This is a genomic window from Vibrio sp. 10N.222.55.A1, from assembly GCF_041473835.1.
In the GTDB taxonomy this organism is placed as follows: Bacteria; Pseudomonadota; Gammaproteobacteria; order Enterobacterales; family Vibrionaceae; genus Vibrio; species Vibrio crassostreae_C.
This window is the reverse complement of record NZ_JBFRSX010000037.1, coordinates 959-58,629: the sequence shown is the minus strand read 5'-3', so window position 1 is coordinate 58,629 and position 57,671 is coordinate 959. Positions and strand designations below refer to the sequence as shown.

The 57,671-nt window shown below is 44.6% G+C and carries 51 protein-coding genes and 1 tRNA gene (1 of these 52 cut by a window edge); 22 read left to right on the top strand and 30 right to left on the bottom strand.

Features of this window, described 5'->3' with window-relative positions; translation table 11 throughout:
* Nucleotides 1–3,001: the 3' portion of an exodeoxyribonuclease V subunit beta gene (gene recB, locus AB4493_RS12835; protein WP_372155101.1), read on the top strand. Its footprint begins 674 nt before the window's first position; the window shows 3,001 of its 3,675 coding nt (coding positions 675–3,675); its start codon lies off the left edge, out of view; it ends in the stop codon at nt 2,999–3,001.
* On the top strand, nt 3,001–5,211 hold the full coding sequence (recD, locus tag AB4493_RS12830) for an exodeoxyribonuclease V subunit alpha (RefSeq protein ID WP_372155100.1): 2,211 nt from the start codon (nt 3,001–3,003) through the stop codon (nt 5,209–5,211). Before recB ends, recD begins: the two co-directional genes overlap by 1 nt.
* Before the next feature lie 81 nt (nt 5,212–5,292).
* Here the strand turns inward: recD and AB4493_RS12825 are convergent, their stop codons facing one another.
* Both AB4493_RS12825 and argA read right to left on the bottom strand, forming a co-directional pair.
* On the bottom strand, nt 5,293–5,484 hold the full coding sequence (locus AB4493_RS12825) for a hypothetical protein (RefSeq protein ID WP_046224581.1): 192 nt from the start codon (nt 5,482–5,484) through the stop codon (nt 5,293–5,295).
* Between the two features lie 283 nt (nt 5,485–5,767).
* On the bottom strand, nt 5,768–7,105 hold the full coding sequence (gene argA / locus AB4493_RS12820) for an amino-acid N-acetyltransferase (protein ID WP_017065782.1): 1,338 nt from the start codon (nt 7,103–7,105) through the stop codon (nt 5,768–5,770).
* Between the two features lie 161 nt (nt 7,106–7,266).
* On the opposite strand from argA, the gene AB4493_RS12815 reads away from it, so the two are divergent.
* From AB4493_RS12815 to csdE, 4 genes are all read left to right on the top strand, one after another.
* Nucleotides 7,267–7,740: a DUF2850 domain-containing protein gene (locus AB4493_RS12815; protein WP_017064193.1), complete on the top strand. Its 474-nt coding sequence runs from the start codon at nt 7,267–7,269 to the stop codon at nt 7,738–7,740.
* An 81-nt stretch (nt 7,741–7,821) separates the two neighbouring features.
* On the top strand, nt 7,822–8,934 hold the full coding sequence (mltA, locus tag AB4493_RS12810; protein ID WP_017059898.1) for a murein transglycosylase A: 1,113 nt from the start codon (nt 7,822–7,824) through the stop codon (nt 8,932–8,934).
* 113 nt (nt 8,935–9,047) lie between these two features.
* Entirely contained in the window at nt 9,048–9,857 is an 810-nt protein-coding gene (gene tcdA / locus AB4493_RS12805; protein ID WP_017059899.1) for a tRNA cyclic N6-threonylcarbamoyladenosine(37) synthase TcdA, read from the top strand.
* A 37-nt stretch (nt 9,858–9,894) separates the two neighbouring features.
* Nucleotides 9,895–10,323: a cysteine desulfurase sulfur acceptor subunit CsdE gene (gene csdE / locus AB4493_RS12800; protein ID WP_017059900.1), complete on the top strand. Its 429-nt coding sequence runs from the start codon at nt 9,895–9,897 to the stop codon at nt 10,321–10,323.
* Between the two features lie 69 nt (nt 10,324–10,392).
* Here csdE and csdA read toward each other — a convergent pair whose 3' ends face one another.
* From csdA to AB4493_RS12785, 3 genes are all read right to left on the bottom strand, one after another.
* The gene (gene csdA / locus AB4493_RS12795; protein ID WP_372155098.1) at nt 10,393–11,604 is read right to left on the bottom strand and encodes a cysteine desulfurase CsdA; all 1,212 of its coding nucleotides are present in this window, start codon (nt 11,602–11,604) and stop codon (nt 10,393–10,395) included.
* Between the two features lie 87 nt (nt 11,605–11,691).
* Nucleotides 11,692–12,585 (bottom strand): 2-dehydropantoate 2-reductase, encoded by an 894-nt coding sequence (gene panE, locus AB4493_RS12790; RefSeq protein ID WP_372155096.1) that lies wholly within the window; start codon nt 12,583–12,585, stop codon nt 11,692–11,694.
* 111 nt (nt 12,586–12,696) lie between these two features.
* A complete protein-coding gene (locus AB4493_RS12785) occupies nt 12,697–13,512 on the bottom strand; it encodes an outer membrane protein OmpK (protein WP_102320250.1) in 816 nt (271 codons plus the stop codon).
* Nucleotides 13,513–14,097: 585 nt separating this feature from the next.
* Between AB4493_RS12785 and AB4493_RS12780 the strand changes: the two genes are divergently transcribed.
* Nucleotides 14,098–15,444, top strand: a complete 1,347-nt coding sequence (locus tag AB4493_RS12780; RefSeq protein WP_372155094.1) for a DUF4397 domain-containing protein — start codon at nt 14,098–14,100, stop codon at nt 15,442–15,444.
* Nucleotides 15,445–15,510: 66 nt separating this feature from the next.
* Here the strand turns inward: AB4493_RS12780 and AB4493_RS12775 are convergent, their stop codons facing one another.
* The 4 genes from AB4493_RS12775 to AB4493_RS12760 form a co-directional block, all read right to left on the bottom strand.
* The gene (locus AB4493_RS12775; protein WP_146491381.1) at nt 15,511–16,869 is read right to left on the bottom strand and encodes an AmpG family muropeptide MFS transporter; all 1,359 of its coding nucleotides are present in this window, start codon (nt 16,867–16,869) and stop codon (nt 15,511–15,513) included.
* Nucleotides 16,870–16,922: 53 nt separating this feature from the next.
* A complete protein-coding gene (locus AB4493_RS12770) occupies nt 16,923–17,471 on the bottom strand; it encodes a peptidylprolyl isomerase (RefSeq protein ID WP_017059906.1) in 549 nt (182 codons plus the stop codon).
* The gene (locus AB4493_RS12765; RefSeq protein WP_017059907.1) at nt 17,471–18,040 is read right to left on the bottom strand and encodes a YajG family lipoprotein; all 570 of its coding nucleotides are present in this window, start codon (nt 18,038–18,040) and stop codon (nt 17,471–17,473) included. Before AB4493_RS12765 ends, AB4493_RS12770 begins: the two co-directional genes overlap by 1 nt.
* 66 nt (nt 18,041–18,106) lie before the next feature.
* Nucleotides 18,107–19,258, bottom strand: a complete 1,152-nt coding sequence (locus AB4493_RS12760; protein ID WP_017068516.1) for a methyltransferase — start codon at nt 19,256–19,258, stop codon at nt 18,107–18,109.
* 174 nt (nt 19,259–19,432) lie between these two features.
* On the opposite strand from AB4493_RS12760, the gene bolA reads away from it, so the two are divergent.
* The 9 genes from bolA to nqrM all read left to right on the top strand — a co-directional run bounded on the left by bolA (nt 19,433) and on the right by nqrM (nt 27,552).
* Complete coding sequence (gene bolA, locus AB4493_RS12755; protein ID WP_017064186.1) at nt 19,433–19,741, top strand: transcriptional regulator BolA; 309 nt, start codon at nt 19,433–19,435, stop codon at nt 19,739–19,741.
* 521 nt (nt 19,742–20,262) lie between these two features.
* Nucleotides 20,263–21,603: a Na(+)-translocating NADH-quinone reductase subunit A gene (locus tag AB4493_RS12750; protein WP_017080319.1), complete on the top strand. Its 1,341-nt coding sequence runs from the start codon at nt 20,263–20,265 to the stop codon at nt 21,601–21,603.
* 5 nt (nt 21,604–21,608) lie between these two features.
* Nucleotides 21,609–22,853 carry an NADH:ubiquinone reductase (Na(+)-transporting) subunit B gene (locus tag AB4493_RS12745; RefSeq protein WP_010439046.1) on the top strand — a complete coding sequence of 415 codons (1,245 nt, stop codon included), beginning with the start codon at nt 21,609–21,611 and terminating at the stop codon, nt 22,851–22,853.
* Entirely contained in the window at nt 22,843–23,610 is a 768-nt protein-coding gene (locus AB4493_RS12740; RefSeq protein WP_017059911.1) for a Na(+)-translocating NADH-quinone reductase subunit C, read from the top strand. Before AB4493_RS12745 ends, AB4493_RS12740 begins: the two co-directional genes overlap by 11 nt.
* Nucleotides 23,610–24,242 (top strand): NADH:ubiquinone reductase (Na(+)-transporting) subunit D, encoded by a 633-nt coding sequence (locus tag AB4493_RS12735; protein WP_008223083.1) that lies wholly within the window; start codon nt 23,610–23,612, stop codon nt 24,240–24,242. Before AB4493_RS12740 ends, AB4493_RS12735 begins: the two co-directional genes overlap by 1 nt.
* 7 nt (nt 24,243–24,249) lie before the next feature.
* Nucleotides 24,250–24,846 (top strand): NADH:ubiquinone reductase (Na(+)-transporting) subunit E, encoded by a 597-nt coding sequence (gene nqrE, locus AB4493_RS12730; protein ID WP_009848375.1) that lies wholly within the window; start codon nt 24,250–24,252, stop codon nt 24,844–24,846.
* Nucleotides 24,847–24,875: 29 nt separating this feature from the next.
* Nucleotides 24,876–26,102 (top strand): NADH:ubiquinone reductase (Na(+)-transporting) subunit F, encoded by a 1,227-nt coding sequence (gene nqrF, locus AB4493_RS12725; protein ID WP_017059912.1) that lies wholly within the window; start codon nt 24,876–24,878, stop codon nt 26,100–26,102.
* A gap of 174 nt (nt 26,103–26,276) precedes the next feature.
* Nucleotides 26,277–27,281: an FAD:protein FMN transferase gene (locus AB4493_RS12720; protein ID WP_017059913.1), complete on the top strand. Its 1,005-nt coding sequence runs from the start codon at nt 26,277–26,279 to the stop codon at nt 27,279–27,281.
* Nucleotides 27,282–27,297: 16 nt separating this feature from the next.
* A complete protein-coding gene (gene nqrM / locus AB4493_RS12715) occupies nt 27,298–27,552 on the top strand; it encodes a (Na+)-NQR maturation NqrM (protein ID WP_009848378.1) in 255 nt (84 codons plus the stop codon).
* Between the two features lie 135 nt (nt 27,553–27,687).
* Here nqrM and AB4493_RS12710 read toward each other — a convergent pair whose 3' ends face one another.
* Nucleotides 27,688–28,926, bottom strand: coding sequence for a response regulator (locus AB4493_RS12710; protein WP_372155092.1), 1,239 nt, complete (start codon nt 28,924–28,926; stop codon nt 27,688–27,690).
* Nucleotides 28,927–29,090: 164 nt separating this feature from the next.
* On the opposite strand from AB4493_RS12710, the gene dinB reads away from it, so the two are divergent.
* Nucleotides 29,091–30,167 carry a DNA polymerase IV gene (gene dinB, locus AB4493_RS12705; protein WP_017071277.1) on the top strand — a complete coding sequence of 359 codons (1,077 nt, stop codon included), beginning with the start codon at nt 29,091–29,093 and terminating at the stop codon, nt 30,165–30,167.
* A 64-nt stretch (nt 30,168–30,231) separates the two neighbouring features.
* On the opposite strand, the gene AB4493_RS12700 is transcribed toward dinB, so the two are convergent.
* Nucleotides 30,232–32,166: an ATP-dependent DNA helicase RecQ gene (locus tag AB4493_RS12700; RefSeq protein WP_017059916.1), complete on the bottom strand. Its 1,935-nt coding sequence runs from the start codon at nt 32,164–32,166 to the stop codon at nt 30,232–30,234.
* Nucleotides 32,167–32,311: 145 nt separating this feature from the next.
* Here AB4493_RS12700 and AB4493_RS12695 point away from each other — a divergent pair, with 145 nt between their 5' ends.
* The 3 genes from AB4493_RS12695 to AB4493_RS12685 all read left to right on the top strand — a co-directional run bounded on the left by AB4493_RS12695 (nt 32,312) and on the right by AB4493_RS12685 (nt 35,301).
* Nucleotides 32,312–32,785 (top strand): GreA/GreB family elongation factor, encoded by a 474-nt coding sequence (locus AB4493_RS12695; protein ID WP_372155090.1) that lies wholly within the window; start codon nt 32,312–32,314, stop codon nt 32,783–32,785.
* Nucleotides 32,786–32,873: 88 nt separating this feature from the next.
* A complete protein-coding gene (locus AB4493_RS12690; protein ID WP_017064179.1) occupies nt 32,874–33,650 on the top strand; it encodes a YggN family protein in 777 nt (258 codons plus the stop codon).
* 289 nt (nt 33,651–33,939) lie between these two features.
* Complete coding sequence (locus tag AB4493_RS12685; protein WP_372155089.1) at nt 33,940–35,301, top strand: sodium-dependent transporter; 1,362 nt, start codon at nt 33,940–33,942, stop codon at nt 35,299–35,301.
* Nucleotides 35,302–35,505: 204 nt separating this feature from the next.
* Here the strand turns inward: AB4493_RS12685 and lipA are convergent, their stop codons facing one another.
* The 12 genes from lipA to leuS form a co-directional block, all read right to left on the bottom strand.
* Nucleotides 35,506–36,471, bottom strand: a complete 966-nt coding sequence (lipA, locus tag AB4493_RS12680; RefSeq protein ID WP_017064177.1) for a lipoyl synthase — start codon at nt 36,469–36,471, stop codon at nt 35,506–35,508.
* Nucleotides 36,472–36,475: 4 nt separating this feature from the next.
* Entirely contained in the window at nt 36,476–37,135 is a 660-nt protein-coding gene (gene lipB / locus AB4493_RS12675) for a lipoyl(octanoyl) transferase LipB (RefSeq protein ID WP_004737632.1), read from the bottom strand.
* 195 nt (nt 37,136–37,330) lie between these two features.
* On the bottom strand, nt 37,331–37,609 hold the full coding sequence (gene ybeD, locus AB4493_RS12670; protein WP_026084358.1) for a DUF493 family protein YbeD: 279 nt from the start codon (nt 37,607–37,609) through the stop codon (nt 37,331–37,333).
* 232 nt (nt 37,610–37,841) lie between these two features.
* Nucleotides 37,842–39,023 (bottom strand): serine hydrolase, encoded by a 1,182-nt coding sequence (locus AB4493_RS12665; protein WP_017068508.1) that lies wholly within the window; start codon nt 39,021–39,023, stop codon nt 37,842–37,844.
* Between the two features lie 93 nt (nt 39,024–39,116).
* Nucleotides 39,117–39,956 carry a septal ring lytic transglycosylase RlpA family protein gene (locus AB4493_RS12660; RefSeq protein WP_017071279.1) on the bottom strand — a complete coding sequence of 280 codons (840 nt, stop codon included), beginning with the start codon at nt 39,954–39,956 and terminating at the stop codon, nt 39,117–39,119.
* A gap of 3 nt (nt 39,957–39,959) precedes the next feature.
* Nucleotides 39,960–41,081 (bottom strand): rod shape-determining protein RodA, encoded by a 1,122-nt coding sequence (gene rodA, locus AB4493_RS12655; protein WP_017062334.1) that lies wholly within the window; start codon nt 41,079–41,081, stop codon nt 39,960–39,962.
* Entirely contained in the window at nt 41,081–42,973 is a 1,893-nt protein-coding gene (gene mrdA, locus AB4493_RS12650) for a penicillin-binding protein 2 (RefSeq protein ID WP_372138951.1), read from the bottom strand. The genes rodA and mrdA overlap by 1 nt, the downstream gene beginning before the upstream one ends.
* 6 nt (nt 42,974–42,979) lie before the next feature.
* Entirely contained in the window at nt 42,980–43,450 is a 471-nt protein-coding gene (gene rlmH, locus AB4493_RS12645) for a 23S rRNA (pseudouridine(1915)-N(3))-methyltransferase RlmH (RefSeq protein WP_017068506.1), read from the bottom strand.
* A 3-nt stretch (nt 43,451–43,453) separates the two neighbouring features.
* Nucleotides 43,454–43,771: a ribosome silencing factor gene (rsfS, locus tag AB4493_RS12640; RefSeq protein ID WP_004735247.1), complete on the bottom strand. Its 318-nt coding sequence runs from the start codon at nt 43,769–43,771 to the stop codon at nt 43,454–43,456.
* Between the two features lie 66 nt (nt 43,772–43,837).
* Nucleotides 43,838–44,863, bottom strand: a complete 1,026-nt coding sequence (gene holA, locus AB4493_RS12635; RefSeq protein WP_017068505.1) for a DNA polymerase III subunit delta — start codon at nt 44,861–44,863, stop codon at nt 43,838–43,840.
* 12 nt (nt 44,864–44,875) lie between these two features.
* On the bottom strand, nt 44,876–45,514 hold the full coding sequence (lptE, locus tag AB4493_RS12630; protein ID WP_017068504.1) for an LPS assembly lipoprotein LptE: 639 nt from the start codon (nt 45,512–45,514) through the stop codon (nt 44,876–44,878).
* Between the two features lie 179 nt (nt 45,515–45,693).
* Nucleotides 45,694–48,270, bottom strand: coding sequence for a leucine--tRNA ligase (gene leuS / locus AB4493_RS12625; RefSeq protein ID WP_372155088.1), 2,577 nt, complete (start codon nt 48,268–48,270; stop codon nt 45,694–45,696).
* A gap of 263 nt (nt 48,271–48,533) precedes the next feature.
* Between leuS and AB4493_RS12620 the strand changes: the two genes are divergently transcribed.
* Nucleotides 48,534–49,004: a zinc ribbon-containing protein gene (locus AB4493_RS12620; protein WP_017062329.1), complete on the top strand. Its 471-nt coding sequence runs from the start codon at nt 48,534–48,536 to the stop codon at nt 49,002–49,004.
* 90 nt (nt 49,005–49,094) lie between these two features.
* On the opposite strand, the gene lnt is transcribed toward AB4493_RS12620, so the two are convergent.
* The 5 genes from lnt to miaB form a co-directional block, all read right to left on the bottom strand.
* Entirely contained in the window at nt 49,095–50,612 is a 1,518-nt protein-coding gene (lnt, locus tag AB4493_RS12615; protein WP_102394094.1) for an apolipoprotein N-acyltransferase, read from the bottom strand.
* A 32-nt stretch (nt 50,613–50,644) separates the two neighbouring features.
* Complete coding sequence (gene corC / locus AB4493_RS12610) at nt 50,645–51,535, bottom strand: CNNM family magnesium/cobalt transport protein CorC (RefSeq protein ID WP_012603382.1); 891 nt, start codon at nt 51,533–51,535, stop codon at nt 50,645–50,647.
* Between the two features lie 120 nt (nt 51,536–51,655).
* The gene (gene ybeY, locus AB4493_RS12605) at nt 51,656–52,117 is read right to left on the bottom strand and encodes an rRNA maturation RNase YbeY (RefSeq protein ID WP_372155086.1); all 462 of its coding nucleotides are present in this window, start codon (nt 52,115–52,117) and stop codon (nt 51,656–51,658) included.
* Nucleotides 52,118–53,239: a PhoH family protein gene (locus AB4493_RS12600; RefSeq protein WP_048663673.1), complete on the bottom strand. Its 1,122-nt coding sequence runs from the start codon at nt 53,237–53,239 to the stop codon at nt 52,118–52,120.
* 163 nt (nt 53,240–53,402) lie between these two features.
* A complete protein-coding gene (gene miaB, locus AB4493_RS12595) occupies nt 53,403–54,827 on the bottom strand; it encodes a tRNA (N6-isopentenyl adenosine(37)-C2)-methylthiotransferase MiaB (RefSeq protein ID WP_012603385.1) in 1,425 nt (474 codons plus the stop codon).
* A 308-nt stretch (nt 54,828–55,135) separates the two neighbouring features.
* Between miaB and AB4493_RS12590 the strand changes: the two genes are divergently transcribed.
* Nucleotides 55,136–56,311 carry a 2-octaprenyl-3-methyl-6-methoxy-1,4-benzoquinol hydroxylase gene (locus AB4493_RS12590; RefSeq protein WP_372155083.1) on the top strand — a complete coding sequence of 392 codons (1,176 nt, stop codon included), beginning with the start codon at nt 55,136–55,138 and terminating at the stop codon, nt 56,309–56,311.
* A gap of 69 nt (nt 56,312–56,380) precedes the next feature.
* Here AB4493_RS12590 and AB4493_RS12585 read toward each other — a convergent pair whose 3' ends face one another.
* Both AB4493_RS12585 and AB4493_RS12580 read right to left on the bottom strand, forming a co-directional pair.
* On the bottom strand, nt 56,381–57,427 hold the full coding sequence (locus AB4493_RS12585) for a lactonase family protein (protein ID WP_372155081.1): 1,047 nt from the start codon (nt 57,425–57,427) through the stop codon (nt 56,381–56,383).
* A gap of 159 nt (nt 57,428–57,586) precedes the next feature.
* Nucleotides 57,587–57,671: transfer RNA gene (locus AB4493_RS12580), tRNA-Leu, on the bottom strand.

The window sequence follows — 57,671 nt, the reverse complement described above, 5'->3', positions numbered from 1 at the left end:
GGTAGATGCGATGTCGGGCGACTTGCAAACTCTGCACAACCAAAACCTAGATAAAGTGAAGCAACTTAAAGCGCTGTGGTGTGAATCCGAAGCGGACTTTTTGGCTTTGATCTCTGCTTCGGATGTGAACAAGCGTAGCTACACTAAGAAATCTCTGCCGACATGGTTAGAAGCTGTGACAGCATGGGCGCAGAGCGACACTCATGATTACCAGTTTCCAGATAAACTAGAGAAGTTCTCACAAGCAACGCTAATTGAAAAAACACCAAAAGGCACCGCGCCTCAGCACGCGGTGTTTGAGGCTATTGAGAATTTCTTAAATTCTCCTGTAGATCTAAAAGCTCCATTGCTGGCGCATGCGATTACTCATTGTCGAATCATGTTAGCTAAGGCTAAACAGCAGAAGCAGTGGTTATCGTTTGATGACCTACTGACCCAGTTATCTGCGTCGATCGATGTCGATGAGCAGTCATTGCTGGTGGAGAGAATCCGTACCTTATACCCGGTGGCGATGATCGATGAATTCCAAGATACCGATCCGCTGCAATACAGTATTTTTAGCCGAATCTACCTCGATAATCCGCAGTGCGGCTTGTTTATGATCGGTGACCCGAAGCAGGCTATCTATGGTTTCCGCGGTGCAGATATCTTTACCTACATTAAGGCAAGAAACCAAGTTAGTGCTCACTATACGTTAGGCACTAACTGGCGTTCGAGTGCTGATATGGTCAGCGCGGTAAACCAAGTGTTTATGAATTCGGATAGCCCGTTTATCTACGACCAAGACATTCCATTTCTGCCCGTCGCTGCCAGTCCATCGGCTGACAACCGCCAATGGGTGATGAACGGAGAAACTCAACACGCACTGACCTTTTGGTTACAAGAAGCAGAAGATAAGCCACTACCTAAAGGCGAATATCACAAAGCCATGGCCGAGGCGACGGCGAGTCAAATTCAAACCATTCTGACCGCTTCTCAAAATCAACAAGCCTATTTTGATAACGGCAAAAAACAACATGCCGTGAATGCGGGTGATATTGCTGTTTTGGTTCGAACCGGTAGTGAAGGTCGTCTGATTAAGAACGCGTTGTCGGAACAAGGCATTGCGAGCGTGTATTTATCCAACCGAGACAGTGTGTTCACCAGCTTGGTCGCACAAGATATTCAACGTTTGTTGCAGGCGGTGCTGACACCTGAAAATGACCGAGCATTACGCGCCAGTTTAGCGTCGGAGTTGTTTGCTCTGGATGCCGCATCATTGGATGAACTCAACAACGATGAAGTGGTGTGGGAAAACGTCGTTAACGAGTTTAGAGAATATCGTAAGTTGTGGCTTCAGCGCGGCGTGTTGCCAATGCTTCGCAGCGTGATCAGTAAACGACATCTCGCGGAACGCTTACTGGAAGAAGAAAATGGTGAGCGCTCACTCACTGATTTAATGCACATTGGCGAATTGTTGCAACAAGCAAGACAAGAACTCGATAGTGATTACGGTTTGTTGCGTTGGTTAGCAGAAGCGATTTCCGATGCTCAAAATGGTTTAGGCGGCAGTGAGGATGACATTCAGCGTCTTGAATCAGAGAGAAACTTGGTTCAAATCGTTACCATTCATAAGTCGAAAGGTTTGGAATATGACTTAGTATTCCTGCCATTTGTTACGAGTTACCGAGAAGCGAGCGAAGGCAAATTCTACGATCATGATTCAGATACCACAGTACTGGATATTACAGGTAGTGATAGTGCCTTAGCCCAAGCCGATAAAGAGCGACTCGCGGAAGACTTGCGTTTGATTTATGTAGCGCTGACTCGTGCGGTTTATGGCTGTTTCATTGGTATAGCGCCACTGCGTAAAGGGCGTTCAACCAAAGAGCCTACCGGCGTGCATTTGAGTGCGATGGGCTATTTGGTTCAAAACGGTCAAGAGCAGGGTATTGCCGAATTGCATCAGGCTCTTGCAGCCATTGAGGGCAAGAATTCCAGTGTGCTGCTAGCCGAAATTCCAACCGCTCACGAGCAAGTGTTTGTACAAACCGAGCAAGTGAGCGAAGACTTACATGCGAGCGAACTCAAGGCTTCAATCGACCGGGCTTGGCGTATCACCAGTTACTCGGGGCTTGTAAAGCAAGGCAGTCACGGTGCGAGTCATGACGCGACCATTGAGGTGTCTGGCTTTGATATTGATTCGGCTGATGAGCAGGATGAGTCTGAGTTGATTGAGCCTGAACGCTCTATCTTTACGTTCCCTCGTGGTGCTCGCCCAGGTACTTTCTTACACACCTTGTTTGAGGAGGTTGAATTTACCGAGCCAGCAACCAGTGAACATAACACGCAAGTAATCACTCACTTATTAGAATCAGAGCAATACGAACTCGAGTGGCTACCTGTGCTTCAGCAACTGGTCGATACGGTACTGAACACCGCGTTGGATGGTAAGAGCTTAAAACTAAGTGAGAAAGGCTCAACACAACGATTAGTTGAGATGGAGTTCTTACTACCAATCGAAGTGTTGGCTGCATCTGAATTGAATCAAACCATTCAATATCATGATCCGTTATCGGCAAAAGCGGGCGACCTAGGTTTCCAAACCGTGCAAGGTATGTTGAAAGGCTTCATCGATTTGGTGTTTGAGCACCAAGGTAAATACTATGTACTCGACTGGAAATCGAATCACTTAGGAGATGATGTTGCTGTCTACCATGGCGAGGCATTGAAATCGGCGATGGCCGACCATCGCTATGATTTGCAATATCAAATCTATGCATTGGCGTTGCACCGTTTCTTACGCAGCCGCGTTGCCAATTACAGCTACGAACAACATTTTGGTGGCGTGTACTACTTGTTCTTACGAGGAATGGACGGCCAATCTCAGCAAGGTATTTTCTCGGCGAAACCAACACTGGTTTTACTTGATGAAATGGATCAATTGATTGACGGTAAAGTGATAGACAGACGTTCGGCACAATTGAATGACGATGAAACTGGACAGATGGGGCTTTTATAATGACAACAACGACCACTAATACCGGCATAGATACTGCGAACACAGCAAAGCCAGTTTCACTTATTCCTGAGCAACTGATGGATGTACTCCAGTTTCTTGCGGATAAGGGTTCTATTCGTCAGTTGGATTATCAATTTGCCCGTTTTCTTGCTCAGCAAGCCACGAGCTACCCTCAAGAGATCGGCTTTCTCGCGGGGGTAGTGAGCCATGAATTAGGCAAAGGACACATTTGTACTCAGCTTATACAGCAGCATACGACAGGCCCTGAACTAGCGGCAGATCTTGCTCAGTTACTTGGGTTATACGGTGAAACTGCACTGCAATTGAACCAAAAACTGTTGGGTATTGATTGGGTGGCTGTGCTTCAATCATCAAACTTAGTGGGAACGACCAACGATTGTGTTAAGCCTCTAATGTTCGATGGGCAGCGTGTCTATTTACAGCGTTATTGGAACTACGAAGTTGTGTTGGCTGAGACCTTAAACCGTTTAAGTAAGCCGGTAGAGTTCAATACTGAGCAGAAAAAAGCGCTGACTGAAACGCTCAATCTGCTTTTTGCACGTAGCTATCATTTTCTGTTTAACGCCTTAGCCAGGGCTGAAGCAAATCAGCAGACGTCTCAGGTATTACGCCAACAATTGGTGTGTGACCATCTTGATATTGTGAATGAGCAGGCTTTAGATTGGGGATCAATCGACCAAGCGATTGTACAAGCTAAGCAGGTGACGGACTTAGATGTGTTGGACGACTTGGTGCCGTTATCGGCATGTTTGAACTGGCAAAAAGTCGCGGCAGCGGTGGCGCTGAGTCGTCGTTTTGCGGTGATTTCTGGTGGGCCGGGTACTGGTAAAACAACCACGGTAACCAAATTACTGTCGGCGATGGTCGAGCAATCTCTCAGCCAAGGTAAAACACCAACGATTAAGCTAGTGGCACCAACGGGTAAAGCGGCGGCGCGTTTAACCGAGTCGATCGGTAAAGCAATTGAACAGCTGCCATTAGCGCCTGAAGTGAAAGCCAACATACCGACCGAATCGAGCACCTTACACAGATTACTCGGCGCGATTCCTAACCGTGCTGAGTTTAGGCATAACCGACGCAATCCACTCCACCTTGATATCTTGGTAGTGGATGAAGCTTCAATGGTTGATCTGTCGATGATGTATAAGCTGGTGGATGCACTTCCTGAGCACGCAAGGCTCATCTTATTGGGTGATAAAGACCAACTCGCTTCAGTAGAGGCAGGTGCTGTGCTCGGTGATATCTGTTCATTCAACTCTGCAGGGTACAGCACAGCGCAAGGCAATTTGATTGCAGAGATGACAGGTTTTGATGCGATAGCTAAACCAAGACAAGACAAAGCTGGAGCGGTGAATCCGCCTGCGATTGCGGATAGCTTGTGTATGCTGCAGAAGAGTTATCGTTTCGATGCGCGCTCCGGTATCGGTCAGCTGGCAAAAGCAATCAATAATGGTTCTGCGAATCAAGTAGACCAAGTGTTTGCCAAAGGTTTTGGCGATATCGAAAGCCACCCTCTGTCGAGTGACAGCTATAACCTGATGCTGCGTACTTTGGTTAACGAGTATGGTGCGTACCTCAATAGAATGAATGTGCCGTTGGAAGAGTTAGAAACTCAAGAAGCGAGAGCGAAATCGGTACTCGATTTGTTCAGCCAATGCCGACTGTTGTGTTCCATTCGTGAAGGGGATTTTGGTGTTAAAGGCCTCAACCACAGAATTGAAAGAGCACTGGCCGCAAGGCGTTTGGTGAGCCCTCATAATGATGAGCTGTGGTATCACGGACGTCCTGTTATGGTGACGCGAAATGATCATGGCTTGGGTTTGTACAATGGTGATATTGGTATCTGTATGCTTGAGGCGGGTTCTAGTCAACCTGACTTAACCCCTCGTTTGAAGGTCTATTTTGAGTTGCCCGATGGCAGCGTAAAAGCTGTGCTACCAAGCCGAGTGCCCGATCATGAAACGGCTTATGCAATGACAATACACAAATCTCAGGGTAGTGAATTTGATCTGACCTTAATGATCTTGCCGCCAGATTTCAGCCCTATTTTAACGCGGGAGCTTATCTATACAGGTATTACACGTGCGAAGAAACGACTGATGATGTTCAGCGATACAAATGTGTTGAAGCGTGGGATTAAGGTGAAAACAGAGCGAGTGAGTGGTTTAGGCAGTCGCTTAACGAATTAGTCGTTATGGACGGCTAGAGAAGGTTTTGAACTTAGGGCTAGATAAACACAAAGCAACCATCCTTGGTTGCTTTGAGCGTTATTAGGAATCAGAGCCTAAAAACGCTCGAGTAAACGATATGTGGTTTATCTTGTACTTTGCTTGGCAATTCAAAATAAACTCTTTTAGATTCTCGCTAACAGGGAACACGCAGTGTACGTCTAGCCCTTCTAAGAATTGGTTATCAGCCATATCCCAAAAACTTTGCAGCGAGTTACAAACAATGGTTCTCATATCAATATTGCTCTTTTTGCTGTTTATATTAACGAGCAGAGCTAATGTTAGCGTGCTGGTCGTCAACGGGTATAGCAATCCGTGCAGTGACCACCTCAATGAGTTCGACATGACTATCGAGATGGCAATTCCAATAAAAACATTTGTTAAGATTATTAAAGCGTCTAAATTCTATACAATTATACGTGTGAGTGAAAGTGCATAGTTAATAAATCTCATATAGAAAACGATTACATTTGCAATTATTTTTCTGTCGAAGTGAGATTGTGCTCCAAAACTTTATTTATACGTTGAGCGCCAAGATCTTTGAGTTTCTCTGATAGTTGTATAACCCTTGTTTTTCCATCGGTAATTCATCAACCGCTATCTCGTAAAAACCCTGTTCACGGAACCAGTGAAGGCTGTGCGTAGTAAGGACAAAAATCTGGTCGATATCACGAGATTTTGATTGGTGACGCATGTAATCCAGCAACAATTGCCCACGGTTTCCATCGCGATAGTCAGGGTGAATCGCCACACACGCCATCTCTGCCATGTGATCTTCCGGATACGCATATAGTGCAGCGCAACCAATAATCAGTCCGTCTTTTTCGATAATCGTAAAGCGGTGAATCTCTTGTTCCAATTGTTCTCTTGAGCGACGAACGAGAATGCCTTGTTCTTCCAAAGGACGAATAAGGTCAAATATGCCACCAATATCGTCAATCTGAGCTTGTCTTACTTGCTCGGCACTAGCCATGACCACTTGGGTTCCAATACCGTCAAAAGAGAACAACTCTTGGATTAATGCGCCATCTACCTTGTAGCTGATTAGATGACAACGAGGCACACCAGCTCGACAAGCGGAGATCGCTCCTTTCAAGAAGCGCAGTGTTCCTGTGCTCATGTCTTCGGCAGGATTTTGAGATTCCGTTAATCGTTCTAGAATTTGCTTGGCATCTTTAGGGAAGAGTTCGGCGAGCACGTTACCGCGTTCATCTGTTACCCCTTGTTCGGAGCAGAAGCCAATCAGCTTGTCGGCCTTTAGACGAATAGCAACTTGGGTAGCGACCTCTTCAGAAAGTAGGTTAAAGCTTTCGCCTGTCACGGAGCTGGCAATAGGGCCAAGCAGTACAATTGAACCTTGGTCAAGCGTGCGATTGATCCCTTCGATATCGATTCGACGAATACGCCCGCTATGGCAATAATCCGTACCGTCATCCACGCCAAGCGGTTGAGCCGTAATGAAGTTACCACTCATAACATTGAGTTGAGTGCCTGCCATCGGCGTGTTGTTTAAGCTCATTGAGAGGCGTGCGGTGATGGCAAGTTGAAGCTGTCCAGCAGCCTGCATAGCGACGCCCAAAGAATATTCATCAGTGACCCTAATATTCTTGTGATAAGGCGTATGGCAATCTTGCTTGGCGAGCAATTGGTTGATCTGCGGTCTTGCCCCGTGAACGAGAACAATCTTTACTCCAAGGCTGTGGAGCAAGGCTATATCACTAATAATGTTACCAAAGTTCCTGTCGGCAACGGCTTCGCCTCCCAGCATAATGACCATGGTTTTGCCACGGTGAGCATTTACGTAAGGGGTTGATTGTCTGAAACCTTTTACTAGCGCTGTACTTCTTAATTTCACAGAACAAGTCCATTTTGTTTATTTATTCGATAATTTAGCATTTAAATTCAAACGTAAACAACACCTTTTTGGAATAAAGCGCAAACTATTCTTATCTAGGCTTCAATATATAAACTGTCTCAGTGTAGAATGCGCATAGCATCCTTATGAGTAGTCACCGAATGCAACAAGCTCCAGCAACAAAGAACAAAATCGATGAGATAACCAAAGGTCTCTACAGCGAAGCTGATCAGCGCAATCAATCTAAGTTGAAGCGTAAGATCATTGAACGTTGTTTAATGGTTCTAGCCTTAGTGGGTTCGTTTGCGGTGGTTTCTTTGTTCGGCGATGTGCTTTCCCGAGTGCAAAATGCGGCGACGCCCGACAATCTGATATACGGCACTTGGATAGAGCAAGATGTTGCACATTATGCGACCGATGAGTTTGTTCTGAATGCTAATGGTGTGTCAGTTCGTGGGTCTGTTGTTTCGACGAGCTTTGACTTTGATGGAAACTACTTTGAATACAAGGCGGGTGATAAAACCTATCGCTTCCGCATGACCAATTCTGACAATACAGAAATGGTGCTCGATTCTGACAGTCACTACAATCCCATCTTCCGCCTTAAGGGCCATATCGATAACTCCGTCCGATAGGTTATCTTCTTGTAAACTCTTACAATCTAAGATTGTGTTATCTGACTGTTTTTGTCATCCTCGATGCATAGAATTTTTAGGATGACTCTTGTGATTAAAAAATGGCTTCCCCTTGTCGCTGCCTCTTTGTTATTTGGCTGTGCTCAACCCACTGATCTTGCTCAGCAACACCTTGATGACGAATTTCCTCGCACCTTGAATAAGGTCGATCAGGTTGAATCCAATAAACCAAGAGACTACACCGCATTTGCAGAACAAGCTGAGATGGTGGTTTCTAAATCCCCTTCGATGGCTAAAATCTATGAGCCGCTTTATCAACAACTCAATGAGTGGGCGATGCTGAGTGGAGATCCAAGCGAGCTAGCGAATTTTGGCGTTCAAACCGCTCAACTAGGTGGTGGTGATAAACAAGGCAATGTTTTGTTCACGGGCTACTTTTCTCCTGTGATGGAGCTGCGCCACGAAGCGAATGAAGAATACCGTTACCCTGTTTACGGGCTTCCTGAGTGTGGCAAAGAGTGTCCAACACGCGAAGAGATTTACAACGGCGCATTAGAAGGTCAAGGCCTTGAGTTAGGTTATTCAGCAAACCGCATCGACCCATTTATGATGGAAGTGCAGGGCAGTGGATTTGTGCACTTCGGTGATGATGACACGCTGCAGTATTTCGCCTACGCGGGTAAGAATAATAAAGCTTATGTGAGCATTGGCCGTGTTCTGATTGAACGAGGCTTAGTTCCACGCGAAAAAATGTCGCTAAAAGCAATCAAAGAGTGGGTATTGGCAAACGATCCTGAAGTAGTGAAAGAGCTGCTTGAGCAAAACCCTTCTTTCGTTTTCTTTGAAGCGAGAGACGACCTATCGGTAATGGGCAGCGCGGGCATTCCTCTATTACCGATGGCGGCGGTAGCGGGCGATCGCTCTATCTTACCTATGGGAACACCGATTCTTGCTGAGGTTCCACTACTGAATGCTGATGGTACTTGGAGCGGCGCTCATCAACTAAGACTGCTATTGGTTTTGGATACGGGCGGCGCGGTTAAGCAAAACCATTTGGACCTTTACCACGGCATGGGCCCTCGAGCGGGTACAGAAGCGGGCCATTACAAGCATTTTGGTCGTGTGTGGAAGCTCGGTTTAGATGGCAGCGCAACTGAAGCGCCTTGGGCTTTGCCTCCTGAAAAGGTTGAGTAAGCTACAATAAAATAGGGCATTGAAAGCGAATCGCTAATCCCCTAGACTTTTTATTCAAGAGTGCGTATAAAACGCACTCTTTTCTTTTTCTCAGAAATAAATTGGCGGCAACAATGCGTGAATTGACCACTCCAGCTTCAGAAAACTATGACCAACGATTTGGTGGCACACGTCGCCTATATGGCAATAGTGAAGTCGACATACTTAGAGCAGCACACGTGTGTGTGATCGGTATTGGTGGTGTCGGTTCATGGGCGGTTGAAGCGCTTGCTCGTACTGGTTTAGGTGAGCTGACTTTGATCGATATGGATGATGTGTGTGTGACCAACATCAACCGTCAGATCCACGCAATGTCGGGTACCGTTGGTAAAAGCAAAATTGAAGTGATGGCAGAGCGCGTTAAGCTGATTAACCCTGAGTGTAAAGTTAACCTGATTGACGACTTCATCGGCCCAGACAATCAGGCTGAATACCTGTCGAAAGAGTTCGACTTTGTATTAGATGCGATTGACAGCATGAAAGCTAAGGCTTCACTGTTGGCATATTGTCGTAGCAACAAAATTAAGGTGATCACCACTGGTGGTGCGGGTGGTCAAATCGATCCGACTCAAATCAAAGTGGCTGATCTGACGAAGACGATTCAAGATCCGCTCGCGAAGAAGCTAAAAGATACCCTTCGTCGTCATCATAATTTCCCTAAGAATCCAGCACGTAAGTTTGGTATCGATTGTGTGTTCTCAACTGAACAGCTGAAATACCCTCAAGCTGACGGCAGTGTATGTGCTGCGAAAGCGACAGCAGAAGGTCCAAAACGTATGGATTGTGCGACGGGTTTTGGTGCAGCAACGGTTGTAACCGCGACGTTTGGCTTTGTGGCTGTTTCACGTATCGTTGAAAAGCTGATTCAAAAGCACGCTAAGTAACGTCTTCTACTCAATTAACAATCGACTGGATATTAAAATGACCACATTCCCAAGCTCTCCATTCGGCACTGAAATTACCAGTGATGATATTGTCGCGAAGATGCAGACATTCAGCGGCTGGGAAGACCGTTATCGCCAAGTGATTCAATGGGGTAAGAAACTGCCAACGATGCCAGATGAACTGAAAAGTGAGCAGGTGATTGTCTCTGGCTGTGAAAGCCAAGTGTGGTTGGTTTCTCAAAATATCGACGGTGTTTGGCACTTTTGTGCTGATTCTGATGCGCGTATCGTTCGCGGTCTGATTGCTTTGGTGATGGCTGCGTATGATGGAAAAACATCAGAGCAGGTTCAAGCGTTCGATATTGATGGTTACTTTGAACAAATCGGTCTAATTACCCACCTTAGCCCATCTCGCGGTAATGGATTAAAAGCGATTGTTGCTCAAATCCAAGAGCTAAGTGCTTAATATCTCCTTGATACACAGAAGCAAAAAGGGTTGACGTTAAACGCCAACCCTAAGTAATTTCGCTACTCCCTAAAGCATATCAACGGCTTTTTCTATCGCCGCTACGAGCTTTTCAACATCATCCATGTTGTTGTAAATACCAAATGAAATTCGAACCGTTCCTTTCACATTAAGTGCATCCATTAATGGGTGAGCACAATGATGTCCTGCACGTACTGCGATACCTTGCTGATCCAGTAGAGTCGCTATATCTTGATGGTGAACACCATCCATCACAAAAGTAATCACACTTGCGTTAGGTTGATACCCTAAAATCTGAATGTCATCCAGTTTACTGAGAGCAAGATAAGTCTCGTGTTGTAGTTGGTGGATATGATTTTCGACATCTTGTTGTACAAAACCACTTAACCATTCTATTGCGGTGCTTAGTGCTATGGCTCCTGCCACATTTGGCGTGCCCGCTTCGAATTTGCCAGGCAGTTCTGAAAAAGTAGTGCCAGAGAAAGAGACGCGCTCGACCATTTTGCCACCACCATGCCAAGGTGGCATCGCTTCTAACAATTCAAGCTTGCCGTAAAGCACACCGATGCCCGCAGGGGCATAGAGCTTGTGTCCAGAGAATACGTAGAAATCCGCACCTAAAGATGAAACATCTACGGGCTCATGAACAATACCTTGCGCGCCATCGACCACAACAATGGCATCCATCTTATGGGCTTTCTCGATGACGGCTTCAATCGGCTGACGAGAACCCGTTACGTTGGTTATCTGAGCTAATGCAACAATCTTGGTTCGTTCATTTAAAAGCGTATCAAACGCGACTAGGTCAAATTCGCAATCCGATGTCATCGGTACTTTAACGACTTTAGCCCCGGTTTGTTCTGCCACAATTTGCCAAGGAACTATGTTAGCGTGATGCTCCATTTCACTCACTAAGATCTCATCGCCAGGCTGAAGAATACTTCTTGCGTAAGTTTGAGCAATTAAATTGAGCGCTTCGGTTGCACCGCGAGTCCAGATGATCTCTTTTGAAGAGCTTGCACCGATAAACTGAGCGACCTTATCTCTGGCAGCTTCAAACTGACTGGTCGCGTTCGCTGTTAAGCTATGGCTACCACGGTGAACATTGGCATTTTGTTTGGAGTAATATTGGCTAATGGCATCAATAACTACCTGAGGTTTTTGTGTCGTTGCCGCGCTGTCTAAGTAAATCAATGGTTGTTGATTGATGGTTTGTGATAGCGCAGGAAACTGCTCTCGGATGTGATTGATATCAAGCATCTATTCTTACCTAAAATCTTGGAAATTGGTGCCAGCGTTATGCTTAGCGGTATTGTTATTTTATCGCGACTTGTTGACCGTTGCTGACTAATCTTGATGATTCCAGCTATTTTCTTGCTCTTTGACCTGATTGAACAGCTTTTGGTTAACAGGAACTTCTATCTGATGTTTAAGCGCTGTTTTTATTAGGTGTCCAGTGATGAAGTCGATCTCTGTCTTGCGTTGGTAAAACATATCCTGCTTCATGGATGAGTTGTTCTGCGCCGTGGCTTGGATGACCTGCTTGACACTTGCTTCTAATCCGTCGAATGAACAAGCGATCTCTTCGGCCTGCATAACTTGTGTGAGCTCTTCAACGATAGAACTTAAAATACCCTCAAACCTTTGGTCTGCAAGTTCACCATTCTTGATTTGTTCCAACCCAGTAAGTGGATTGATAGCACAATTGATGGCGAGTTTAGCCCAAAGCGCGGTTTCTATTTGTGGGTTCCAACTCACAGTGGGGAGAGCATCATCCAATACATCAACCAAAAACGTGCACTGTTGACCCGTTTGGTTAAAAGCACCCAACTGGGTTTGTCCTATTCCTGTATGAGATACACTATTACGATCAGGTTTGAATGCTGCTTGGGTCGTGGTTGCCAATACTATCGGGTGAGCATTAATTTGAGTGGCAATGTTGTCGACCGCGCCCATTCCGTTATGCATGAACATGAGAATGGTGTCAGAGTCGAGATATTGAAGTAACGGAGTGGTGGCTTCTTCTAGTTGCCAAGCCTTGACTGTGAAGATAACCAAATCACTCGTTGATAGCTTGTCGATATTGTTATTGCTGAAGGAAAGTGAAGTTTGCTCATCAAGTGTTAGGTCAATTGAGGTTTCAGGGGAGCGACTCAACAAAGAGACATTATGACCAGCTTGAAGTAGTTTTATCGCCCATAAAGAGCCGATAGCTCCAGGTCCAACAATAGTGATGTTCACAGCAATACCGAGATAAGAAAGTGATGCTGCAAGGATAGCTAGGCATTAAATGAAAGCAATAAAAAATGGCACCCTAGGGTGCCATTTTGGAAACTTTTCTTAGAAGTTCGATTAGAACTTGTAAGTTACTGCAACGTAGTGACCTACGCCAGAAGAATCAGCTTGTGAAGAAGCGTCCCATGGTAGGTCTGCACCATCTTTAAAGCCGTATACATCGCTGTATAGTTTCAGGCCGTAACCAACTGCAAAACGATCTGAGTGCCAGTAGATACCGTTGAACATTGCGCCGCCGTTGCTTACTTGAGCGTACTCATCTTTCATACCGAATTGGTAATCAATGTAACCTTGGTAAGAGATGAATGAACCGTTCTCGAAGAAGTAGAATGGCTTGAACCAGTTAGTCGAGATTTGGAAACCGTTCCAATCTTTTTGGTTTGAGTCGTATGTACCGTAAAGGTTTAGACCCATTTTACCGAACCATGGAACCATTACGTCAGAACCTAGACCAACTTTCTGAGTGTTAACACCACCGTTGTTACCATCCCACTCGAAAAGAGTTGAAAGGTATAGTTCTTCAACTGGACCGAAAGAAAGGTCTTTACCAGTTAGGCCGTCAAGAGACATACGAGGAGCAAACTTCATGAAGATTTTGCCATCTTTGTCTGCTTTGTCGCTGCTTGAGTCTGATGTTAGGTTAAATACATCAACATAGCCGTAAAGGTCGAAGATTCCAGAGCGACCACCAAATTCCATCTCTAGGTAATCATGAGTAGATTCGTAAGGACCTTTCTCGTTGATTGCACCCATGATGTTGAACTGCATCCACTTGTAATCGTTTTTGTGGATGTCGCCGTCAGAATAATCTGCTGCCATTACTGGAGCAGAAGTCGCTGCAAGTAGGCCAAGAGTTAAAAGTGATTTACGCATAATGGAACTCTCTATGTTTAAAATAAGTAACCCGCTAATCCGTGCGTGTTTGTGTGTCCGAATGCCGAGCATCATAGCGATTTTGTTCTCAAATAAAAGTGAGACAGAGTGAAAATTGCAATTATTAAAGTGAGATCGATCACACTAATGATCTAAATAATGGAACTTTACGGTGGCAATGCATCCTGATGCACCTCTAATTCTATTGATTTTGTGAAATTCGATTATTTTGTGGATAAATAGGTGAAATACTGCGCTAAGCAAACGATTCTACTAATTAGAGTGATATGCATATCAAAATCAACAGTATTCTTTTCTAAGCGTTTTCTCTTAAAAAATGACTCATTCAAACCACCTCTTAATCTCGTCTTTGATCTATTTTTGACCAACAGCGTAGTGGAGTTGGAATCAATTGATGGACAACTCATGTGATGACTGCCTAGGGATTTGAACCTAGCTACTTTTTGAATCACGGAGAATTAAAGACAGTTCACTGCACTAGATTTTGAAATACTTTTTAAAGATTAGTTATTGGACTAATCATTTGTGTGACGAACTGGTCTAACTTTTTTGGAGAGAAGACCGATGAAATATTCACCTATACTCGCTGTAGCGATATCAGCCCTTTTCATTGTTGGGTGTGATGATGACGATGAACCAACAACTCAACTACAAGCTGTACATGCATCGCCAGATGCGCCTTTAGCTAACGTTTTAGTCAATAGCCAGGCTCGTTGGAGCGGTGTCGATTATGCTCAGGCATCCGGGTACGCTTCAGTAAATCAAGGCCAGACAACTCTTCAAGTCGATGTCCAACTCCCAGGTGACGCAGTTGCCACTGTAATTTCGCCAAGCCAATTCGATTTGAGCGGTGAATTAGATTACACCGTGATGGTGGTCGGTGACGCTGACGGTTCTAATAACCCGGTTGAGGCTTTAGTTGTGACGCGACCTTCTGAGGGAACGGCAACGAGTTCAAGTTTAGATGTGCAAGTTGTTCACGCGGCAACAGGGGTTGGAGATGTGAACTTATACGTAACGGCGCCGAATGATCCATTGGGTGCTCCGCTTGGCACTCTCGGTTATAAAGATTTTACTGACGTGCTGAATATTCCAGCTGGTCAGTACCGAGTAAGATTAGAAACAGTGAGCGGAAGTGCTATTGCTTTTGATTCTGGAGAGATAACTCTGGCTGGCGGTAGCGAGCTAACTATTGCAGCGGTATCAAGAGCTGACTCAAACAGTGTATCTCCGGTGAAGTTGATGGTGATGGACGGTAGTGGATCATCGTTAATATACGACATGGCAGAAACTGCCGAAGTAAGAGTCGGGCATTTGGTCGATGGCGCACCAGCTGTAGATGTATTTGTTAATTCTGCTAAGTTTGCTCCTCTTGATGGTTTAATGTTTAAAGAAATTCGCGGTTTCTTAGATTTAGCAGCAGACAGTTATGATATTGATATATACGAAACGGGAACGACGTCTCCGTCATTTATTGATGTTGATGGATTAGCTGTATTTGCTGGCATGGATTACAGCATCTATGCGGTAGGGACAGTAAGTCCACTGAATTTGGAACCTTTGGTTGTTCCTGAAAACCGTCGTCCGGTTGCGACCAGTGCGGTGTTAAACATTACCCACGCCGCTGCTAACCCAATTGCGGCATCGGTGGATATCTACTTAACAGAAAACGCGGGGATCTCTGGTAGCACTCCGGCGCTAAGTGATGTGAAATTCAGAGATTATGCGAATGGCATTTATGTTGCGGCGGGGTCTTACTTTGTGACGATTACTGTAGCGGGTCAGCCGTCAGTTGTGGCTATCGACTCTGCGCCCGCAACCTTAGCTGATGGTGTGGTGTATCAAGTCGTGGCGATTGATGATTCGATGGGTACGGGTTTTAACCTAATTGTCAGTGAAACAACAGACTAGATCTGAAGACAGAATGTAGAAGAGGGTAGATCAATGCTACCCTCTTCTTATTTGTTTTCTTTGACTCTATTCTTGGTTAGTTTTGGCTTTCTCTAATAAATCCGTGAAAAAGTGGCGTAACGAGTAGAGCATGATCAAACTTGGAATCACCATAAGTGCGGTCAGTATAAAGAAGGTTGACCAATCATTGAGGTAATCGACCAATTCACCACTAAATGAAGCCAGTGTTGTTCGACCGAAGTTACCCAAGGATGCGAGTAATGCATATTGGGTTGCAGAGAAGGCCTGCCCGGTTAATAGTGTTAAGAAAGAGACAAACGCTACGGTTGAAAACGCAGTTGTAAAGTTATCGACAATGATGGTTGCCAAGAACAAGGTTTCACTCGGGCCAGTGTGAGCGATCCACGCAAACATTAGATTACTGGCCGCCATTGCCACACCGCCGATCATCAGTCCGCGTACAATACCGAATTTCACATTGAAGACACTGCCTACCAAAGTGAAGAATATCGTCGCGCCCCAGCCAATTAACTTGGAGTAATGACCGATCTGTTCATTACTGAAACCTATCTCTTTATAGAAGGTGATCGACATGCGACCTAGGAAGGCTTCACCTATCTTAAATAGGAACACAAACAGCAATAGAGTAATGGCAACTTGAACTCCGTTTCTTTTGAAGAAATCATAAAATGGTTCAATTACCGTCACACTGAACCAAGCGACAAGCTTTGAGCCGACCACTTTATTGTGTCGCTGTTGTGCTTGTTCTTGTAGGGCTTCACGTTGTGTATTTGGCTCTCCGACAAAAAGAGTAAACAGCATTAATACAACAACGACACCTGCCATTCCGTAATACACGCCATTCCAACCGATTGAGTCTGCATTAATAAAGGCAAGGTAGCCTGGTAGTGAATACCCCGTCCACCACCCAATTACGGCCATTGCGGAAGCTTGCGGCAGTTTTGATGCTTCGGATTTTGGGAAGGTATCAATACGAAATGCATCAATCGCGATGTCTTGCGTGGCTGAGGCAATGGCAATAGCGAGCGCCAACATTGAGGTAAACGCCAAATTCTCTGCGGGATTGACGCCTGCGATGAATAAGGTGCCGATTAAAACAATGGTTTGGCAGAAAAAGATCCAACTGCGGCGCTGGCCGAGTATTGCGTGAAGCACCGGCAGTTTTACTCGGTCTACCAATGGTGCCCATAAAAAGTTAATCGCATACACGGCAAACACACTACCAAAGTAGCCAATGGCAGCACGCGTTAAACCTGCATCTTTTAGCCAGCCAGACATGTTGGATCCAATAAGAACCCATGGGAAGCCACTCGAACAGCCGAGCATAAACACCCAAAGTAGGCGTTTATCTAGGTAGCTGCGGAAAGTCTGCATCCAAGAAAGAGAGGGAGTGCCTGATGACATAGGGCGTCCTTGTGTAGAAAAACGCCCTTAAGAAATAAGGGCGTTAGATTGGATTACTTAAGAAGGGTCACTTTAGTGATGACGATTGGGTCAACTGGTATGTCTGACATGCGGCCCATTCGCTTGGTTGGAATCGTTGCCATCTTTTGAACAACATCAAAACCTTCAGTTACTTTGCCGAATACAGCGTAGCCTGGGTTGCTACCTTTTGCGTTCAAGAAGTCATTATCAGAGAAGTTAATGAAGAACTGACGAGTTGCAGAATCTGGCGCATTAGTACGAGCCATCGCGATTGTTGCTGTATCGTTCTTCAAGCCATTGCTGCCTTCATTCTTGATAGGAGCGTAAGTTGCTTGTTGATTCATCTCTTGATCGAAGCCGCCACCTTGAGCCATAAAGCCAGGAATAACACGGTGGAAGATAGTGCCTTCGTAGCTGCCGTCAGCAACGTATTTTAGGAAGTTCTCCGCACTAACCGGTGCTTGTTCTTGGTTAAGCTCAATAGTGAAGTCGCCTAATGTTGTTTCCACGTTTACTTTAGGACCAGCCCAAACGCTCACGCTCACTAGCATTAATGCGATAGAAGATAAAATACGACCCATTAGAAACGTTCCTTCATGTAAGTTTGTAGCTCTTGGTCGTTAGCGATCTCAGTAAGAACCAAGTTGATCACGTCATTAAGAACCATAGAGATGTCGTCGTTAGATGCACTCAATGCACCAGTGCGTGTTGCAGTGCCGTTGAATGTTTTAACTAGTTTGCCTTCAGGCGTTTCAGCGGTAACTTCAAGCGTTACTTTACCGTCCATTTTGTTTTCCATAATGGTGTGCTCTACGGTAACGAGTGCTTCTTGAATCTCTAAAACAATCGAGTTTTCACTGTTTACGCTCGCACGAAAACCTTGAGACTCTAACTGCTGTGCAACAGCATTTTCTAGAGAAATACGCATGTTTTGCTTAGCGTGAATTGGCTGAATGTTTGAACGGCCACTATCAACCAATGCAACATATTGAGCGGCACGAACATCTTTACTGGTTAGTGTGTATGTTTTGCCTTGTACAAGGTTGCTTGAGCTTAGTGAAGCTTCTGGCATTACATTGATCTGTTCTTGCTGAGGGGCTGAACATGCTGTCAAAGCCATAATAGAAGCAGCCAAAATCAGTTTTTTCATTCCTTTATCCTTTCTAAATTCACACCAGAAGCTCGGTATCTTAAATTCTTGTGAAGTCGTTTCTGCTTATTTATTAAAATTCGCAGGTTCTCTTGTTGCTTGTAATATCTCAAATTTTTGGTTTAGTTCAAGCGTTTCAACGTTAGCTTCACCAAATAGTCTTGCTAGTTTGACATCGTATCCGAGGTGTCGGTTGCCAATAACAATTAATTTGCCTCCATTGCTTAGAACATGCTTTGCATCACAGAACATTTGCCACGCAATGTGATCCGTAATCGCTTGTTGCTGATGGAATGGAGGATTACACATCACTAAGTAGGTGCTGTTTTTCTTGAAGCCATCTAAACAGTTGTTGGCGATGAACTGGAAGTTGCCTTCTTCACCAAGGTTATCTTTGACGTTTTGGCGCGCCGATTCCACCGCCATAAAGCTTTCATCCACACAGGTGATACGGGCTTGTGGGTTCAATTGCCCTGCTTTTACACTCAATACACCGTTGCCACAACCAAGATCGATGATATGACGTAGCTCAGGATCTTGAGGGATGTGCTCTAGCATATAGCGAGCGCCTTGATCGAGTGCTTCCCCTGAGTAAACATTTGGTAAATTTTTCAGGCGGATATCTTCACCGTCTACATCCCATTCAACAAAAGGCTCTACCGTTTGAATTGGCTGGCAGTTTGGAGATGAGAAGACTAAGCGGTGTTTTTTCTTCGCTAGTGATGTTTTGGTTTCGCCTAGGTATTTTTCGAACAGGTTAAGCGTAGAGGTGTGAATCTCTTTTACCTTGTTGACGCCGATCACTTGGCAGCCTTCAGGCAATGCTTGGCGTAGCTGACTCAATTGCCAGATTAGGTGACGATTTGTTTTTGGCAGCTGCATGATCACAAGATCGATACCGTGTGGGATATCATCCATCGTGTTCAAGAAGTTCACTCGGTTACTTTGATTGCGCTGCAAGTTTTTCAGGGCACCACGGTGAGAGATAAATGAGTCGCTCATCATAGTGACATCATGATCTTTCGAGAACCAAGCGGATAGGGCACCGAAGCTGTCGTTCATGATCAGGATGTGTTTGCCAGGTTCGAGGTTCATCTCTTCAACATGACTGATCAGGTATTCGTCGCCCGCATCCCAAGCTTGAAGGGTTTCATTTGAACGTTTCGGGAAACGATGTAAGGTTAAAGTTCTATCGTGAAGGGTAAGTTCGGTTTTCATTGCTTGAGATACTTATGTAAGAAATAACAAAGATATTGTCTCAAATGTAGGCTGAACAAGATAGAAAAAACTCAACCAAACCTACGCCATTCGCTATCAAATACTCAGACAGTCGACCGCTTAGGGTTTATACTCATCCCACGGATAATGCCAATACGTTATTAAGGAATCACAATGATCCAAGAAGTTATCGAAACAAAATTGCACAATGAGTTTTCACCAAGTCATTTAAACGTGGTTAATGAGAGCTATATGCACAATGTTCCGGCCGGTTCTGAGAGTCATTTTAAAGTGATTGTTGTCAGTGATGTGTTTGAAGGATTGCGTCTTATTGCTCGTCATCGAGCGGTAAATAAAGCTCTTTCAGAAGAGCTAGCGAATAATATTCACGCACTGTCCATTCACACTTATACAAAAGATGAATGGATGAAGCAGCTCGATAACGTGCCAGACAGCCCTATGTGTATGGGTGGTGGCAAGTAACACAGCGAGCATATTGACAAAAGGTGGTGATGCCGCCTTTTTTGTCGCCAAACCTATGTGTTTTTCGTTGTTATATCACTCAAACTGATGGCAATTTGAACGACTAAAAATACCTACAATGAGTAATGTTTTTATTAACAGTGTTTCAACATAACTCGTAAAATATTAGTTTGTGACAGAGTATTAATCTCTTGTTTAAAACACGATTCAAAAGCCAATCTATCTGTGCGGCTCGTCAAATTTATACATATTTGAGAGTCCATATGCTTCAAATCTCACCAAATAAAGGCCGTATTCAAGTTATTGGTCATGGCATCAAGTTGTCAAAAAATGCTAGAATACGGCACCTGATAAATCTCACATAATATTTGTGATGAGTTTATTAATGTAATGTTGCGATTTTGGTATCTCAAATTTACCAAAACCGGACACTGTAATGTCGTGTCTAAGGGCGATTTTAAAACGTCCCGAATTTACGCAATTAAAAGAATCTTTTTCCCGATAAAGTAGTGCAAGTGCGTATGATTACAATAAAGAAGGGTTTGGATCTTCCTATCGCAGGAACTCCATCCCAGGTGATTAATGATGGTAAGTCCATCACTAAAGTCGCCTTGCTTGGCGAAGAGTACGTTGGTATGCGTCCTACGATGCATGCTCGCGTTGGTGATGAAGTGAAGAAAGGCCAAGTTCTTTTTGCAGATAAAAAGAACCCAGGTGTTGTATTTACTTCTCCAGCAAGCGGTAAAGTTATTGAAGTGAACCGTGGTGCTAAGCGTGTTCTTCAATCAGTAGTGATTGAAGTAGCAGGCAATGAGCAAATCACGTTCAATAGCTATGAAGCTAACCAACTAGTAGGCCTTGACCGTGAAACGGTTAAAGCTCAGTTAGTTGAGTCTGGCGCATGGACCGCTTTGCGAACTCGTCCGTTCAGCAAGGTTCCAGCAGTTGATTCTGAAACTCAGGCTATTTTCGTTACTGCTATGGATACTAATCCGCTAGCAGCTGAGCCAGAATTAATCATTAACGAGCAGTCTGATGCTTTCGTTGCTGGTTTAGATCTTCTTTCAACTCTGACTAACGGTAAAGTGTACGTTTGTAAAAAAGGTACTAGCTTACCTCGTTCAGCTCAGTCTAACGTTGAAGAACATGTTTTTGATGGCCCACACCCTGCAGGTCTTGCAGGCACGCATATGCATTACCTATATCCGGTAAATGCACAAAATGTAGCGTGGAGCATTAACTACCAAGATGTTATCGCATTCGGTAAGCTTTTCCTTACTGGTGAGATTTACTCTGAGCGTGTTGTTTCTCTGGCTGGTCCAGTGGTGAACAACCCACGTCTAGTTCGTACTCAAATTGGTGCTAGCCTTGAAGAGTTGACAGACAGCGAGTTAATGCCAGGCGAAGTTCGCCTGATCTCAGGTTCAGTATTATCTGGTGTTCACGCTTCAGGTCCACATGCTTACCTTGGCCGTTACCATCAACAGGTTTCGGTTCTTCGTGAAGGTCGTGATAAAGAGCTATTTGGCTGGGCTATGCCTGGTAAGAACAAGTTCTCTGTTACTCGTTCATTCCTTGGTCACGTGTTTAAAGGTCAGTTGTTCAACATGACAACGACAACAAACGGTAGTGATCGCTCTATGGTTCCAATTGGTAACTACGAGAAAGTAATGCCATTAGATATGGAGCCTACTTTGCTGCTTCGCGATCTATGTGCTGGCGACGTTGATAGTGCACAAGCACTTGGTGCGCTAGAGCTAGATGAAGAAGATTTAGCACTGTGTACCTTTGTATGTCCTGGTAAGTACGAGTACGGTCAGTTACTTCGTGAATGCCTAGATACAATTGTGAAGGAAGGGTAATTTTCATGGGCCTTAAAAAGTTTATTGAAGACATCGAGCATCATTTTGAACCAGGTGGTAAACACGAAACGTGGTTTGCGCTTTACGAAGCTGCAGCAACACTTTTCTACACACCAGGTACAGTTACAAAGAAAAGCTCGCATGTCCGTGATAGCGTTGACTTAAAACGTATCATGATCATGGTTTGGCTTGCGGTATTCCCAGCAATGTTCTGGGGTATGTACAACGCAGGTGGTCAAGCTATTGCAGCACTAAACCACATGTATTCAGGTGCAGAACTAGTTTCTATCATTGATGGTAACTGGCACTACTGGCTAACCGAAATGCTTGGAGCCTCCTTAGGAGCCGATGCAGGTTGGGGCAGTAAGATGCTCTTGGGTGCGACTTACTTCTTACCTATCTACGCGACGGTCTTTATCGTTGGTGGTTTCTGGGAAGTACTGTTCTGTATGGTGCGTAAGCACGAAGTTAACGAAGGTTTCTTTGTTACTTCTATCTTGTTCGCGCTTATTGTTCCGCCAACACTTCCTCTATGGCAAGCTGCACTAGGTATTACCTTCGGTGTTGTTGTTGCTAAAGAGATTTTTGGTGGTACGGGTCGTAACTTCCTAAACCCTGCACTTGCTGGCCGTGCGTTCCTATTCTTTGCATACCCTGCTCAGATTTCTGGTGACGTAGTTTGGACTGCAGCTGATGGTTTCTCTGGTGCAACAGCGCTTAGCCAATGGGCTCAAGGCGGTGGTAGCGCGCTAATGAACACGGTATCTGGTGAGACGATCACTTGGATGGACGCATTCATTGGTAACATTCCAGGTTCTATCGGTGAAGTATCAACGCTTGCACTTATGATCGGTGCTGCAATGATCGTATACATGGGCATTGCTTCATGGCGCATCATTGCTGGTGTTATGATCGGTATGATTGCTGTATCAACATTGTTTAATGTGATCGGTTCTGACACTAACGCAATGTTCAGCATGCCTTGGCACTGGCACCTAGTTCTAGGTGGCTTCGCATTTGGTATGTTCTTCATGGCAACAGACCCTGTATCAGCGTCATTTACCAATGGTGGTAAGTGGTGGTACGGCATCCTAATCGGCGCAATGTGTGTAATGATTCGTGTAGTTAACCCTGCATACCCAGAAGGCATGATGCTTGCGATCCTATTCGCAAACCTATTTGCTCCTCTGTTTGACCACGTTGTAATCGAGAAGAACATTAAGCGGAGACTAGCGCGCTATGGCAAGTAATAACGATAGCATTAAAAAGACGCTGTTTGTTGTTATCGCATTGAGCTTAGTGTGCTCAATCATCGTTTCAACAGCTGCAGTTGTTCTTAAACCTAAGCAACAAGCTAACGCAGTTCTGGATCAGCAAACTAAGATCCTTGAAGTTGCGGGCATTGAACTTGCGGGTAATATCCCTGAACTGTACGCAGAGAACATTGAACCTCGTCTAGTTGATTTCGCTACTGGCGATTTCGTTGACGGCGATGCTGCTGCATACGACCAACGTAAAGCGGCAAAAGATCCAGCTCAGTCAATCAAGCTTTCAGCTGAAGATGACATCGCTAAGATCCTTCGTCGTGCTAACACGGGTACTGTATACCTTGTGAAAGATGGCGCTGAAACTTCTAAAGTTATCATCCCTGTTCACGGTAACGGTCTATGGTCAATGATGTACGCATTCGTTGCGGTAGAAACTGATGGCAACACAGTTTCTGGTATCACTTACTACGAGCAAGGTGAAACTCCTGGACTTGGTGGTGAAGTTGAGAACCCATCTTGGCGCGCTCAATTCGTTGGTAAGAAATTATTCGACGAAAACCACAAACCTGCTATTCAGGTTGTTAAAGGTGGCGCTCCTCAAGGTTCTGAGCACGGTGTAGATGGCCTTTCTGGTGCAACACTGACTAGCGTTGGTGTTCAACATACATTTGACTTCTGGTTAGGTGATATGGGCTTTGGTCCGTTCCTAGCAAAAGTTCGTGACGGAGGTCTGAACTAATGTCTAGTGCAAAAGAAATTAAAAAGAGCATCTTAGCGCCGGTGTTGGACAACAACCCAATCGCGCTACAGGTTCTTGGTGTGTGTTCTGCTCTTGCGGTAACCACTAAGCTAGAAACAGCATTTGTTATGACTATCGCGGTAATGTTCGTTACTGCTCTGTCTAACTTCTTCGTTTCTTTGATCCGTAACCACATTCCTAACAGTGTGCGTATCATCGTTCAGATGGCAATTATCGCATCACTAGTAATCGTGGTAGACCAAGTGCTTAAAGCATACCTATACGATATCTCTAAGCAGCTATCTGTATTCGTAGGCCTAATCATTACTAACTGTATTGTAATGGGTCGTGCTGAAGCATTCGCAATGAAGTCTGCGCCAATCCCATCTCTAATCGATGGTCTTGGTAACGGTCTTGGTTACGGTTTCGTTCTTATCACTGTTGGTTTCTTCCGTGAGCTTCTAGGCTCTGGCAAACTATTTGGTATGGAAGTACTACCTCTAGTGAGCAACGGTGGTTGGTATCAGCCAAACGGCTTGATGCTTCTAGCACCTTCTGCATTCTTCCTAATTGGTTTCTTGATTTGGGCAATTCGTGTGTTCAAACCAGAACAAGTAGAAGCGAAGGGGTAAGGTAGTCATGGAACATTATATTAGTCTGCTAGTTAAATCGATTTTCATCGAAAACATGGCGCTTTCTTTCTTCCTAGGTATGTGTACATTCCTAGCGGTATCTAAGAAAGTTAAAACTTCTTTTGGTCTTGGTGTTGCGGTAGTTGTAGTACTTACAATCGCTGTTCCTGTAAACAACCTTGTTTACACACACATCCTGAAAGAAAACGCGCTTGTTGAAGGTGTCGATTTAAGTTTCCTTAACTTCATCGCATTCATCGGTGTTATCGCGGCACTTGTACAAATCCTAGAGATGGTTCTAGACCGTTTCTTCCCACCTTTGTACAACGCACTAGGTATCTTCCTTCCACTGATCACAGTTAACTGTGCAATCTTTGGTGGTGTATCTTTCATGGTAACTCGTGACTACAACTTTGCTGAATCTGTTGTTTACGGCTTCGGTTCTGGTGTGGGTTGGATGTTAGCTATCGTTGCTCTTGCGGGTATCCGTGAGAAGATGAAGTACTCTGACGTACCTCCAGGTCTTCGTGGCCTTGGTATCACGTTCATTACTGTTGGTCTGATGGCGTTAGGCTTTATGTCTTTCTCTGGTGTTCAACTGTAGGGTAAGCACCCAGTAATAAGGAATAACAAATGTTTAGTATTATTCTTGGCGTAGCGATGTTTACCATTATTGTACTGGCTCTAGTACTAGTGATTCTTTTCGCTAAGTCTAAGTTAGTACCATCAGGTGACATCACTATTTCAGTAAACGGCGACCCTGAAAAGGCGATCGTTACTCAACCTGGTAGCAAGCTACTTGGTGCCCTGGCTGGCGCTGGTATCTTCGTATCTTCTGCTTGTGGTGGCGGTGGCTCTTGTGGTCAGTGTCGTGTAAAAGTTAAGTCTGGTGGTGGCGACATCCTTCCAACTGAACTTGATCACATCACAAAAGGTGAAGCTCGCGAAGGCGAACGTCTTGCATGTCAAGTTGCTATGAAAACTGACATGGAGATTGAACTAGACGAAGATATCTTTGGTGTTAAAAAGTGGGAATGTACTGTTATCTCGAATAACAACGAAGCTACTTTCATCAAAGAACTTGCTCTAGCGATCCCTGAAGGTGAAGAAGTTCCGTTCCGCGCGGGTGGTTACATTCAGATTGAAGCTGAACCACATCACGTGAAATACGCAGATTACGATATTCCTGAGGAATACCGTGGTGACTGGGATAAGTTCAACTTGTTCCGTTATGAGTCTATCGTTAAAGAGCATTCGATCCGTGCTTACTCTATGGCTTCATACCCAGAAGAGAAAGGCATCATCAAGCTTAACGTGCGTATCGCAACTCCGCCGCCAAACAACCCTGACGTAGCTCCTGGTGTTATGTCTTCATACATCTGGTCTCTTAAAGAAGGCGACAAATGTACTATTTCTGGTCCATTTGGTGAGTTCTTTGCTAAAGACACAGACAATGAAATGGTATTCATCGGTGGTGGTGCAGGTATGGCGCCTATGCGTTCTCATATCTTCGACCAACTTAAGCGTCTTAAGTCTACTCGTAAGATGTCTTACTGGTATGGCGCGCGTTCTAAGCGTGAGATGTTCTACATTGAAGATTTCGATGGCCTAGCGGCTGCAAACGAAAACTTCGTGTGGCACTGTGCACTGTCTGATCCTCAACCAGAGGACAACTGGGACGGTTACACTGGTTTCATCCACAACGTACTGTACGAAAACTACCTGAAGGATCACGAAGCTCCTGAAGATTGTGAGTACTACATGTGTGGTCCACCGATGATGAACGCTGCTGTTATCGGCATGCTGAAAGATCTTGGTGTAGAAGATGAAAACATCCTACTAGATGACTTCGGTGGTTAATCCACTTAAGTGATTGATATTATGGCTGACTCCTACGAGTCAGCCATTTGTTTTTCTAAGACAGCTTTTGACAACATACTGGCTTATATAAGAAAGAGTAAGGCATTCAAAATACCTATTTTTTACTCTTATTTTTCCTTATATAAATCCTCAACATTAGACAGGAGTAAGCAAGTGAGAATTTGGCTTGTTGCATTAACTTCTTTGATTTTTCTTGCGGGCTGTGAGCAGTCAAGAGAGCAAGTGCATTTGAGTGGCCCAACGATGGGCACGAGTTACAATATTAAATACATCAATGGTGATGAATTTCCTGAGTCTAATGAAGTTCATACAGAGATCGATCGTCTACTTGAAGAAGTAAACGACCAGATGTCGACTTACCGTGAAGATTCCGAATTAAGCCGTTTCAACCAGCATAAAGGTGCGGATGCGTTCGAAGTATCTGAGCAAACAGCGACGGTTGTGAAAGAAGCGATTCGTTTGAACGGTCTTACTGAAGGAGCTCTGGATGTAACGGTTGGTCCGTTAGTTAACTTATGGGGTTTTGGTCCTGAAGCTCGTCCTGAAGTTGTGCCATCAGATGAAGAGCTGGCGGCTCGCAAGGCTAAGATTGGTATCCATCATCTTAGTGTTGAAGGCAACATGTTGAAGAAAGACCTACCTAACCTGTATGTCGATCTATCCACGATTGCAAAAGGTTGGGGTGTTGACGTCGTCGCTGACTACCTTGATTCTATCGGTATTCACAACTACATGGTTGAAGTCGGTGGCGAAATTCGTCTGAAAGGTTTAAACCGTGAGAACGTGGGCTGGCGTATCGCGATTGAGAAACCAAGCGTTGATGAGCGTAATATCCAAGAGATCATCGAGCCGGGTGATATGGCTATCGCAACCTCTGGTGATTACCGTAACTATTTTGAACGTGATGGTGTTCGTTACTCACACATCATCAACCCTGAAACAGGAAAGCCTCTTCACCATAAAGTGGTTTCTGTGACTGTTTTAAACCCGTCTTCAATGACTGCAGACGGCTTATCTACGGGCCTTATGGTCTTAGGTGAGGAAAAAGGAATGGAAGTCGCAAACCAACATAACATCCCAGTGTTCATGGTGGTAAAAACAGCAGATGGCTTTAAAGAAATTGCTTCTGAAGCATTTAAGCCATACTTAGGTAAATAAGGTAAGCGAGATAATTATGAATACATTTCTGATTACATTTGGTGTTTTTCTTGCAGTAATCGCAGCGATGTCAATTGGCTACATTATCCAAAAGAAAGTTGTGAAAGGTAGCTGTGGCGGTTTGGGTGCTGTTGGTATTGATAAAGTATGTAACTGCCCTGAACCTTGTGACGCGCGTAAGAAGCGTGAAGCACGTGAAGCTTACCGTGAAGAGAAGCTGGCTGAGCGTCAACAAAAAGAAGCGGCTTGGAGTAAAGACCGTATCGCTTAATTGGTGACAGTCATAGGGGATAGAGTTATCTATGCCCTCAAATTGAAAAGCTCAAGATTATCGTCTTGAGCTTTTTTAGTTTTGAGGTCTAGCAATTAATCTTGGTATACCAAAAATGGAAACAGAGGCGAATGACTATTGTTCGATTTGCATGCTGTTACGCGCAAACACTAGTTGGTTTCTACCTTGCTCTTTTGCCGTATAAAGAAGCTCATCAGCGGCTTTGATCTGCTCATCTAGCTTCGCGTCTAAATCGGTTACGCCGATACTGATACTGACCTTGATTCTTTGAGAGTCATGCTCAACAACATGGCTTTCAATGGCTTCTCTCATGGACTCTAAGTTGTCAACAAAGCTCTCAAACGAACCACACGACTGAATACAAAATTCTTCGCCACCGAAGCGTACAGCAACATCATCTTTAAAATGGTCTTTGATGATCTTGTCGACTTCCACGAGGACTGCATCACCACCATCGTGACCGTAGGTGTCGTTCACTTTCTTGAAGAAGTCGATATCCATCATGGCTATACTGCGCTGCTCACAACCTTTACATGTTTGATTGAACAGGTAACGACGGTTCCATAAGCCAGTAAGAGCATCCTCGTTGGCATGTCGAAATAGCTCGTTGGCCGCTTCTTTCATATCAAGCAGTTGATGGATACGGCAAAAAAATTCTTCTTGGTTAAAAGGCTTGTAAAGGAAGTCGTTAGCCCCCGCTTTAAGGAATCGAGCTGTCATGGTGCGATCATCGCTGCCTGATAACCCTAGAATAGCCAACTGGTTTCTGTCGTGATCGCGTCGTATCTCACGGATCATCGCTATACCGTCTTTCTTCGGCATATCATGGTCTGTAACAACGAACGTAATATCGGGATCGTTATGAAGGAGCTTTAATGCTTGTTCGCCATCTTCGGCTTGGATAGTTTGGATATATTGGTGTTCTAGAAGTTGAGCTATGTAACGGCGAACGACCGCTGAATCATCGACAACCAATGCTTTGTGATGGCGATTATTCGAAATTCTTTGAACCAGGGGAAGTAGGTAGCTTACTGATGACATACTGTCTTTAAGTATGTAATCGATAACGCCTTTGGCTAGGACTTGCTCTCGCAGTTGATTGTCGAACATCCCGGTCAGGACAATGATTTTCTGTTGATAGCCTAAGACGAGATCAATGATCTCACCGTCTTGGCCGTCAGGTAAGCAGTAATCTAATACGGCACACAAGAAATCCGTCTCTTGTTCCAAGATGTTTTTTGCTTCTGCAATCGATTCAGCAACTGCTACCTCATAACCGCTATTTTTCAGCTGTTGGTACAGGTAGTTGCGAAATGCTCGGCTATCTTCCACTACTAGTATTTTTTCACTCACAAGCGATCCCTACTTATAGACTAAATACTCGTTAACAATAGTATCAGAAGAGCTCATGGCTATTGAAGAGAAACCTCTTTAGCTGGACTCGAGATCGTTTTAAATCTGATAATAATTGGATTATACTGTTTATAGATACAGTTGTAAGGTCGAGTGATTCCTAGATGTGTAGCGCGGGTGAAGAGAAAGTAAGAAAAATAATTCATGTTGATATGGATTGTTTTTACGCTGCTGTAGAAATGCGTGATAACCCTGCTTACCGAAATCGCCCGTTAGCTGTTGGTGGGCATGAAAAGCAACGCGGTGTTTTGAGTACCTGTAATTACGAAGCCCGCAAGTTTGGTGTTCGCTCTGCAATGCCGACCGGAAAAGCCCTGCAGCTTTGTCCTAATCTATTGGTTGTGCCGGGAAGAATGTCGGTCTATGTCGAGATATCTAAAAAGATCCGCGAAATCTTCTCTCGATACACATCAATCATTGAACCTCTTTCTTTGGATGAAGCTTTCCTTGATGTCACCGATTCTAAGCGGTGTCATGGTTCAGCAACACTTATTGCCGAGTCTATTCGCCGTGATATCTGGAACGAACTGAACCTGACAGCTTCTGCAGGAATTGCACCGATTAAATTCTTGGCGAAAGTGGCCTCGGATCTGAATAAGCCCAATGGTCAGTTTGTTATCCCTCCACAAGACGTGCAATCAGTGATCGATGAGCTACCACTTGAAAAGATTCCCGGTGTTGGCAAGGTGAGCATTGAAAAGCTGCATCAAGCAGGTTTCTTTACTTGTAAGGATATTAAAGAGTCTGACTATCGAGACCTCCTACTCAAGTTTGGCCGTCAAGGTGCATCACTCTGGAAGCGCAGTCATGGCATTGATGATCGAGAAGTTATCATCGAGCGCGAGCGAAAATCGGTAGGCGTAGAGCGCACCTTCACTCAAAATATTTCAACTTACGCTGAATGTTGGCAGGTAATCGAAGACAAGCTATTTCCTGAACTCGAGACTCGCTTAGAAAAGGCTAGTCCAAGCAAAGCGATCATCAAGCAGGGCATTAAGCTCAAGTTCGCCGATTTTCAACAAACCACGATTGAGCACATCCACGCCTCTCTCGATCGTGAACACTTCAAAGAGCTGCTTAGTGAAATACTGAAAAGACAACAAGGGCGAGAGATACGCCTACTTGGTTTAAGTGTAATGCTGCAACCCAAAGACCAAATGCGTCAGTTGAGCTTCTTTTAAAGATAATGAGTGAGATGAATACCGACTACGCTTCATAGCCTAGTCGGTTTTTTATAAGTAAGAATTACCTAGGAAGTTGTTTTACTCGCGCTAAGGTATCACTGAACGGTTGCTGCTCTAGCTTGCCGTAACCGACCATTTTACTGGCTTTGAGTTTGGTTGAAAGCGGGGTGGCGATTCCACATAAGAAGCGAGTAATTGCCTCGTCGGTAATCAGTTGTTGGCTAGCCGAAATAAACTCATGTATCCATGTCATCACCGTCTCATCATCGATAGGTTCAACATCAACGGTTGGTAAGATTGCCACTTCTCCTCGACATACAGAGCAGTGACCGCAGTTTGTTGGTGCTTTATCATCGGCAAAATAACTCGCAAGGCGTGAGCTTAGGCAAGTATCCGCCTCAAAGAAATTCAGCATTTGGTTAAGGCGGTTTATCTCGCTGTTTTCTTTTGCTTTAAACAACTCAGTTAGACGCTCTGACAGTTGCATCATATCTTCAGAAGTATTGTGGATCGCGTAGACATCGGTGATCTGCTTGCTTTCTAGTTCAATCCAACCTTGTTCATTGAAGTAGTCGATAGCCGCAATCACACGCTGACGATCGGCTTGGAAGTGTGTCCAAAGCGCATCGAAGTCGACTTGGCACCACACTCTTGCTTGAGGAGAGCATTGGAAAATCGCTTCGACAAATTGACGACGTTCACTTTGAAATTGCTCTGTGATCTGCTGTTTCGGACGAATGAACTTAAATTTGTAGTCTGCGAAGTAGCTGTACTTGGGCTCAATCACACCTTCAATTTCGAGATACACCAGTAATGTTTTTAGCGGTAACTGACGAATGTTGGATTCACGTGATAGTTGATTAAGCATGATCTCCCATTGATTCGAGCCAGAAGCGCCAATGTTTTGATTTTCGTAGATCTCTTTTAATACCGCTTGGATCGATATGTTGTCTGGCGTATCACCAAAAACGAAGTTCTCGAGTGTGCTTAAACCGTGTTTGTTAGCCAGTAAAATACATTCAGACGCTTGCCCATCTCGACCAGCTCTGCCGATCTCTTGTGAGTAGTTTTCGATCGATTTTGGTAAGTCAAAGTGAATCACTCGGCGAATGTTGGACTTATCCACGCCCATACCAAACGCGATAGTTGCGACGATACAGCTCACGTCATCATTCATGAATTGGTGTTGAATAGCATCTCTATTTTCAGGCTTAAGACCCGCATGGTAAGCCACTGCATTAACGCCAGCATTGCGAAGCTGCTGAGCCACCATCTCTGCCGTTTGTTGAAGGGTGACATAAACAATAGTCGGAGCGAGAGAAGCTTGGTTAACCACATTGCACAAGGTTTCTAGCTTACTGGTTTGTTCACAAGGTTGAATCGACAGATCGAGATTTTGACGATAGAAACCCGTAACCACAACGCGCTCCTCATCAATTTCAAACTTTGACTTCATATCTTGGATAACCGCTGTAGTCGCAGTGGCTGTCAGTAGTAGAACCTGAGGAATATTGAGCTGTTTTTGGTATTGAGGAAGCTTCAGGTAGTCGGGTCTGAAGTTGTGTCCCCATTCTGAAATACAGTGCGCTTCATCGACCACAAGCAGTGAGATCGACACTTGGGAGATAAACTGACGAAAGCGTTCGTTCTTCAAGCGCTCGACGGAGATCATGAGGATCTTGGTGTCACCGTTACGCACTGACTGCATAACCTGTTGTGTGGTTTGTCGGTCTTGGCTTGATTCGATTGCCGCTGCGCTAATGCCTTTACTGTGCAGGAAAGCGAGTTGGTCTTTCATCAAGGCTAACAGTGGCGATATCACCAAGGTTAAGTGCGGTAACTCTAATGCTGGTAATTGATAGCACAGCGATTTACCTGAGCCTGTCGGGAATATCGCGGCAGTCGAGTGACCAGATAGAACGTTATCAATGACTTGCTTTTGCCCATTGCGCAGTGAGTCGAATCCGAATACTTGTTTTAGCTTCTGCTCAATCATTTATGTTCTACCTGAGTTATTAAGTGTCGTATTGATGCTAAAGCGGGCGCCTATTCATGATAGCGTCGCTTGATGAATCAAATGTCTTGCACCTGATTGTACCTAATTCTATTCTGTAGCTCCTATAGAAAAGCACCCCAATAGTATGAATAAGTCTGAGCTTCGCCAAATAATCATAGAGCAACTTGAATCCCGATTACGTATCGCACAATCTGCTACTCAACGCGCTATTGATGCTGCGACAGATGAAGAGACAGTGCCTGAACATAAGTACGATACATTGGCATTAGAAGCTTCGTATCTCGCCCATGGCCAAGCGGTGAGGGTGCAAGAGTGTGAAAACGACATTCAGTGTTATCGCAACTTAGTGCTGCGTGATAGTGAGAAGATTGCAGTGAGCAGCTACGTTGTGGTCATTGACGAGCATGATAAATATAAACACTTTTTTTTGGGGCCGAGAGTCGGCGGACTTTCTGTCACGTGGAATGAGAATGAGATAGCCATCGTGACGGCAAATGCACCTTTTGGTCAGGCTCTAATGGGTAAAGAAGTTGGTGATGAGATTGAGTTTAAGGTCGCAGATAAACAGTTTTGCTACGAAGTTATCTCTATCGACTAACTAACTGACTAATATATATAAAACGTTTCTCTGACAAAGGAGCATATACCAAGGGTATAGTAATCTGTCAGATTGATGAGAGGATGTTATGAAAAGCTATGTATTTATGAAAAACAGTGTATTAATTGCATCGTTAACTGCGGCGATGGCAGTTGTGAGCCTGCCTACGTTTGCTGCTCAGTGTCGAGTTGATTTGAAGAATGAACTACGAATTGATGACCAAAAAGTCGAAATCCATCAAGTGAATGGTGATACGGCCGTTTTTGATGATAACAACGACCTCTATATTCATGGTGAGAAGGTTGAGCTTGATGCCGACCAACAAGCGGCGATTGAGAAATATCGCGAAAACATGAGTGAGTACTTACCTCGAGCGAAACAAATGGCCAACGATAGCTTAGCGTTAGCCAATGACGTGATTGATGATATCGCGGCTAGCCTGGATTCACCTGAGTCATTTGATAATGTAAAAGAATCAATGAAAACCTACTTTGCAGAACTGGAAGCGCGTTATTACAAAGATGGCGAATTAGTGTTGCCTGCAGAAAGCTTTGATTCGATGGCCAATGGCTGGTCTGAAGATTTCGAGAAGGCGAAAGAAATCTTTAACCAAGAATTTATCTCTAGCGCTTTTAATGCGATGTCAGAAAAAATGAAACAAGACGGTGGCCTAAACCTGACTGAACTGGCTGACAGTATGGCTGAATTAAAGCTGAAAGTTGAAGAGCGAATGAAAGAACACTCTCAACAAGTACAGGAGGAAGCGAATGAGTTCTGTGATTCACTTGATGAGATGGCAGAACAAGAGCAAGAACTGCATGAAATCATTCCGAACTTAAAAGATTACCAAGTCTTCACAATTTAATTCGAGTCTAGTGATGAATAGTAAGAGCACCGGTCGGTGCTCTTTTTGTTTGTATAAATGGAACCACACGGTGAGTATTTATCTCAATTCAATCCATTTCCTTCTTAAGCCTACTGCTTCGCTTTGTTGCTTATAATTGAACGATAAGACTGGTTTTTTGTTAATTTTGTTGTTCTAAATAGCGCATTGATTGTAAAAATCAGAGAATTGTTCATTTATTGGTTGTGCCTATCATTGCTTTTTATTACTGTACTTCTCAACTAGTTCACTGATTTTTAATGCGGGCGATATGGACCAACAATCTTCCTCTTCAAGAGAGCACTTTAGCTCTCGTTTAGGTTTTATTTTAGCAGCGGCTGGTGCAGCGGTTGGCTTGGGTAATATTTGGGGTTTCCCGACTCAAGTTGCTAGCAACGGTGGTGGCGCTTTCCTTTTAGTCTATTTGATCATGATCTTCGTGGTTGCTTTCCCTATGTTGGTGGTTGAGATGGCTATAGGCCGTCACGGCCAAGCAAACCCAGTTGATAGCATGCGATCTTTGACGACAAACCCTTTGGGTAAGAAAGTCGGTGAGTTTGTCGGTTGGGTTGGACTGAGTGTACCAAGCGCAGTGTTGGCGTTTTACAGTATTGTTGGTGGCTGGTTGATCTGTTTCCTAATTGGTGCGGTCGCGGATCTTATCGGCCTAGAAGCGATTGCTGATTGGTTTAAGGGCTTCAGTGTTGAGCGCAACGTATTTGGTACCGTCGCGTTCTATGTACTGACTATCTTGATTGTGCAGGGCGGTGTTAGGCAAGGCATCGAGAAATGGTCGACTCGTTTGATGCCTGCGCTGTTTGTTTTATTTGGCTTATTGTTTGTTTACATCATGACGCAATCTGGCGCGATGGAAGGCCTAAAACATTACCTTATTCCAGACTTTGAGAAAGTGTGGGATAGAAAACTGATTCTGGCGGCAATGGGACAGGGGTTCTTCTCACTCACCATTGGTGGTTGTTCAATGTTGGTTTATGGCTCTTACTTAAGCAAGAAAGAGAACCTACCAAAAATGGCGATGAACGTAACTCTGGTGGATACTGCTGTCGCTTTTATTGCTGGATTAGTGGTGATGCCAGCAATGTTTGTTGCGATGCAAAAAGGCGTTCAAATCTACGCTGAAGACGGCTCACTATTAAGCTCTGACACTCTAGTATTCACGGTTTTGCCGTTGATGTTTGATAGTTTAGGTGTGCTTGGACAGATCTTTGCGATTGTGTTCTTTTTACTACTAACGATTGCTGCACTGACTTCTTCGATTTCGATGCTTGAAGGCCCGGTTGCGCTAGTGAGTGAGCGTTTCAATACTAGACGAACGCCAACAAGCTGGGTGATTGGTGGTGCTATCGCGCTGTTTAGTGTGGTGATTGTTTACAACTTTGCTGCGATGTTTGGCATGGTAGCGATGATTGCAACTCAGTATCTTCAACCAGTCGCTGCACTGATGTTCTGTGTGTTTGGTGGTTGGGTATGGAGCCGAGCTTCAAAAGTGAAAGAGCTTGAACAAGGCAGTCCTGATTTTCAACTTGGTTGGTTTGGTAAGGTTTGGCCAATGTATGTGAAGTTTGTGTGCCCAATTTTGGTAGCAACGGTTATCTGGGCATCTTTCGGTTAATGCAGAACCCTATCTGGGCTTTTTGAAATTACCTCCTCTGAACTTGAAATATTAAGCACAAAGCCACTCATAAAGAGTGGCTTTGTTGTTTTTATATAAAGCTTAGTGGCACGAAATATAAAGCTATAGCGGCACGAACAAGATAGAAAAAAGGCGCTGAACATAATATTCAGCGCCTTTGCATTGTTCGTTAAGCAATCGTGATTACTTAATTTCCATACCTTGAGCTTGCAAGTCCGCATGGTAAGAAGAACGTACAAACGGGCCACACGCTGCGTGAGTAAAGCCTAGCTCTAGAGCAATCTCTTTCAGCTCATCGAACTCAGAAGGCGGCACGTAGCGTTCTACTGGTAAGTGGTGACGGCTTGGTGCTAGGTATTGACCTAGTGTCAGCATAGTCACACCATGTTCGCGAAGGTCTTTCAGTACTTGAACGATCTCTTCTTTTGTCTCGCCAAGACCCATCATCACACCTGATTTTGTTGGGATATCAGGGTGCTGCTCTTTGAATTTCTTCAGTAGATCAAGAGACCACTTGTAGTTCGCACCTGGACGCGCTTTACGGTATAGACGTGGCGCTGTCTCTAGGTTGTGGTTGAAAACATCTGGCGGGTTGTCTTTCATTAGGTCAAGCGCAACGTCCATACGACCGCGGAAGTCTGGAACCAGTGTTTCGATACGAATATTTGGGTTGAGTTCGCGAATCTCACGGTTACAGTCAGCAAAGTGCTGAGCACCGCCGTCACGCAAGTCATCACGGTCAACTGAAGTGATTACAACGTACTTCAGTTTCATGTCTTGAATTGTTTTAGCCAGTTTCTTCGGCTCTTCAGCTTCAGGAGCAACAGGACGACCATGGGCAACATCACAGAACGGGCAGCGACGAGTACAGATAGCGCCAAGAATCATAAACGTTGCCGTACCGTGGTTGAAACACTCGGCTAGGTTAGGGCAAGACGCTTCTTCACAAACTGAGTGCAGGTTGTTTTTACGCATTGCTGATTTGATTTCTTGAATACGATGGCTGTCTGAAGGAAGTTTAATCTTCATCCATTCAGGCTTACGTAGAACTTCTTTCTGTTCAGCAGGCATATTCTTTACGGGAATTAATGCCATTTTGTCAGCGTCACGATATTTAACGCCTTTTTCCATTTGGATTGGTTTGCTCATGATTTTATGCTTCTGCTGTAATGTTACTGGTGGCTTGAATGTCTACTTGGTCATAGCCGAGTAGCTCTACGAGCTCTTGTATTAACTGTTGCTCAACGTTTTCTAGTTCACTTGGTCCGCCGAGTTGGCTTACCTGCGCCATTTCCATACCTTGGTAACCACATGGGTTAATACGTAGGAATGGAGACAGGTCCATATCGACGTTGAGTGCTAACCCGTGGAACGAGCAGCCACGTCGAATACGTAATCCAAGTGAACAGATTTTCTTGCCATCGACATAAACACCAGGAGCGTCAGGTCGGGCAGCTGAATCTATATTGTAAGCTTTCAGAGTATTGATTACGAGGTTCTCGATATGAGTAACCAAATCACGTACTCCGAATTTCTTGCGGCGGATGTTAATCAGAAAGTAAGCCACTAATTGGCCTGGGCCGTGATAAGTCACTTGGCCACCGCGATCGCTTTGTATTACAGGGATATCACCAGCATTTAATACATGCTCAGCTTTGCCTGCTTGTCCTTGAGTGAAGACAGGGTTGTGTTCAACCAACCAAACTTGGTCTACGTCTTCTTCCGTGCGTTCGTCTGTGAACTTATGCATGGCTTTCCATACAGGTTCGTAATCCTGACGGCCTAATTTTTTTACGATTAGCTTATTTTGCAAAGCTGCACTCCCTCAAGGATTAATAAAGTGAACGCATTATAAACGCGAAACATGATTCTAACTACAGACGGACTGCAAGGTTTTTCAACTTTCTTTGTATTTATTGAAAATTAAGTTGAATGAATTTGAGCTAGATAGGGTGCTTTAAACAAAAACAGCGGCAATAAGCCGCTGTTTTTCATGTGTAATCGGAGATTACAGAACCATACGAACGATTTCGATCTCGCCCAGTTCTTTATAAAGAGTTTCTACTTGCTCAATTGAAGTCGCAGTAATATTGATAGAAACAGAGTGGTAGTTACCTTTCGCACTTGGTTTTAGCGTTGGGCTGTAGTCACCAGGAGCATGACGCTGGATCACTTCTAGTACTAGCTCAGTCAGTTCTGGCTTAGCGTGGCCCATTACTTTGTAAGTGAATGAACAAGGGAACTCTAAGAGGTCTTTTAGTTTTGCATCAGAATTGATGTTCATGATTAGCTCCAAAAGGCTAGACTCTCGCAAATTGGCGAAATGTCGATAAAAAGCGTGTTCGGTCAACAGACACGAGTAATAAGGCGGAATATTACGTGTAAATATCACCGAACTCAAGATCAACAAAAGCCGCACATGGCGGCTTTTGGTTCGCTAATGAGTAAATCATGAACTTACTCATTAGGTTAGCTATACAACAAGCTTGGGTTTTACCTAGAACAAACCTTTTGCTTGTTTAGAATAAACCCTTGAACAGAAGAACTAGGTAGTCCCATAGACGGCTGAATAGGCTGCCTTGGTCTACATCTTCAAGTGCTAGTAGTGGGTATTCAGCAACGTCTTCACCGTCTACTTGGTAGAATAGTTTACCAACTACATCGCCTTTGCTGATTGGCGCTTCTAGCTCTTTCTCAAGAACGAAGCTTGCCTTCAGGTTCTTAGCTTGACCACGAGGTAGCGTTACGAAAGTATCTTCGTCGACACCCAGTGCAACTGTGTCCTTGCTACCCATCCAGATCTTCTCTTCTACGAAGGTTTCACCGGCTGTGTGTGGTGCCACTGTTTCAAAGAAGCGGAAGCCGTAGCTAAGCAGTTTTTTGCTTTCTGTTTTACGAGCATTCGCATTCTTGGTGCCCATAACTACAGCCACTAGGCGCATTTTGCCTTCTGTCGCTGAGCTTACTAGGCTGTAACCTGCATTGCTTGTGTGGCCCGTTTTGATGCCATCAACGTTCATGCTCTTATCCCATAACAGACCGTTACGGTTGTATTGGGTGATGCCGTTGTATGTGAATTTCTTCTCTGAGTAGATACGGTACTCGTCTGGTACGTCGCGAATCAGCGCCTGACCAAGTAGCGCCATATCGTAAGGCGTTGAGTATAGGTTCGGGTTGTCTAGACCGTGCACGTTAGCAAAGTGCGTGTCTTTCATGCCGATAGAGCTTGCCCAAGCGTTCATTAGGTCAACGAATGCATCTTCAGAGCCAGCGATGTGTTCAGCCATAGCAACACATGCGTCGTTACCTGATTGAATGATGATACCGCGGTTTAATTCTTCAACTTTAACCGTAGTGCCCACTTCAACGAACATCTTAGATGAATCTGGGAAGTTTTTAGCCCAAGCATTTTCACTGATTACAACATCGTCGTTTAGGTTGATGTTGCCACGGTCGAGCTCTTGGCCGATCACGTAGCTCGTCATCATCTTGGTTAAACTTGCTGGAGAAAGCTGAGTATTCATCTCTTTCTCTGCTAGTACTTTGCCTGAATGGTAATCCATCAGAACAAAACCTTTAGCGGCGATTTGAGGTGCATCAGGAACAACAATAGGAGCGGCGAATGACGATGTAGCTATCGTTGCAGAAAGAGCAACAGAAGTAGCAAAAATCGATTTAACAAGTTTATTAGATTTAATCATTTTGAATGCAATTATTTGGTGAACTATTCATATATTAACAGAATCACTCTGTCACACCAGAGCGCTGATTACCAGAAGTAACTGTTAGATTAATTAGCGAGTTAGGGTGTGTTTTTTTATATAAGCTGACGGGTGACCCATCAGCTTAACTTGTTCTAATTTCTCTTGAGTCAGAGCATAGTCATGAAATGGCCCAATCATCAGACGGTAGTTGTCATCATTTGGCTGCAAGAACGTTGCTACTTCTAGCTTTTCGGCTAGATCTTTTGCTAACTTCTCTGTTCTATCTTCATGCGGAGATGTCGCGACTTGAATAATAAATTGCGGTAAAGCAGCCTTTTTATTTGCGTCGGTTGGCATAGCTACAGTAATGACTTCAATCTCAACATTTGCCGTGCCGGTTCTTAACACATCGAGCTTGTAAGCTGCCGCATAACTAAGGTCAATGATTCGGCCTTCATGGAATGGGCCGCGGTCATTGATACGAACAATCGTCGTTTTGTTATTGTCGGTATTCGTCACTTTTACATAGCTTGGAATTGGCAATGTTTTGTGCGCCGCAGACATCGAATACATGTCGTAGATCTCGCCATTAGACGTTAAGTGACCATGAAACTTCTTACCGTACCAAGAGGCTTTGCCTTTCTCAGTAAAACCTTCGGTTTTCTTTACGATCTTGTAGTCTTCGCCACGCAAAGTGTAATCCGTATTACCACCTAAACTATAAGGTTCATACTGAGGGTGAGCATCCTCGAGATGCTCTACTGAGATCGGTGCGTCTGGTGCAATATCTGAATCAATATCGTAGCGCCCTGTTGGCTGCTTTGAAGAACAACCATTGATTAAAATCGCTAGCCCCAAGATAGAGACTATTTTTTTGATTGGCAGCTCTTCAACCAAGGATGCTTTGTTTTGAAACGTTGTAATAGACATCGATTAGGTCGCCTTTGAGAATGCTTTTCTGTGTGTATGTATCGACATTAAAATACCAAAACCAGCCATGAGGGTAACCATTGAAGTACCGCCATAACTGACTAGAGGAAGAGGAACACCAACCACAGGTAGAATGCCACTTACCATGCCAATGTTTACAAAAATATAAACGAAGAAGCTCAGTACAATACTGCCGCCCATCATTCGACCGAATGCGGTTTGAGCTTGGCTCGCAAGCACTAAGCCACGTCCAATAATGAACAAGTAGATAGCAAGCAAGAACAATATACCAATCATGCCCCACTCTTCGGCAATGACCGCAAAAATGAAGTCGGTATGACGCTCTGGAATAAACTCTAGTTGAGATTGAGTGCCTTGCAGCCAACCTTTTCCTGAAATACCACCAGAGCCTATCGCAATCTTACTTTGAATGATGTGGTAACCCGCACCTAATGGATCTGATTCAGGATCAAAGAGGGTTCTTACACGTACCTTTTGATATTCACGCATCAAGAAGAACCATAAGATTGGAATAAATGCCCCTAACGCGATTGCGGCGCTAGCAATGATTTTCCAACTGATACCTGCCAGGAATATCACGAAGATACCTGATGCGGCGATAAGGATAGATGTACCTAGGTCAGGCTGCTTTGCGATTAGAATCGTCGGTACAAACACCATCACTAGCGAGATCGCTAATGTTTGGAATGTTGGTGGAAGTGAGCGCTTACCGATAAATCGTGCCAGCATCAAAGGCACCGCGAGCTTTAATAGCTCTGACGGTTGGAATCGAACAAAGCCGAAGTTTAACCAACGCTGGGCGCCTTTAGAGGCTTCACCAAAGAACAACACGCCCAATAGCAAGATGACACCACCTACAAATAGCAGTGGTGCCAAGGTTTCATAAGTGCGAGGTGAGATTTGCGCTAGGAAGATCATCACACCTAAAGACAGAGCCATGCGCATCGCCTGGCGATCCATCATCGCAAGGCTTTGTCCGCTTGCGCTGTACATGATCAGTAGGGCAAAGCCCATTAAAACCAGAATGCCGAGCAATAGCGGCAGGTCGATATGCAGCCTTTCGAATAGGGCTCTATTTCGTCCAGTTGAAGGATCAAGTTTCATTATTTAATTGGCTCACTTTGATAATCTTCTGCAAGGATAATATGGTCTAAAATCCTTCTTACTACTGGGCCGCCGTTAGAAGAACCGCCACCTGCGTTCTCTAGAACGATAGTCACGACGGCTTCAGGATCTTCAAAAGGCGCGTAACCCGTAAAGAGGGCGTGATCGCGTAAGTGCTCTGCGATTTCATCCGCGTTGTACTCTTCATCTTCTTTTAAGCCGAATACCTGCGCGGTACCCGATTTACCAGCGGTTTGGTAAGACATTTTCTGGAATGAACGTCTTGCCGTGCCTTTTTTACCGTGGTTAGCCAGCCTCATACCTTCCTGAGCGATATCCCAATACTTCTTCTTAACCCCGGTTAGCGGTGGGTAAGTTTCAATGTCCGACATGATTTGTTCATCGAATGGACGACCGTTATCAATGGTTGAACGAAGTAGGTGAGGTGCGGTTACTTCACCTTCATTGACCAAAACTGATGTGGCTTTTGCAATCTGCATGGGTGTTGCAGTCCAGTAGCCCTGTCCAATACCAACTGGAATAGTATCACCTTGATACCAAGGCACACGGTGTCTGGCCATCTTCCAATCACGAGTTGGCATATTGGCTTTGCTTTCTTCGTAGATATCGATGCCAGTATAATCACCAAAGCCGAACATCATCATCCATTTGGATATGCGATCAATGCCGAGATCATAAGCAATTTGGTAAAAGAAGGTATCCACCGACTCTTCAATCGCTTTTTCTATATCCACGACACCGTGTCCCCAACGCAACCAGTCACGGAATGGTCTCGTTTTTGAGTTTGGTATCTTCCAATAGCCTGGGTCATTGCGCGTAGTGTTTGGTGTAATAACACCTTCTTGCAGAGCAGCAACAGCAATGAAGGGTTTGATCGTCGATGCTGGTGGGTAAATCCCTAGCGTGGCACGGTTAACCAAAGGGCGGTTTTTGTCTTGAAGTAGCGCGTTATAGCCTTTAGACGAGATACCATGCACGAATGCGTTTGGGTCGTAGCTTGGGCTAGACACCATGGCTAACACGCCATTGTCTTTCGGATCGAGAACGATAGCTGAACCACGGCGGCCATCAAGTAACTTATGTACGTATAGCTGTAGCTTGATATCTAAGTTAAGTACGATATCTTTGCCTGGAACCGAAGGGACAAATTTGAGGGTACGAATCACTCGTCCACGACTGTTAACTTCGACTTCTTGGTAGCCAGCTGTACCGTGCAACATATCTTCGTAATAACGCTCAATACCCAACTTACCGATATCACGTGTAGCTTGGTAATTGGCGTCTTTTTCTTCTCGCATCAAGCGCTGCATATCACGGTCATTGATGCGCGATACATAGCCTATTACGTGAGTGAGCACATCACCGTAAGGGTAGAAACGCTTCAAAGTTCCCGTAACTTCAACACCTGGGAATTTGTGTTGGTTTACAGAGAAGACGGCAACTTGTTCTTCAGACAGTTGATTAAGAATAGGTACTGATTTAAAGCGTCGTGAATTATGACGATCACGATTAAAGCGCTCGATACGCTCTGGCGGGATCTCAATTAATGCTTGCAGACGAGCAAGCGTGTCATCCATATCTTTAATTTTTTCGGGTATGATTTCTAGATTGAAAACAGGACGGTTTTCGGCAAGAAGTATACCGTTGCGATCGTAAATCAAACCACGGTTAGGGGCGATCGGAACGACCTTGATACGGTTGTCGTTAGAACGAGTTTTATAGTCTTGGTATTGATTGACCTGAATGTTGTACAGGTTAACAACCAACATCGACATCATGACTATGATCCCCGCAAACGCAACAAAAGCACGGCTAGTAAATAGTCGTGCTTCTGCTTTGTAATCGCGGATTTGGCTACGTTTACGTAACATTAACGCTTATTCTCGATGATAAGGGTGGTTAGCAGTGATGCTCCAAGCTCGATACAAGCTTTCAGCCATGATAACGCGTACTAATGGGTGAGGGAGAGTAAGCGCAGACAGAGACCAACTTTGGTCTGCGGCCGCTTTACATGCAGGTGCTAATCCTTCAGGCCCGCCAATTAGGATAGATACGTCACGTCCATCCAGCTTCCAACTTTCTAATTGCTCAGCAAGTTGAGGTGTATCCCACTTTCTACCTGGGATATCGAGCGTGACAATACGGTTGCCTTTTGGAACTGCAGCCAGCATCGCTTCACCTTCTTTTTGAAGAATGCGTGCAATATCTGCATTTTTACCGCGCTTTCCTGCAGTAATTTCAATGAGCTCTAATGGCATATCGTGAGGGAAGCGGCGTTTGTATTCTTGAAACCCTTCTTCAACCCACTTTGGCATTTTTGTGCCAACTGCGATTAACTGGATCTTCAAAGCTTAGCCCCAAAGTTTTTCTAGTTGGTACAGCTCACGATGCTCTTCTTGCATAACGTGAAGCATGCTTGTGCCCATATCTAGAACAACCCATTCACCTTCTTGCTGACCGTCCATACCTAGAGGTTGCATACCCGCTTTACGCACTTCATCAGCAACATGCTGTGCAATAGAGGCAACATGGCGTTTAGAGGTGCCAGTACAAACAATCATGTAATCAGTAACGCTTGATTTGCCTTCTACATCGATAGTTACAATCGATTCTGCTTTCATGTCGTCGGCTTTGTCTGCAAGAAAATCTTTTAGTTCTTCACGTAACACTGGGTGTTCCTTTAATCTGAATTTAGCTTTGTTTAGGGCTTGTTGACCCTAGAATATAACACGCTTTTATGCGTGGAATGGTATTGAAGCTGAAGGGATACAAAACTCTACGCTTAACTGATGAATTAGTGGCCAAGGCGACTGCTCATATTGAGTTTTTGTCATCAATTCAGCTTGAGTGAGCAACGCGAACAAAGAGTGTAATTGAGAAATCGAAACTCTTGTTAGCGCGGCGTTATAAAGAGGCTTTTTAGATTGCCAGATACGGTGTTTTTCGAAGACCTGACCAATCGGCATCTGTTTCATTTGTTGCTGCATTTGTAATAGCAGAGCAAGCTCTCGTTGTATGCTACGTAATAAAATGACGGGTTCGACACCTTCAGCTTCTAGCTGACGCAGGATTCGTTGTGCTCGGTTACCTTTGCCTGCCAATAACGCATCACTCCAATGGAATGGAGTAAAATGGTTGTGTCGACTCAGCGATTCTTCTAAGCGTACTAACGTGAGTTTTCCATCTGGGTATTGGAGAGCCAGTTTTTCTAGGCTTTGGGTGAGAGCAAATAGATTACCCTCATGCCATTGCGCCAGCATTTGAATCGCTTCAGGGTCTGGCGTTAAACCGATTTGACGGCAACGCGCTTGGACAAACTGAGGTAACCGACTGACATCTGGCGTTAGGCAACTGACCCAGTGACCCTGATTCGAAAGAGCCTTAAACCACTTAGCGCTTTCTTGAGCTTTGGTGAGCTTAGTGCCCACCAAGATTAACAAGATATCACTGTGGATATGCTCGGAGATTGCGAGTAGCTCTTTCGCTATTGCGGCATTGACGCCTGACTCTGGCAGTTCAAGCTCGATGACCTGACGGCTAGAGAATAGGCTCAGTGCTTGAGTGCAGTCGTAGACTTGATTCCAGTCGAGACTGCTATCAATCGCAAAGCGGTGACGTTCTTCAAAGCCTTGCTGTTTTGCAGCCTTTTGAATCGCTTCTCGGCTCTCTTGCAACAGTAGCGGTTCGTTACCAAAAATTAGGTAAACATTACTCAACTGTTTAATAAGTTGCTCTGATAAGCGGTCAGCAAAAATACGCATCAAATAAACCTATTACTCAGCCGAATCGCTAAGTGTTGGTTGTTCTTCTGAAGCTGGTACGATCTCAACATTCTTGATGTTGTATTGCTTTTCGAGTTCTTTCACTTGAACGTGCTCTAGTGCATCTAGGTCCATGCTATCAGCTGCAATGTTCGCTTTTAGTCGAGCCATCTGACGAAGGATTTGGCTTGTTGCCAACTTACGCATCTCATCTTCGATCATGTCTCGTTCAACCGACTTCGCAAGTGCAGTTAGCGGGTTATCTAGGTAACTACGGGTTACGCTGGTTGAGAACGTCTTTGAGCCTAGATCCGGGACAGTTACGCGGTATGAAGCGCGGAATGTCAGTTCTTTCTCTGCTGCACGAGTGTTTTGGTATAGAGACAGAGTTCGCTCACCTACGCTCTCACTAATAATATGCAGGTTAGGTGTATTCTCAGCCGGTGGCACAATTTCTACATCATTCATACGCAGTTGACCTTTCATCATACGTGTAAACGTACTGTATTGGTCGTAACTGGTTACGGAGATCTTGTTGAGTTCTTCTGGTACGGAGTAATCACCACGTAGGTGGAAACCACACGCACTTAATAGGCTGACGGTTAAAACAACAACAGTAACTTTCAATGAAGATAGTGAAATCAGGCGCATTATTTGATGGCTCTCATGAAGGTAGAATACTTATTTAAAGGCTTTAGTTCGTTTGAGTGGTTAGGCTCAAGTCTAAAGCGCTTAAATAAGTAGACAGGGCAATTAGCTACCCTGTCTACAGACTGCTTTTGATGAATTAAGTTCGTTAATTCTTTAGCAATTGCATTGTGCTAACGAAATTAGTTAGCAACGATGTTTAGAAGCTTACCTGGTACGAAGATAACTTTACGGATAGTTAAGCCATCTAGGAACTTCTTAGCGTTCTCATCGTTTAGACCAAGCTCACGAACTTGCTCTTCTGTTGCATCAGCAGCAACGGTTAGTTTCGCACGTAGCTTACCGTTGATCATAACAACGATAGTTTTCTCGTCTTCAACTAGCGCTTTCTCATCGAAAGTTGGCCATGTTGCTGAGTCTACGTTTGATTCACCCAGTGCAATCCACATTTCGTAAGAGATGTGTGGCGTCATTGGGTAAAGCATGCGAACAACAGCTTTTAGCGCTTCATCAAGGATTGCACGATCTTGTACAGACTCTTGAGGTGCTTTCGCTAGCTTGTTCATCAATTCCATGATCGCAGCGATTGCTGTGTTGAACGTTTGGCGACGGCCGATATCGTCCGTTACTTTCGCGATAGTTTTATGGATATCACGACGAAGTGCTTTTTGGTCGCCAGATAGCGCAGAAGCATCAACAGATTCAGCAGCACCCTTAGAAGAGTGAGCGTGAACCAATTTCCAAACACGTTTAAGGAAGCGGTTAGCCCCTTCAACGCCAGACTCTTGCCACTCAAGCGTCATGTCTGCAGGTGATGCAAACATCATGAATAGACGTACTGTATCAGCGCCGTACTTGTCTACCATCTCTTGTGGGTCGATACCGTTGTTCTTAGACTTAGACATTTTGATCATGCCTGAGTGTTCAACTTCACGACCTTGATCGTCGACTGCTTTTTCGATGCGACCTTTACCGTCACGTTCAACCGTTACGTCAGTCGGTGCAATCCACTCTTTGGTGCCTTTTTCGTTTTCGTGATAGAACGCGTCAGCCAGAACCATGCCTTGACATAGTAGTTGCTTGAACGGTTCATCAGACGTCACGTAGCCAGCATCACGTAGAAGCTTATGGAAGAAACGAGAGTAAAGCAGGTGCATACAAGCGTGCTCGATACCACCAACGTATTGGTCAACTGGTAGCCAGTAGTTTGCTTTCTCTGGATCTAGAATGTCGTCTGCTTGCGGTGAACAGTAACGTGCGTAGTACCAAGAAGACTCCATAAACGTATCGAACGTGTCAGTCTCACGTAGAGCGGGTTCGCCGTTGAATGTTGTTTCAGCCCAAGACTTGTCAGCCTTGATTGGGCTCGTTACGCCATCCATTACTACATCTTCAGGAAGAATGACTGGCAGTTGGTCTGCTGGTACTGGGTGAACTTCACCGTCTTCAGTCGTAACCATTGGGATTGGTGCACCCCAGTAACGTTGACGAGATACACCCCAGTCACGTAGACGGAAGTTTACTGTCTTCTTACCTTTGCCTTCAGCTTCTAGCTTCGCAGCAATTGCATCGAATGCTTCTTGGAAAGCAAGACCATCGAATTCACCAGAATCGAACAATACACCTTTCTCTGTGTAAGCCGCTTCAGAAACGTCTAGCTCAGAACCGTCTTCAGGCTTGATTACTGGGATGATGTCGATGCCGTACTTAGTTGCGAATTCGTAGTCACGTTGATCGTGAGCAGGAACCGCCATTACCGCACCTGTGCCATAATCCATAAGAACGAAGTTTGCTACATATACAGGAACAACACGACCGTTAAGAGGGTGGATAGCCGTTAGACCAGTATCCATGCCTTTCTTTTCCATCGTTGCTAGTTCAGCTTCAGCAACTTTAGTGTTGCGACACTCTTCAACGAATGCTGCAAGCTCAGGGTTGTTTTGAGATGCTTTCTCTGCAAGTGGGTGACCTGCAGCGATACCAACGTAAGAAACACCCATTAGTGTGTCTGGACGAGTTGTGTACACTTCCAGTGGCGCTTCTTCACCGTTAACAGCGAAAGATAGCTCAACACCTTCAGAGCGGCCGATCCAGTTGCGCTGCATGGTCTTAACCATTTCAGGCCAACCTTCAAGGTTGTCTAAATCGTCTAGTAGCTCTTGAGCGTACTCAGTGATCTTAATAAACCACTGTGGAATTTTCTTTTGCTCTACTGGAGTGTCACAACGCCAGCAACAACCGTCTTCTACTTGCTCATTTGCCAGTACTGTTTGGTCGTTTGGACACCAGTTCACTGAAGATGTCTTCTTGTAAACCAGGCCTTTTTCGTAAAGCTTAGTGAAGAACTCTTGTTCCCAACGGTAGTACTCTGGAGTACACGTTGCGAATTCACGGTTCCAGTCGTAACCAAAGCCTAGAAGCTTAAGCTGGTTCTTCATGTACTCAATGTTTTCGTAAGTCCATGGTGCAGGTGCTGTATTGTTTTTAACAGCGGCGTTTTCTGCAGGTAGGCCGAATGCATCCCAACCAATTGGCTGCATTACGTTTTTGCCTTGTAGACGTTGGAAACGAGATACCACATCACCGATGGTGTAGTTACGCACGTGACCCATGTGCAGTCGGCCACTTGGGTAAGGGAACATAGAAAGACAGTAGAATTTTTCTTTGTTTGGGTCTTCACTTACAACGAAAGTCTCGCTGTTATCCCAGTGTTGTTGAACCTTTTGTTCAATCTCTTGCGGGTTATATTGTTCTTGCATCGATGGTATCCGGTTATCTTGGAATTTGTGAGTTCGGTTAGAACAGAATCTTACAGATCGTCATAGAATACCTAAAGGAGCTGAGTACAACAATAGTTATACCCTTCATACTTGCAGTTGCCGCTTAGTAGATTGTGTAATTTTCACTGAATTTCGCAGGGCAACTATACTTAAGAGTATGAATTGCATTTGTTTGTAAGCGGGAGTGCATTGCAGCGCATCCGTTTGCTCACTAAAAGGTTGGTTATCTTAAGGAGGTTGTTATGCCAAAGAAAAAAGCGCTCTATGAAGAAGTCGTCGAAGAGGTGATTGAAACGCTGAAGCATAGCCCTGAAGAGCTCAACAACAAAATCGAAACGTCGGGCAAGTTTGCGAAAGCAGCTAATGATATGACTAAAGATGAGCTTTCATTGATCTCTGCCTACGTGAAGTCGGACTTAAAAGAGTTTTCCGAAAGCTATGAAGAGAGTAAAAGCGGTCCATTCTATTTGATGATTGCGGACTCTATTTGGCAAGGGCTGTTGGATATTACTGATCGTACTAAGGTGGAATGGGTTGAACTGTTCCAAGACTTAGAACACCAAGGCTTGTATCAAGCGGGTGAAGTCATTGGCTTGGGAACCTTAGTATGTGACGAGTGTGGTCACCAAACCGAATATAACCACCCAACCAATATCATTCCATGCATTAAATGTGGTTCTAAAGGGTTTAGTCGTAAAGCCCTTAAACCGTAAGCTTCTGAACTATAGCGTATCAACGCAAAACCACAGCAATGAAAAAGGGTTGACCCGATCAGTCAACCCTCAAATCACTTTTCGTCGAATCTAGCTTTTTGGCTTTCTAATTACCCAACCAATCACCAAGCTGAGCATCGCCCAGATATACAGTGGCCAAGTACCTACTGTGTGATAAGGCGTTTGACCATCCGTTGAAATGAGTTCAGCTTTTAACACTGCCGTTTCAAACTGAGGTACTTGTTTGAGGATGTTGCCTTTGTAATCGGTAACTGCCGTCACACCATTGTTGGTCGAGCGAATAACTGGCTTACCAAGCTCCAGAGCACGCATCTGTGCGATTTCCATATGTTGCAGAGGGCCAATCGAACGACCAAACCACGCATCGTTAGAGAGCGTTAAAATAAAGTCAGTCTCGTCGGTTACGTTCTGTCTAACTTGATCATTAAAGATGATCTCGTAACACAACGCAGGCGCTAAGTGACGACCATTTGCCACGATGTTGGGTTGAACAAAGTCGCCACGGCTAAATGATGACATTGGCAAATTAAAGAAAGGTGCTAATGGGCGCAAGATATCTTCAAACGGCACAAACTCACCAAATGGTAACAGGTGGTGTTTATGGTAGCGTTCGTCTGGATCGTAGCTGTACTCACCATATGGATTCACGCCGATAGAAAGAACACTGTTGTAGTATTTCTTATCTTCAGACTGATTCAGTACACCGGTAATGATCGAGCTGTTGTTCATCTTCGCTGCGCTATCCAAGTTACGTAGGAAAGATGGGATCTCAACTTCGAATGCTGGAATAGCGGCTTCAGGCCAGATGATGATGTCCGCTCCCCAATTTTCTCTGCTTAGGTCGGTGTACTTCATCATGGTCGGCCAGCGATGACTCGGCAGCCATTTGCTGTCTTGATCGACGTTGCCTTGGATTAAGACGACTGACGTGGTTTTTTCAGGGTTCGGCGTGACCCAGTCGATGTTGCGAATACCAAAGCCTGCACTAAATACGACGGCGGGAATGAGAGCGATGCTCCAAGCTCGGTTAACAATCGCATAAGTGAATGCAGAGGCTGAAACAATGATCGCTAAAGTTACTAGATCTACGCCGCCAATCGGTGCAAATGAACCTAATGGCGAATCGATTTGGCTGTAGCCTAACCAAAGCCAAGGGAAGCCCGTCATTACCCATCCACGCAGCCAATCGCTGACTAACCACAATGCAGGAGCTGCGAGGAAAAAGCGGCTTAGGTTATTGGCAGGGAAGAATTTATTCAAACCCCAGGTAAATAGCCCTGAATAAACGGCTAGGTAGCCAACAAGCAATGCCATCAAAAATAGGTTGGCTGCCAGTGGCATGCCGCCAAAACCATCAATGCTGACGTATACCCAGCTGATACCTGTGGTGAATTGACCTAAACCCCATGCGTAGCCAATCCAAAGCGCACTTTTAGGAGAGCGGTTGTGGATCAGTAACAGCAACAAAGCTGGGCTGAGAATAGCAAGAGGCCATATAGAGTATGGAGCGAATGAAAGGGTGGTTATAGCGCCAACAAAAACGGCCGCAAGCGGCCGTAATAGGCGATGAATAAAGGTATTAGTCATCTAATTTCTGTCATCTCTTTAGAGAGAAGTTGTTATTCTTCGATAGTCGGAAGAGGCTGTTCGTCAGGAATGGTTACCTGTAGCTGAATCACACGACGGTTATCTGCTGATGTTATTTTGAAATGGTAGTTTTCGATTTCTACAATTTCGCCACGAACCGGCAGGTGGCCGAGTGCTGTCATAACCATGCCGCCTACCGTATCCACTTCGTCGTCACTAAAGGCAGTGTTAAACGTATCGTTGAACTCTTCAATAGTGGTTAAAGCTTTTACAGAGAAGGTATGCTTACTCAGCTTACGAATATCTAGCTCTTCTTCATCGTCGAACTCGTCTTCAATTTCACCAACGATTTCTTCGAGGATATCTTCAATGGTTACCAGGCCAGAAACTCCACCAAACTCATCGACAACGATAGACATGTGGTAACGCTCTTCTTGGAACTCCTTAAGCAGGCGATCAACTCGCTTACTTTCAGGAACAACCACGACAGGGCGAATCACTTGTTCGATATCAAATGGAGCACTTTCTGAACCCAAATACTTAAGTAGGTCCTTCGCTAATAGAATGCCTTCAACATGGTCTTTATCTTCACTGATCACTGGGTAGCGAGAGTGTTGAGCATCAGTAATGAGCGCAATCAATGTATCTAGATCATCTGTGCGTTCAACTGTAACCATTTGAGAGCGAGGCAGCATGATATCGCGTACTCGCATCTCTGAAATTTCCATAACACCCTCGAGCATGTCGCGTGTGTCGTGGTCAATTAGGTCATTAATTTCTGAGTCGCGGATTACATCTACGAGCTCTTGGCGATCTTTTACTTCACCTTGAAATAGTTGGCCTAGGCGTTCAAAGAAGGACTTTCTACTCGGACCTTCAGATTTTTTACTTCCCTCAGAAGTGGGGGGGTTACCTTCGTTCATGATTTCTCAAAAAATAACGCTATCAGAAGTGTGATAGCACACGTTACAACTCAGATTCCTGTGAAAATCACAGGTTCGATGAGTTATTGTTTCTCTGCAACCTACTTTACTAGAATCAATTTACTTTTCTAGAATGTAAGGGTCTTCAAACCCCATAGATTGCATGATTTCTGTCTCGAGTGACTCCATCTCTTCAGCTTCATCATCTTCGATATGATCATAACCTAGCAGATGCAGACTGCCATGTACAACCATATGAGCCCAGTGTGCTAGCAGAGGCTTACTTTGCTCTTCTGCTTCTTTTTCGACAACTTGGCGGCAGATAATGAGGTCGCCCAGTAGATCTAACTCGATCCCTGGAGGAGCCTCGAATGGAAAAGACAACACGTTAGTTGGCTTATCTTTGCCACGATATTCATGATTGAGCTGGTGGCTTTCTTGCGTATCAACGATACGAACCGTCAACTCAGCGTTCTCTTGAAACTGAGAAATTGTCTTGTCCAACCAAAGCTGAATATCTTGCTCAGTTGGAAGACCTTGCTCATTTTCGACTGCTATTTGCAGGTCTAGTTCAATAGACATCTATTTATCACCTTGTTCTGTAATCACAGAACTATTTTGTGTTGCTAATTGTGTCGTAACTGCCTGCTGAGCCTCAAGAAGTTTGGCTTCGCGCTCTTCACGTTTACGCTTTTCAAACTCTTTGCGCTCTTTCTGGTCTTTCGCTTCCCATTTCTCGTAGGCGTTGACGATACGAGCAACAACAGGGTGACGAACCACATCTTCAGACATGAAGAAATTAAAGCTGATGTCATCCACTTCACTCAGCACTTCAGTTGCATGACGTAGACCAGACTTCGCTCCACGAGGTAAATCGATTTGCGTAATGTCACCTGTGATAACTGCACGCGAATTAAAACCGATACGGGTTAAGAACATTTTCATCTGTTCTACCGTGGTGTTTTGGCTCTCATCAAGAATGATAAATGCATCATTTAGTGTACGGCCACGCATGTAAGCCAGTGGAGCGACTTCAATCACGTTACGTTCAATCAGCTTTTCAACACGTTCAAAACCGAGCATCTCAAACAGTGCATCGTAAAGTGGGCGCAAATATGGGTCGACTTTCTGGCTTAAATCACCCGGTAGGAAACCAAGCTTCTCACCGGCTTCTACAGCAGGGCGAGTCAGTAGGATCCTGCGAACCTCTTGGCGTTCAAGTGCATCAACTGCTGCTGCAACGGCTAAATAGGTTTTACCTGTACCTGCTGGCCCAATACCAAAGGTGATGTCATGGGTGACCATGTTCATTAGGTACTGTGCTTGGTTTGGCGTACGAGGTTTGATGACGCCTTTTTTAGTCTTAATGGTCACTTCTTTGCCGTAGTCGATTTCAGACTCGACGTGTTGTTCCAAAATGCCAGATTCGGTGACCGCCAGATGCACTTGCTCTGGTTCGATATCGATTATGTTGCCTTTAACTGGAGCCGTTTCAACATAGAGGTGTTTGATGATGTCTAAAGCAGCGGCTGCTGTGTGAGGCTTACCAACGATGGTGAAGAAGTTGCTTCGGTAATTAATCTCAACGCCAAGACGACGCTCAAGGTGTTTGATGTTGTCGTCGAATGGTCCGCATAAGCTAGCCAAGCGCTTGTTGTCGGCTGGCTCTAGATTTATCTCTAAGGTAACGATTTTATTGCTCAAATTAGCCTCTCATTTTGTGCCACTCGCTCTTAAATAAAACAAAGAGCAAAAAGCCCGATTTAGACCGGGCTTTTGATTGTGATATCCCTATTTCTAAGATGGTCACTTAGTTAGGTAATTTCAAGCTTTGTGTTTGCGCTTTGTGCTCAAACAGTTGTATTGCCTACGGTGTAAATGTCGCTACACCTAGCTCGTCTTCACGTTTTGTTTTTTCCATCATTTCTGCTGGAGTCATAACAACGCGTAGACCCATGTCTTTTTCTGTGCGAACTAGCTCACCACGTAGTGAGTTGGTGTAAACCTCAGTGATCTTCACATCTACGAACTGGCCGATTAGGTCTGCAGAACCTTCGAAGTTCACAACACGGCTGTTTTCTGTACGGCCGCGAAGTTCCATTAGGTTCTTTCTTGATGGACCTTCAACAAGGATACGTTGCTCTGTGCCTAGCATTAGACGAGAGAAGCGCATAGCTTGTGTGTTTACCGTTTGTTGCAGTTCGTATAGACGATCTTTCTTCTCTTGTGCTGGTACGTCACATGGGTAATCTGCCGCTGGCGTACCCGGACGAGGAGAGAAAACAAAGCTGAAGCTCATATCGAAATCAACTTCTTTAATTAACTTCATTGTATCTTGGAAGTCTTGTTTAGACTCACCAGGGAAACCAACGATAAAGTCAGAACTGATTTGAATATCAGGACGAGCTTTACGCAGTTTACGGATAATAGACTTGTACTCGATAGCCGTGTGTGGACGCTTCATCATCGTAAGAATACGGTCACTACCACTTTGTACTGGCAGGTGAAGGAAGCTCACTAGTTCAGGAGTATCTTTGTAAACTTCAATGATGTCGTCACCAAACTCAAGCGGGTGGCTAGTTGTGAAACGAATACGGTCGATACCATCGATAGAAGCAACAAGACGAAGCAGTTCTGCGAATGAACAGATATCGCCTTCGTGTGTTGGACCGCGGTATGCGTTTACGTTCTGACCTAGTAGGTTAACTTCACGTACGCCTTGCTCTGCAAGTTGAGCCACTTCGAACAGTACATCATCCATTGGACGGCTAACTTCTTCACCACGTGTGTATGGTACAACGCAGTAAGTACAGTATTTAGAACAACCTTCCATGATAGAAACGAATGCCGTCGCACCTTCAGCTTTTGGCTCAGGCAGGTTATCGAACTTTTCGATCTCTGGGAAAGAGATGTCCATTACTGGCTTTTCGTTAGACAGTGATGATTTAATCATCTCTGGCAGACGGTGCAGTGTTTGTGGGCCAAAGATAACGTCTACGTAAGGTGCACGTTGACGAATGTGATCACCCTCTTGAGTCGCTACACAGCCACCCACACCGATCACCACACCTTCTTTCTTATCTTTAAGCGTTTTCCAACGACCAAGCTGGTGGAATACTTTTTCTTGTGCTTTTTCGCGGATAGAACAAGTATTCAATAGTAGTACGTCTGCTTCCTCAGGTACTTCAGTTAGCTCATAGCCATTTGCAGCGTTAAGCAGGTCGGCCATTTTTGATGAATCGTATTCATTCATCTGACAGCCCCAAGTTTTAATTAGCAGTTTCTTACTCATTATATGTTCGCTCGATCGTTAGTTTAATTTAAGGGAGCAAATCGCCCATTATTCATCCGTTAGCTCCATATGTCATAATTCAGTATTCAATTTTATGACAGGCTCTAGCGGCAAGCGGCGTATTGTACTGGTTTCAAAACCGACTGACTAGTAGTCTGAACAAATCTCTTATGTAGTGGTTTTTATTATCGTTAACGCCATATGCCATAAGGGATAACCCTTTTTTCGAATAAGGTTTTTGGTTACAAGTTAGTTATGAAAAAGTACAATCAAAAACAGTCAAAGAATCAAACTGATAAGTACAAAATATGAACAGTTACGATATTGTAGTAGTCGGTGGCGGCATGGTTGGCGCAGCAACAGCTATCGGTTTTGCAAAGCAAGGTCTGAGTGTTGCGGTAATCGAAGGTTTTGCCCCACAAGCTTTTGATGAGTCACAAGCGATGGACATTCGTGTGTCAGCGATTTCTCAAGCATCGGTCGAGTTGCTTGAAGATCTTGGTGCATGGCAAAGTATTGCAGCGATGCGAGTGTGTTCATATAAGCGTTTAGAGACGTGGGAACACCCAGAGTGTCGTACTCGGTTTGATGCTGCATCACTGGACCTTCCTCGTTTGGGCTATATCGTTGAGAACAGACTCATTCAATTAGGTTTATGGTCTCAATTTGCTGAACATGACAACCTCGAATTGCTATGTCCAGAAAAGCTCGATGAGATTGAGTTTGGTGAAACCAATATCGTTAAGCTTCAATCTGGGGCTGAGCTATCCGCGAAATGGGTGATTGGTGCGGATGGCGCGAATTCAGCCGTTCGTCAACAAGCTTGTATCGGTATTACTGCTTGGGACTACCGCCAGCACTGTATGCTTATCAACGTAGAAACCGAGCAGCCTCAGCAAGATATTACTTGGCAGCAGTTTTTACCAAGTGGTCCTCGTTCATTTTTGCCTTTGTGTTCTCTAACCTCTGACGGTCAAGAAATCGGGCAGGGGTCATTAGTTTGGTATGATTCTCCACTGCGTATTAAGCAACTGTCAGCAATGACCCCTGAAAAACTACGTAACGAAGTACTTTCTCACTTTCCTAAAGAGTTAGGTGATATTAAAGTCTTGAATTCGGGTTCTTTTCCTCTGACACGACGTCATGCTCAATCATATTCGAAGAATAACTGTATTTTAGTCGGGGACTCTGCACATACGATCAACCCATTGGCAGGGCAGGGTGTTAACTTAGGCTTTAAAGATGTATCAGTACTGTTGGATGTCACCAACGAAAAGGGTGAATTGAATCAGTTTGTAGCAAGACGTTATGAAGTGATGAGAAGAGGCGACAACCTAATGATGCAGAGTGGCATGGATTTTTTCTACAAGACATTCAGCAACGACATTGGTCCGCTCAAGTTTGCACGTAATGCTGCGCTAAAATTAGCAGAGAACTCTGGGCCGATTAAAACCCAAGTATTGAAATACGCCTTAGGCCTTTAATTTATTAGTTCAGATTATCTATATAGAGAAGGAGAGCAGATGCTCTCCTTTTTTGTTTGGTGCTGAGTGCTATAACTGCTGTGTAACGCAAACCGGTGCGTCGATCTCTAAAGAGTATCCTGTATAAACCAAAGACCCATCCTCATTATTTCGTTTGAATGAGGTGATGTTATTGGAGTGTTGGTTTGCTGCGATAACCCATCGTCCGCAGTCAGTAATATGAAAATCGCGAGGGAAGTTGCCTTCAGTATTATAGCTATCAATAAAAATAGGCATTTTTATTGTAGGCTCGATTCTGAAGCAACTGATCCTTGATTGGTGTCGACAAGATACATAGAGGAATTGCTCATCCGGCGATAGTTTTATCGCAGCCGTAGCTTCTCCTTTCTCCATATTGGGAAGCGCATCAATTTCTTCTACGATATTCCATACACCCAAAGCCTTTTCCAACATAAGTATCGATTCAGAGAGCTCACAGATCACATAGGCTCTGTCTTCTGCTTTGTTAAAGATTAAATGGCGAGGTCCATTGCCGGCTGGCACTTTAATAGACTGCATAGGCTCGTCTAGAAACTCTTTCTGTTCTTCATCAAAGCAATAGAAGTTGATTCGATCAGCGCCAAGGTCGACGGTGACAAATTGTGGCGAGTTTTGTAAGAACAGGCATTGGTGGGCGTGCGGGCTAGTTTGTCTCTCTTTGTTCGGCCCTGAACCCACCATAGCAATCGTTTTGAGTCGCTTATCGATATTGCCATTAATACTTAAACTAAAAATATCGAATGTGCCTGATGAGTATTGCGACGTGATAGCAAACTTATTGTGTGGATCTATCGTGATGTGACAGGGGTGACCGCCAGCGATAGTACCGGAGTTCTTAACCGTCTTTGAGTTAGGGCTAGGAATATGAATCAGCTGCGGCTGTTTTGGCTGATCAATTTCAGACGCGGTATAGATGCCAAGTTTTGTCGCTACGACAAAAGACGGGTTAGTGCACTCTGCAACGAGCTCTAAAGGTAATAGCTTTCCGCTTTCCAAGTCTAATTGAGCCTGATATACGCCTTGGCTTTTACTGGGAGTGTCTGTGTAGCAACCGATCGTTAGGGTGAGGTTTTTCATAGGGCAGTCATACTCAATTAGAAAATGGAGCAGACATTGTCTTATAAAAAAGTCATGAAGTGATTAGATAGGGAGAAATACTTGGTGACGGAGTTATCAGATTTACATATTCCAGATAAAAAACAAAACCCAGCTAAAAAGCTGGGTTTCATTCAATAATGGTGCGGTCGGAGAGACTTGAACTCTCACACCTCTCGGCGCCAGAACCTAAATCTGGTGCGTCTACCAATTCCGCCACGACCGC

Coding starts and splice junctions, on each gene's coding strand:
- AB4493_RS12665 (WP_017068508.1), bottom strand. CDS start 39,023: ATGATTAAATCTAATAAACTTGTTAAATCGATTTTTGCTACTTCTGTT.
- AB4493_RS12690 (WP_017064179.1), top strand. CDS start 32,874: ATGAAAAGCTATGTATTTATGAAAAACAGTGTATTAATTGCATCGTTA.
- AB4493_RS12740 (WP_017059911.1), top strand. CDS start 22,843: ATGGCAAGTAATAACGATAGCATTAAAAAGACGCTGTTTGTTGTTATC.
- AB4493_RS12775 (WP_146491381.1), bottom strand. CDS start 16,869: ATGTCATCAGGCACTCCCTCTCTTTCTTGGATGCAGACTTTCCGCAGC.
- holA (WP_017068505.1), bottom strand. CDS start 44,863: ATGCGTATTTTTGCTGACCGCTTATCAGAGCAACTTATTAAACAGTTG.
- AB4493_RS12750 (WP_017080319.1), top strand. CDS start 20,263: ATGATTACAATAAAGAAGGGTTTGGATCTTCCTATCGCAGGAACTCCA.
- AB4493_RS12660 (WP_017071279.1), bottom strand. CDS start 39,956: ATGTCTATTACAACGTTTCAAAACAAAGCATCCTTGGTTGAAGAGCTG.
- leuS (WP_372155088.1), bottom strand. CDS start 48,270: ATGCAAGAACAATATAACCCGCAAGAGATTGAACAAAAGGTTCAACAA.
- AB4493_RS12780 (WP_372155094.1), top strand. CDS start 14,098: ATGAAATATTCACCTATACTCGCTGTAGCGATATCAGCCCTTTTCATT.
- AB4493_RS12815 (WP_017064193.1), top strand. CDS start 7,267: ATGCAACAAGCTCCAGCAACAAAGAACAAAATCGATGAGATAACCAAA.
- AB4493_RS12620 (WP_017062329.1), top strand. CDS start 48,534: ATGCCAAAGAAAAAAGCGCTCTATGAAGAAGTCGTCGAAGAGGTGATT.
- tcdA (WP_017059899.1), top strand. CDS start 9,048: ATGCGTGAATTGACCACTCCAGCTTCAGAAAACTATGACCAACGATTT.
- mrdA (WP_372138951.1), bottom strand. CDS start 42,973: ATGTTACGTAAACGTAGCCAAATCCGCGATTACAAAGCAGAAGCACGA.
- AB4493_RS12765 (WP_017059907.1), bottom strand. CDS start 18,040: ATGAAAAAACTGATTTTGGCTGCTTCTATTATGGCTTTGACAGCATGT.
- lipA (WP_017064177.1), bottom strand. CDS start 36,471: ATGAGCAAACCAATCCAAATGGAAAAAGGCGTTAAATATCGTGACGCT.
- bolA (WP_017064186.1), top strand. CDS start 19,433: ATGATCCAAGAAGTTATCGAAACAAAATTGCACAATGAGTTTTCACCA.
- AB4493_RS12760 (WP_017068516.1), bottom strand. CDS start 19,258: ATGAAAACCGAACTTACCCTTCACGATAGAACTTTAACCTTACATCGT.
- nqrF (WP_017059912.1), top strand. CDS start 24,876: ATGTTTAGTATTATTCTTGGCGTAGCGATGTTTACCATTATTGTACTG.
- AB4493_RS12700 (WP_017059916.1), bottom strand. CDS start 32,166: ATGATTGAGCAGAAGCTAAAACAAGTATTCGGATTCGACTCACTGCGC.
- AB4493_RS12735 (WP_008223083.1), top strand. CDS start 23,610: ATGTCTAGTGCAAAAGAAATTAAAAAGAGCATCTTAGCGCCGGTGTTG.
- lptE (WP_017068504.1), bottom strand. CDS start 45,514: ATGCGCCTGATTTCACTATCTTCATTGAAAGTTACTGTTGTTGTTTTA.
- nqrE (WP_009848375.1), top strand. CDS start 24,250: ATGGAACATTATATTAGTCTGCTAGTTAAATCGATTTTCATCGAAAAC.
- rodA (WP_017062334.1), bottom strand. CDS start 41,081: ATGAAACTTGATCCTTCAACTGGACGAAATAGAGCCCTATTCGAAAGG.
- AB4493_RS12590 (WP_372155083.1), top strand. CDS start 55,136: ATGAACAGTTACGATATTGTAGTAGTCGGTGGCGGCATGGTTGGCGCA.
- AB4493_RS12785 (WP_102320250.1), bottom strand. CDS start 13,512: ATGCGTAAATCACTTTTAACTCTTGGCCTACTTGCAGCGACTTCTGCT.
- AB4493_RS12770 (WP_017059906.1), bottom strand. CDS start 17,471: ATGGGTCGTATTTTATCTTCTATCGCATTAATGCTAGTGAGCGTGAGC.
- recD (WP_372155100.1), top strand. CDS start 3,001: ATGACAACAACGACCACTAATACCGGCATAGATACTGCGAACACAGCA.
- csdE (WP_017059900.1), top strand. CDS start 9,895: ATGACCACATTCCCAAGCTCTCCATTCGGCACTGAAATTACCAGTGAT.
- mltA (WP_017059898.1), top strand. CDS start 7,822: ATGACTCTTGTGATTAAAAAATGGCTTCCCCTTGTCGCTGCCTCTTTG.
- corC (WP_012603382.1), bottom strand. CDS start 51,535: ATGAACGAAGGTAACCCCCCCACTTCTGAGGGAAGTAAAAAATCTGAA.
- csdA (WP_372155098.1), bottom strand. CDS start 11,604: ATGCTTGATATCAATCACATCCGAGAGCAGTTTCCTGCGCTATCACAA.
- ybeY (WP_372155086.1), bottom strand. CDS start 52,117: ATGTCTATTGAACTAGACCTGCAAATAGCAGTCGAAAATGAGCAAGGT.
- nqrM (WP_009848378.1), top strand. CDS start 27,298: ATGAATACATTTCTGATTACATTTGGTGTTTTTCTTGCAGTAATCGCA.
- miaB (WP_012603385.1), bottom strand. CDS start 54,827: ATGAGTAAGAAACTGCTAATTAAAACTTGGGGCTGTCAGATGAATGAA.
- AB4493_RS12695 (WP_372155090.1), top strand. CDS start 32,312: ATGAATAAGTCTGAGCTTCGCCAAATAATCATAGAGCAACTTGAATCC.
- dinB (WP_017071277.1), top strand. CDS start 29,091: ATGTGTAGCGCGGGTGAAGAGAAAGTAAGAAAAATAATTCATGTTGAT.
- lnt (WP_102394094.1), bottom strand. CDS start 50,612: ATGACTAATACCTTTATTCATCGCCTATTACGGCCGCTTGCGGCCGTT.
- AB4493_RS12585 (WP_372155081.1), bottom strand. CDS start 57,427: ATGAAAAACCTCACCCTAACGATCGGTTGCTACACAGACACTCCCAGT.
- AB4493_RS12745 (WP_010439046.1), top strand. CDS start 21,609: ATGGGCCTTAAAAAGTTTATTGAAGACATCGAGCATCATTTTGAACCA.
- AB4493_RS12685 (WP_372155089.1), top strand. CDS start 33,940: ATGGACCAACAATCTTCCTCTTCAAGAGAGCACTTTAGCTCTCGTTTA.
- AB4493_RS12825 (WP_046224581.1), bottom strand. CDS start 5,484: ATGAGAACCATTGTTTGTAACTCGCTGCAAAGTTTTTGGGATATGGCT.